This window comes from Pseudomonas sp. BT76 TE3572, assembly GCF_050435365.1.
In the GTDB taxonomy this organism is placed as follows: domain Bacteria; phylum Pseudomonadota; class Gammaproteobacteria; order Pseudomonadales; family Pseudomonadaceae; genus Aquipseudomonas; species Aquipseudomonas fluorescens_W.
In genome coordinates, this window is the sequence record NZ_JBNDKE010000001.1 from 4331259 (window position 1) to 4388929 (window position 57671).

46 protein-coding genes, 2 tRNA genes and 4 rRNA genes (2 of these 52 cut by a window edge) are annotated in these 57671 nt (G+C 58.0%); 30 read left to right on the forward strand and 22 right to left on the reverse strand.

The annotated features are described in order from the left end of the window. Together ABH912_RS19595 and ABH912_RS19600 are read left to right on the forward strand one after the other, a co-directional pair. A protein-coding gene (locus ABH912_RS19595) for a retention module-containing protein (protein WP_429511430.1) crosses the window boundary here: on the forward strand, positions 1-6800 show its final stretch. The gene continues 7048 nt to the left of window position 1, outside the view; only the last 6800 of its 13848 coding nucleotides appear in the window; its start codon lies beyond the left edge, outside the window; it ends in the stop codon at positions 6798-6800. A 148-nt stretch (positions 6801-6948) separates the two neighbouring features. Further along, positions 6949-7287, forward strand: a complete 339-nt coding sequence (locus ABH912_RS19600) for a hypothetical protein (protein WP_033056176.1) — start codon at positions 6949-6951, stop codon at positions 7285-7287. A gap of 129 nt (positions 7288-7416) precedes the next feature. Here the strand turns inward: ABH912_RS19600 and lapD are convergent, their stop codons facing one another. Both lapD and lapG read right to left on the reverse strand, forming a co-directional pair. Next, complete coding sequence (gene lapD, locus ABH912_RS19605; RefSeq protein WP_033056175.1) at positions 7417-9363, reverse strand: cyclic di-GMP receptor LapD; 1947 nt, start codon at positions 9361-9363, stop codon at positions 7417-7419. A gap of 14 nt (positions 9364-9377) precedes the next feature. Beyond that, positions 9378-10070, reverse strand: a complete 693-nt coding sequence (lapG, locus tag ABH912_RS19610) for a cysteine protease LapG (RefSeq protein WP_429511431.1) — start codon at positions 10068-10070, stop codon at positions 9378-9380. Positions 10071-10303: 233 nt separating this feature from the next. Between lapG and ABH912_RS19615 the strand changes: the two genes are divergently transcribed. From ABH912_RS19615 to ABH912_RS19635, 5 genes are all read left to right on the forward strand, one after another. After that, entirely contained in the window at positions 10304-11014 is a 711-nt protein-coding gene (locus tag ABH912_RS19615; protein WP_033056173.1) for a GntR family transcriptional regulator, read from the forward strand. 681 nt (positions 11015-11695) lie between these two features. After that, positions 11696-12472, forward strand: coding sequence for a DUF3050 domain-containing protein (locus tag ABH912_RS19620; RefSeq protein WP_429511432.1), 777 nt, complete (start codon positions 11696-11698; stop codon positions 12470-12472). After that, positions 12469-13398, forward strand: a complete 930-nt coding sequence (locus ABH912_RS19625) for a diiron oxygenase (protein ID WP_033056171.1) — start codon at positions 12469-12471, stop codon at positions 13396-13398. Before ABH912_RS19620 ends, ABH912_RS19625 begins: the two co-directional genes overlap by 4 nt. A gap of 13 nt (positions 13399-13411) precedes the next feature. Further along, positions 13412-16828, forward strand: a complete 3417-nt coding sequence (locus ABH912_RS19630; protein WP_429511433.1) for an amino acid adenylation domain-containing protein — start codon at positions 13412-13414, stop codon at positions 16826-16828. A 22-nt stretch (positions 16829-16850) separates the two neighbouring features. Then, complete coding sequence (locus ABH912_RS19635; RefSeq protein WP_429511434.1) at positions 16851-17318, forward strand: SRPBCC family protein; 468 nt, start codon at positions 16851-16853, stop codon at positions 17316-17318. Between the two features lie 57 nt (positions 17319-17375). Here ABH912_RS19635 and ABH912_RS19640 read toward each other — a convergent pair whose 3' ends face one another. From ABH912_RS19640 to ABH912_RS19680, 9 genes are all read right to left on the reverse strand, one after another. Beyond that, complete coding sequence (locus tag ABH912_RS19640) at positions 17376-19256, reverse strand: methyl-accepting chemotaxis protein (RefSeq protein ID WP_033056167.1); 1881 nt, start codon at positions 19254-19256, stop codon at positions 17376-17378. Between the two features lie 423 nt (positions 19257-19679). Then, positions 19680-19795: ribosomal RNA gene (gene rrf, locus ABH912_RS19645) — 5S ribosomal RNA — on the reverse strand. Between the two features lie 106 nt (positions 19796-19901). Next, positions 19902-20017 (reverse strand): 5S ribosomal RNA (gene rrf, locus ABH912_RS19650). A gap of 159 nt (positions 20018-20176) precedes the next feature. Then, positions 20177-23068: ribosomal RNA gene (locus tag ABH912_RS19655) — 23S ribosomal RNA — on the reverse strand. A 248-nt stretch (positions 23069-23316) separates the two neighbouring features. Beyond that, positions 23317-23392, reverse strand: a tRNA-Ala gene (locus ABH912_RS19660). A 27-nt stretch (positions 23393-23419) separates the two neighbouring features. Continuing rightward, positions 23420-23496 (reverse strand) — tRNA-Ile (locus tag ABH912_RS19665). 83 nt (positions 23497-23579) lie between these two features. Further along, positions 23580-25118, reverse strand: a 16S ribosomal RNA gene (locus ABH912_RS19670). The 16S, 23S and 5S rRNA genes sit together here with 2 tRNA genes alongside, the layout of an rRNA operon. Positions 25119-25760: 642 nt before the next feature. Next, positions 25761-26981 (reverse strand): CaiB/BaiF CoA transferase family protein, encoded by a 1221-nt coding sequence (locus tag ABH912_RS19675; RefSeq protein WP_033059889.1) that lies wholly within the window; start codon positions 26979-26981, stop codon positions 25761-25763. Positions 26982-26993: 12 nt separating this feature from the next. Beyond that, positions 26994-28175, reverse strand: coding sequence for an acyl-CoA dehydrogenase (locus tag ABH912_RS19680; protein ID WP_033059888.1), 1182 nt, complete (start codon positions 28173-28175; stop codon positions 26994-26996). A 157-nt stretch (positions 28176-28332) separates the two neighbouring features. Here ABH912_RS19680 and ABH912_RS19685 point away from each other — a divergent pair, with 157 nt between their 5' ends. From ABH912_RS19685 to ABH912_RS19735, 11 genes are all read left to right on the forward strand, one after another. Further along, positions 28333-29232 (forward strand): LysR family transcriptional regulator, encoded by a 900-nt coding sequence (locus ABH912_RS19685; protein ID WP_033059886.1) that lies wholly within the window; start codon positions 28333-28335, stop codon positions 29230-29232. Positions 29233-29668: 436 nt separating this feature from the next. Then, positions 29669-30790, forward strand: a complete 1122-nt coding sequence (locus tag ABH912_RS19690; RefSeq protein WP_033059884.1) for a Re/Si-specific NAD(P)(+) transhydrogenase subunit alpha — start codon at positions 29669-29671, stop codon at positions 30788-30790. A 15-nt stretch (positions 30791-30805) separates the two neighbouring features. Continuing rightward, positions 30806-31129 carry an NAD(P) transhydrogenase subunit alpha gene (locus ABH912_RS19695; RefSeq protein WP_003187010.1) on the forward strand — a complete coding sequence of 108 codons (324 nt, stop codon included), beginning with the start codon at positions 30806-30808 and terminating at the stop codon, positions 31127-31129. Next, a complete protein-coding gene (locus ABH912_RS19700) occupies positions 31129-32565 on the forward strand; it encodes an NAD(P)(+) transhydrogenase (Re/Si-specific) subunit beta (RefSeq protein WP_074872384.1) in 1437 nt (478 codons plus the stop codon). Before ABH912_RS19695 ends, ABH912_RS19700 begins: the two co-directional genes overlap by 1 nt. A 180-nt stretch (positions 32566-32745) precedes the next feature. Beyond that, the gene (locus ABH912_RS19705; protein ID WP_033059880.1) at positions 32746-34239 is read left to right on the forward strand and encodes an acetyl-CoA hydrolase/transferase family protein; all 1494 of its coding nucleotides are present in this window, start codon (positions 32746-32748) and stop codon (positions 34237-34239) included. 319 nt (positions 34240-34558) lie between these two features. Next, complete coding sequence (locus ABH912_RS19710; protein ID WP_008154465.1) at positions 34559-34774, forward strand: DUF1127 domain-containing protein; 216 nt, start codon at positions 34559-34561, stop codon at positions 34772-34774. A 258-nt stretch (positions 34775-35032) separates the two neighbouring features. Next, a complete protein-coding gene (locus ABH912_RS19715) occupies positions 35033-35242 on the forward strand; it encodes a DUF1127 domain-containing protein (protein WP_082459185.1) in 210 nt (69 codons plus the stop codon). Positions 35243-35387: 145 nt separating this feature from the next. Beyond that, entirely contained in the window at positions 35388-35705 is a 318-nt protein-coding gene (locus tag ABH912_RS19720; RefSeq protein ID WP_008044656.1) for a DUF2388 domain-containing protein, read from the forward strand. A gap of 107 nt (positions 35706-35812) precedes the next feature. After that, complete coding sequence (locus ABH912_RS19725) at positions 35813-36130, forward strand: DUF2388 domain-containing protein (RefSeq protein WP_033059877.1); 318 nt, start codon at positions 35813-35815, stop codon at positions 36128-36130. Positions 36131-36157: 27 nt separating this feature from the next. Next, complete coding sequence (locus ABH912_RS19730) at positions 36158-36478, forward strand: DUF2388 domain-containing protein (protein WP_033059875.1); 321 nt, start codon at positions 36158-36160, stop codon at positions 36476-36478. Then, positions 36475-38436: a DUF4105 domain-containing protein gene (locus ABH912_RS19735; RefSeq protein ID WP_429511435.1), complete on the forward strand. Its 1962-nt coding sequence runs from the start codon at positions 36475-36477 to the stop codon at positions 38434-38436. Before ABH912_RS19730 ends, ABH912_RS19735 begins: the two co-directional genes overlap by 4 nt. Positions 38437-38486: 50 nt before the next feature. Here ABH912_RS19735 and ABH912_RS19740 read toward each other — a convergent pair whose 3' ends face one another. The 3 genes from ABH912_RS19740 to trpB form a co-directional block, all read right to left on the reverse strand. Then, positions 38487-38942 (reverse strand): anti-virulence regulator CigR family protein, encoded by a 456-nt coding sequence (locus tag ABH912_RS19740; protein ID WP_033059871.1) that lies wholly within the window; start codon positions 38940-38942, stop codon positions 38487-38489. A 121-nt stretch (positions 38943-39063) separates the two neighbouring features. Beyond that, a complete protein-coding gene (gene trpA, locus ABH912_RS19745) occupies positions 39064-39876 on the reverse strand; it encodes a tryptophan synthase subunit alpha (RefSeq protein WP_033059869.1) in 813 nt (270 codons plus the stop codon). Next, on the reverse strand, positions 39876-41096 hold the full coding sequence (trpB, locus tag ABH912_RS19750) for a tryptophan synthase subunit beta (RefSeq protein WP_033059867.1): 1221 nt from the start codon (positions 41094-41096) through the stop codon (positions 39876-39878). The genes trpA and trpB overlap by 1 nt, the downstream gene beginning before the upstream one ends. 112 nt (positions 41097-41208) lie before the next feature. On the opposite strand from trpB, the gene ABH912_RS19755 reads away from it, so the two are divergent. Continuing rightward, positions 41209-42126 (forward strand): LysR family transcriptional regulator, encoded by a 918-nt coding sequence (locus ABH912_RS19755; protein ID WP_033059865.1) that lies wholly within the window; start codon positions 41209-41211, stop codon positions 42124-42126. Here ABH912_RS19755 and ABH912_RS19760 read toward each other — a convergent pair. After that, a complete protein-coding gene (locus tag ABH912_RS19760; protein WP_033059863.1) occupies positions 42099-42425 on the reverse strand; it encodes a DUF883 family protein in 327 nt (108 codons plus the stop codon). The genes ABH912_RS19755 and ABH912_RS19760 overlap by 28 nt on opposite strands. A gap of 155 nt (positions 42426-42580) precedes the next feature. On the opposite strand from ABH912_RS19760, the gene ABH912_RS19765 reads away from it, so the two are divergent. Next, positions 42581-42796: a dodecin gene (locus ABH912_RS19765; protein ID WP_008027736.1), complete on the forward strand. Its 216-nt coding sequence runs from the start codon at positions 42581-42583 to the stop codon at positions 42794-42796. Positions 42797-42916: 120 nt separating this feature from the next. After that, a complete protein-coding gene (locus tag ABH912_RS19770; protein WP_033059862.1) occupies positions 42917-43141 on the forward strand; it encodes a DUF1161 domain-containing protein in 225 nt (74 codons plus the stop codon). Between the two features lie 64 nt (positions 43142-43205). On the opposite strand, the gene ABH912_RS19775 is transcribed toward ABH912_RS19770, so the two are convergent. Continuing rightward, positions 43206-44207 carry an LLM class flavin-dependent oxidoreductase gene (locus ABH912_RS19775; protein WP_429511436.1) on the reverse strand — a complete coding sequence of 334 codons (1002 nt, stop codon included), beginning with the start codon at positions 44205-44207 and terminating at the stop codon, positions 43206-43208. Between the two features lie 241 nt (positions 44208-44448). On the opposite strand from ABH912_RS19775, the gene ABH912_RS19780 reads away from it, so the two are divergent. Continuing rightward, complete coding sequence (locus ABH912_RS19780) at positions 44449-44880, forward strand: OsmC family protein (RefSeq protein WP_027926114.1); 432 nt, start codon at positions 44449-44451, stop codon at positions 44878-44880. Between the two features lie 157 nt (positions 44881-45037). Continuing rightward, positions 45038-45271, forward strand: coding sequence for a DUF1161 domain-containing protein (locus ABH912_RS19785; protein ID WP_033059856.1), 234 nt, complete (start codon positions 45038-45040; stop codon positions 45269-45271). 6 nt (positions 45272-45277) lie between these two features. Here the strand turns inward: ABH912_RS19785 and ABH912_RS19790 are convergent, their stop codons facing one another. Both ABH912_RS19790 and ABH912_RS19795 read right to left on the reverse strand, forming a co-directional pair. Then, positions 45278-45697: a hypothetical protein gene (locus ABH912_RS19790; protein ID WP_033059854.1), complete on the reverse strand. Its 420-nt coding sequence runs from the start codon at positions 45695-45697 to the stop codon at positions 45278-45280. Between the two features lie 40 nt (positions 45698-45737). After that, the gene (locus ABH912_RS19795) at positions 45738-46160 is read right to left on the reverse strand and encodes a hypothetical protein (RefSeq protein WP_033059852.1); all 423 of its coding nucleotides are present in this window, start codon (positions 46158-46160) and stop codon (positions 45738-45740) included. Between the two features lie 59 nt (positions 46161-46219). Between ABH912_RS19795 and ABH912_RS19800 the strand changes: the two genes are divergently transcribed. Then, positions 46220-47311, forward strand: a complete 1092-nt coding sequence (locus ABH912_RS19800) for an aminopeptidase (protein WP_429511437.1) — start codon at positions 46220-46222, stop codon at positions 47309-47311. Between the two features lie 91 nt (positions 47312-47402). Here the strand turns inward: ABH912_RS19800 and ABH912_RS19805 are convergent, their stop codons facing one another. The 3 genes from ABH912_RS19805 to ABH912_RS19815 form a co-directional block, all read right to left on the reverse strand. Further along, positions 47403-47861 (reverse strand): REP-associated tyrosine transposase, encoded by a 459-nt coding sequence (locus ABH912_RS19805; protein ID WP_429511438.1) that lies wholly within the window; start codon positions 47859-47861, stop codon positions 47403-47405. 174 nt (positions 47862-48035) lie between these two features. Continuing rightward, positions 48036-48686, reverse strand: coding sequence for an HAD family hydrolase (locus ABH912_RS19810; RefSeq protein WP_033059849.1), 651 nt, complete (start codon positions 48684-48686; stop codon positions 48036-48038). Between the two features lie 26 nt (positions 48687-48712). Next, on the reverse strand, positions 48713-49258 hold the full coding sequence (locus tag ABH912_RS19815) for a gamma carbonic anhydrase family protein (protein ID WP_033059847.1): 546 nt from the start codon (positions 49256-49258) through the stop codon (positions 48713-48715). A 62-nt stretch (positions 49259-49320) separates the two neighbouring features. Between ABH912_RS19815 and prlC the strand changes: the two genes are divergently transcribed. The 3 genes from prlC (at position 49321) to ABH912_RS19830 (ending at position 53840) form a co-directional block, all read left to right on the forward strand. Then, the gene (prlC, locus tag ABH912_RS19820) at positions 49321-51399 is read left to right on the forward strand and encodes an oligopeptidase A (RefSeq protein WP_429511439.1); all 2079 of its coding nucleotides are present in this window, start codon (positions 49321-49323) and stop codon (positions 51397-51399) included. Continuing rightward, positions 51396-51683, forward strand: coding sequence for a YheV family putative zinc ribbon protein (locus tag ABH912_RS19825; RefSeq protein ID WP_033059844.1), 288 nt, complete (start codon positions 51396-51398; stop codon positions 51681-51683). Before prlC ends, ABH912_RS19825 begins: the two co-directional genes overlap by 4 nt. A gap of 114 nt (positions 51684-51797) precedes the next feature. Then, the gene (locus tag ABH912_RS19830; RefSeq protein ID WP_429511440.1) at positions 51798-53840 is read left to right on the forward strand and encodes a M3 family metallopeptidase; all 2043 of its coding nucleotides are present in this window, start codon (positions 51798-51800) and stop codon (positions 53838-53840) included. Between the two features lie 9 nt (positions 53841-53849). Here the strand turns inward: ABH912_RS19830 and ABH912_RS19835 are convergent, their stop codons facing one another. Beyond that, the gene (locus ABH912_RS19835; protein ID WP_429511441.1) at positions 53850-54494 is read right to left on the reverse strand and encodes a tyrosine-protein phosphatase; all 645 of its coding nucleotides are present in this window, start codon (positions 54492-54494) and stop codon (positions 53850-53852) included. A 298-nt stretch (positions 54495-54792) separates the two neighbouring features. Between ABH912_RS19835 and ABH912_RS19840 the strand changes: the two genes are divergently transcribed. The 3 genes in view from ABH912_RS19840 to ABH912_RS19850 are tightly spaced (at most 12 nt apart) and all read left to right on the forward strand, a layout consistent with a single transcriptional unit that may run on beyond the window. Further along, entirely contained in the window at positions 54793-55533 is a 741-nt protein-coding gene (locus tag ABH912_RS19840; protein ID WP_033059839.1) for a gluconate 2-dehydrogenase subunit 3 family protein, read from the forward strand. 2 nt (positions 55534-55535) lie between these two features. Then, positions 55536-57320: a GMC family oxidoreductase gene (locus tag ABH912_RS19845; protein WP_429511442.1), complete on the forward strand. Its 1785-nt coding sequence runs from the start codon at positions 55536-55538 to the stop codon at positions 57318-57320. Positions 57321-57332: 12 nt separating this feature from the next. Continuing rightward, a protein-coding gene (locus tag ABH912_RS19850) for a c-type cytochrome (RefSeq protein ID WP_429511443.1) crosses the window boundary here: on the forward strand, positions 57333-57671 show its start. The gene runs 966 nt beyond the window's last position; 339 of the gene's 1305 nt are visible here — the first part of the coding sequence; the start codon lies at positions 57333-57335; its stop codon lies off the right edge, out of view.

The window sequence follows — 57671 nt, forward strand, 5'->3', positions numbered from 1 at the left end:
GCGGCGGCAACTTTGAAAACCTGGTGACCAGCCCGGCGGCGGCAGTGACCGAGGTGACTGACACCATCAACACCTCGACAGTCAGCCTGACCGCCAACGGCACTGTCGCCGAAGGCGGCACCGTGGTTTACACCGCGTCTGTCACCGCGCCAGTGACTGATTCGCCGGTGGTTGTGACCCTCTCGAACGGCCAGACCATCACCATTCCAGTCGGCTCGAGCAGCGGTAGCGTGAACTTTGTTACGCCGAACGATGCCCTGGCCGGCGGCGGTTCGCTGAGCGTCAAGATCGACGACGCCAAGGGTGGTAATTACGAGAAGCTGGAAGTTAGCGGCAAGCCTGCGGATACCTCGATTACCGATACGACTGACACCACCACCGTTAGCCTGACCGCTACAGATTCGGTGGCGGAAGGCGGCTCCATCGTTTACACCGCAAACCTGACCCATGCGGCCGGCACACCGGTCACTGTCACCCTGAGCAACGGCGCGGTGATCACCATCGCGGCCAACGCCACCAGCGGTTCCGTCACTGTCGATGCGCCGAAAGATGACGTCTACAAAGATGCCGGCAAAGTCGAAGCGACCATCAAGGATGCCAGCGGTGGCAACTTCGAAAGCCTGGTCCCGAGCACTGTCCCGGCAGTGACCGAGGTGACTGACACAATCAACACCTCGACAGTCAGCCTGACCGCCAACGGCACTGTCGCCGAAGGCGGCACCGTGGTTTACACCGCGTCTGTCACCGCGCCAGTGACCGAGTCGCCAGTCGTTGTGACCTTGTCCAACGGCCAGACCATCACCATTCCAGTCGGTTCGAGCAGCGCCAGCGTGAACTTCATCGCGCCGAACGACGCCTTGGCGGGCGGCGGTTCCTTGAGCGTCAAGATTGATGATGCGAAGGGCGGTAACTTCGAAAAACTGAGCATCGACAGCAAACCGGCGGACACCGCTGTCAGCGATACCGTGGACACCACCAAAGTGACCATGACCGCCAGCGACTACGTGGTCGAGGGCGGCACGATCACTTACACCGTCAACCTCAGCAACGCCGCCGGTACTGATATGACGGTCAAGCTGAGCAATGGCGAGGTCGTGGTGGTCAAGGCCGGCGACAAGTCGGGCTCCATTACCGTTCCCGCACCAGCCGATGACGTCTACAAGGACGGCAGCAAGATCACCGTTGGCATCGCCAGCACCGACGGCGGCAACTTCGAGAAGCTCGACGTCAGCAAGACCACCCACACCACCACCGTCAATGACACCACCGACACCACGACACTGAAGCTCAGTGCCGATGTGAGCACCGTCGGCGAAGGTGGTCAGATCGTCTACACCGCCACGCTTAGCCACCCGGCCGACACGGCGATGACCGTGACCCTGAACAACGGTCTGGTGATCAACATCAAGGCTGGCGAGTCCAGCGGTTCGGTGCCGTATACCGTGCCGAATGACATCTACACCGGCGCCTCGCCCGTCAGGGCAGCGATTGCGGACAGTGCTGGTGGCAACTTTGAAAAACTGGACACCGATCGCTCAGCCGTCGTGACCAAAGTGACGGACACCGCTGACACCACTAGCTTGGCCTTGAGCGCTAGCGGCTCGGTCCAGGAAGGTGGCCAGATCGTCTACACGGCGACCTTATCCCATGCCGCTGGTAGCGACATGACGGTAAAACTGAGCAACGGCGCGACCATCACCATCCTCAAGGATGCGGTGTCCGGCCAGGTCAGCTTTGACGCACCGAAAGACGATGCCTATATCGACGCTGGCAAAGTCAGCGCCACGATCACCACCGCCACCGGCGGCAACTTCGAAAACCTGGTCCCGAGCACTGTTCCGGCAGTGACCGAGGTGACTGACACCCTCGATACTTCGACGGTCAGCTTAACGGCCAACGGCACTGTAGCCGAAGGCGGCACCGTGGTTTACACCGCGTCAGTGTCTGCTGAAGTCACCGGTTCGCCGGTCGTCGTGACCTTGTCCAACGGCCAGACCATCACCATTCCGGTCGGTTCGAGCAGTGCCAGCGTGAACTTTGTTGCGCCGAACGATGCCCTCGCGGGTGGCGGTTCGCTGAGCGTCAAAATCGACGACGCCAAGGGCGGCAATTACGAAAAGCTGGAAGTCGACGGCAAGCCGGCGGAGACCTCGATTACCGATACGGCTGACACCACAACGGTCAGCCTCAGCGCGACTGGGGCGGTGGCTGAAGGTGGTTCGATCGTTTACACCGCCACCCTGACCAACGCTGCCGGCACGCCAGTGACCGTCACCCTGAGCAACGGCGCGGTGATCACCATCGACGCTGGCAAAACCACCGGCACCGTGACAGTTGATGCGCCGAAAGACGACGCCTACATCGACGCCGGCAAAGTCAGCGCCACGATCAGCACCGCGACCGGCGGCAACTTCGAGAACCTGGTACCGAGCGCTGCTGCGGCAGTGACCAAGGTCACTGACACGATCGACACTTCGACCGTGACCCTGAAAGCCACTGAGTCGGCAGCCGAAGGCGGTACCGTCACTTACACCGCCACTGTCGGCGCGCCGGTCACCGGTTCGCCAGTGACGGTGTCTTTGGCCAACGGCCAGACCATCACCATCGAAGTCGGTAAAACCACCGGCACCGTAACCACCCTCGCACCCAACGATGCGCTGAACGGCCACACGCCGCTGACCAACGCCATCACCAACGTCAGCGGCGGTAACTACGAAAACCTGGTCGCCGACAAAACCCCGGTTTCGACTTCTGTCACTGACACCGTCGACACGACCAACCTGTCGCTCAGCGCCAGTAACTCCGTGGCCGAAGGCGGCTCGATCGTCTACACCGCCACCCTGACCAACGCTGCCGGCACGCCAGTGACCGTCACGTTGAGCAACGGCGCGGTGATCACCATCGACGCCGGCAAAACCACGGGCACCGTGACGGTTGATGCGCCGAAAGACGACGCCTACATCGACGCCGGCAAAGTCAGCGCCACGATCAGCACCGCCACCGGCGGCAACTTCGAGAACCTGGTTCCGAACAAAACAGCAGTCGTGACCAACGTCACCGACACCCTCGACAAGACCGAAGTCAGCATCAGCGGCAGCACCTCGGTAACCGAAGGCCAGGTCGCCAGCTACACCGTCAGCCTGACTAACCCGGCGCAGACCGACGTCATCCTGAAAATCACCTACAGCGGCACCGCTGCGGACGGTTCGGACTTCACCGGCGTGTACACCGTGAAGATCCCGGCGGGCGGCAGCAGCGCGAGCTTCAACATTGCGACCCAGGACGACAGGATCACCGAAGGCACTGAAAACTTCGTGGTCAAGATCGACTCGGCCACCGGCGGCAACTTCGAGAACCTGGTGATCAGCGCGTCCAACGGCAGCGTCAGCACCTCGATCGTCGACAACGATGCGCCACCGGTCCTCGACCTCGACGCCAACAACTCCAGCGGCGCCACGGGTGCCAACTACAACGTGACCTTCACCGAAGGCACGACTGGCCAGGGTGTATCGATCGGCGACACCGATCTGAAAATCACCGACCCGGACAGCACCCTGCTGACCGGCGCAACCATCGTGCTGACCAACCGTCAGCCGGGTGATGCGCTGAACCTGGGTAACAGCGTCAACGGCATCACCATCAATGCCAACAGCAAGGATGGCTCGGTCACGCTGACGCTGTCCGGCAACGCGACGCTGGCCGACTACATGCAACAGATCAAGAACATCAGCTTCACCAACAGCAGTGAGGACCCGAGCAGCGTTCCGCGGATCATCACCGTGACGGTGACCGATGGCAGCAACTACTCCAACACCGCGACCACCACCGTCAACGTGGTTGGCGTGAACGATGCACCGACCGCCGCACCGGTTAACGTCACCGGCACCGAAGACACGCCGCTGATCCTCGGCTGGTCGACCTTCGGCGTCAGTGATGTCGACAGCGCCGCCGCTAACCTGGGCGTGAAAATCACCCAGCTGCCGGGCGAAGGCAAATTGCAGTTCCTGGCCACTGACGGCAAGACCTGGACCGATGTAGCGAGCAACCAGACGTTCACCAAGGCTGATATCGACGCTGGCAAGTTGCGCTTCCTGCCGGATGCCAACGAGTCCGGCAGCAACGGCTACAACACCGGCATGGGTAATAATCTGGCGGACTACGCACAGATCAAATTCCAGCCAACCGACGGCTCGCTGCTGGGCAACACCGGCACGATCAAAATCGACATCACGCCAGTGGCCGACGCCCCGTCCCTGAGCGTTGCCGACAACAGCGTCAAATCAACCGGGCTGATCAAAGAAGTCTGGACCGGCCTGCCGCTTGGCACCGATGGCAGCGGCGCAGCCACCGGCACCCTGAAAAGTGTCATCGACGGCGCGGGCAAACCGAACTCCAGCGGCACGGTGACCAACGTGCAGTCCGACGGCGGCGTCGCGGCTGGCACGGCGTCGAAAACCTCCGGCCTGATCTACCTCGAAGCCGGCAAGACTTACACCTTCAGCGGCACCGGCGATGACAGCCTGTTGGTGACCATCGGCGGTAAAAACGTGGCGGCCACGACGTGGGGCGCGGGCGGCAGCCTGAACGGTTCGTTCACTCCGACCACCAGCGGCTACTACACCCTGGACATCTACCACCACAACCAGAGCGGCCCGGGTAGCTATGACGTCAACCTGTCGGTCAACGGCAGTGCCGCGATCGACCTGAGCAGCGCCGGCGTGCCGCTGTACACCGGCGTGGCGGACCTTGCCGCTTCCGGCGTGACAGTGTCCGATTTGCACGGCACCAGCGGCGAAGGCTACTACGAAGGCTACAAACTCAATGAAGCCGCGGAAGGGACCAGCGTTCATCTGTCTGCGATCAAGACGGCCCTGACTGACATCGACGGCTCCGAAAGCCTGAGCTTGAAAATCAGCGGGATTCCGGCAGGCTCGGTACTGACCGATGGCGCCGGCCATACCTTCACCGCCAGCGCGACGTCCGGCGAAGCCAACGTCACCGGCTGGAGCCTCGGCACCCTGACCGTCACTCCGCCGCCATACTACAACGGCCAGTTCAACCTGACCGTGACCTCGACCTCCACCGAATCACTCGGTGGTTCGGCGCAAAGCACCGCGACAATCCCGGTCACGGTTTACCCGGCGGTCTACAACGCCGCCACCGCCACGGCGGCGGACGACACCATCACCGGCACTGACGGCAACGACATCATGGTCGCCGACATCGGCGGGCTGACCGTGGTGCCGGGCACCAACTACAACATTGCGTTCATGGTCGACAGCTCGGGCAGCATGAGCGCGTCGTCGGTCAGCTCAGCCAAGGATTCGCTGACGTCGGTGTTCAACACCCTCAAGCAGAGCATGGGCGGCAACTCGGGGACGGTGAATATCTTCCTGGTGGACTTCGACACCCAGATCAACAGGTCGGTGTCGGTCAACCTGAAGGATCCGAACGCACTGACCTTGCTCAAATCTGTTCTGGATTCCATGTCGTCCGGCGGCGGTACCAACTACGAGGACGTGTTCAAAACCACGGCCAACTGGTTCCAGAGCGCCGAAGCCGTTGCCAACAAGGGCGCGACGAACCTCACGTACTTCATCACCGACGGCCAGCCGACGTACTACCAGAGCGGCGAACAGACCAACCCGACGCTGTACGGCGATGTGAAGCTTGATGATGTAGTGAAAGCCAGCAACTACAAGCCGGGCGACCAGTTCAGTGTGAACATCGACAGCACACACATTCTGAATATCAACAGTTCGGGAACCGTGACGCTGAAAACCTACGGTGAAACGTGGTGGGGCGGCAGCGGCTGGAGCTCCAGCACCCTGGGCACCGTTCATGCTCAAGGCGATGGCACGTACGAGTTGTCCAGCCTGGCGGGCAGCGGTAACAGCACCAACTGGACCACCACCGACAACTCCACCGACAGCTTCGCGCTGCTGGGTAAGGTGTCGACGGTAGAAGCCATCGGTCTAAACAAGGACGTCACCCTTGCCGATCTGAAGCCGTACGACTCGGATAAAACGCCGCAAACCAACATCGATCCGAAAGACCTGGCCAACTCGATCATCGGTCACACCGAAGCGACGATGCCAGGCGCGGACACGGTCAGTGGCGGTGACGGCAACGACATCCTGTTCGGCGATCTGGTGAGCTTCAACGGCGTTGCCGGCGAGGGTTATCAGGCGATGCAGGCGTTCGTCGCAAAAGAGACCGGCGTGGACGTCAGCAAAGTCACCACCAGCAACGTGCACCAGTTCATCACCGAGCACTACACCGCGTTCGATGTGTCCGGGGCGCATGACGGCAATGACTCGCTGCTGGGCGGTGCCGGCAACGACATTCTCTTCGGCCAGGGTGGCAACGACCTCCTCGACGGCGGCAAGGGCAATGACATCCTGCTCGGTGGCAGCGGTAACGACTCGCTGATGGGCGGTCAGGGCAACGATATTCTGATCGGTGGCTCAGGTGCCGATACCTTCGTCTGGAAGGCCGGCGACACTGGCAGCGATGTGATCAAGGACTTCAAGGCCAGCGAGGGTGATCGGATCGACTTGCGCGATCTGCTGCAGGGCGAAACCGGCAGCACCATCGACAACTTCCTGAAGATCACCACCGTGGATGGCGTTTCGTCCCTGCAAGTCAGCTCCGCCGGCAAGTTCAACGGCGCCGACGCCGCAGCGGCAGCACCGGATGTGACGATCAAACTGGAAGGCAACAACTGGTCCAGCGCCAACATTCACTCGTTGATTGCCGGCAGTGACCCGACCATCAAAATCGATCACAACAACAGCTGATCCAACGAAAAGCGGCCGCCCTTATGGGGCGGCCGTCACGTTTGCGCCCAACACCCCGGTGACGATTTCGTCGCCGCACCGCATACTCGCGTCCAGTTGGCCTATGCTGCTGACAGCATGACGCTGGTCCATTTCCGAGGGATGTTCAATGTTCTACGTGCAACGCGATGCGCAAGGTCAGTTAGTGCGCGTGGAAGCCGCGGCCTACGCCGAGGCCACGGAAACACTGCCGGCCGACCACCATGAAATCCAGGCCTGGTATGCCAATGAAGTAGTGGAAACCAGCCTCAAACAGCTAAAGCAGAGCGACCTGGAAATGATCCGGGTACTCGACGACTTGATCCAGGTGCTGACCAGCAAAGGCGTGATCCGCGTCACCGACCTGCCGCCGGCCGCACAAGCCAAGCTGATGGACCGGACCCAGGCCCGTGAGGCGTTGGGCGGGTTGAGTCAATTGATCGATGATGATGAGCCGGGGTTGATCTAAAGTCCAAAGTTCATTGGTGTCTGCACTGACGCCATCGCGGGCAAGCCCGCTCCCACAAGGGCAATGCAAAACCCTGTGGGAGCGGGCTTGCCCGCGATGAGGGCATCACTGACGACTCAGCTCAAAAGCCTAATGCCAAGGCTTCGGCTCACCAAACAACTGCCCCTGAACCCCATACAATCCCATCTCACGAATCACCATCAACTCCCCTTCCGTCTCGACCCGCTCGGCAATCAACGGCAAATCGATGCTGTGCGCCGCCCGCTGAATCGCCTCGATGAACAGGCGCTTGTCACTCTCCTGATCAATCGCCCGGATGTAACTGCCGTCGATCTTCAGATACGCCAACCCAAGTCGCGCCAAGTTGCCGATCATGCTGAAGCGCCCGCCAAAGCGTTGCAGGCTCAGGGAGAACCCGAGCTCGTGCAGACGTCGCGTCAGCTCTTCCAGCATGGCTTGTTCCGGCAGCTGCTCCTCACCTATTTCCAGGGTCAATCGCTCCCCGAGATCCGAATGCTGACGCAGGATTTCAAAGACTTTATTCAACGCCTGCGGATCGGCCAGCGTGGCTGAAGACAGGTTCAGCGCCAGCGACTCTTCATGGTCGGCCATCTGCTCGAGCACCAACTCCAACATCAGCCGATCAAGCCGCGCGGTCCAGCCAAAGCGCTCGAGCCACGGCAGGAAGCGTCCGGCGGGAATGGTCTGGCCCTCGTCGTCGATCAAACGCGACAGCACCTTGTAGTGCAGCACCAACTGCGTGTCCTGGGCGGCCACCACCGGTTGGAAATACAGCTCGAAACGCTGCTGATTCAACGCCTGTTCCAGTAAGTTGTTCCAGGCATGATGGTCGTCGCCGACGCTGGCCGACGCGCTGTGATCCAGGCAAACCCAGCTCGAATCGCCCTGGCCTTCCGCCTGAGCCAACGCCTGATCACCCAACCCGAGTACCGCTTGCGGGGAATCGCCATAAACAAACGGCGCCAGCCCGATCGAGGCCACCGAGGCCACGTCGGTGGCGCCCGTCGCGTGAAGGCTGCCCAAGGCACTGTCGAGGTTCTGCGCCAGTTGCAGCGCTTCTTCGCGTACCAGCCCCGGCGCCAGCACGGCGAACTCACCGCCGCGAATCCGCGTGACGAGGTTCAGGGTTTCCGGGTATTTGGCGCACTCTCGGGACAACTGCTCGCCCACCGCTTTCAACAACTGGTCAGTGCGTTGACCGCCCAATCGCTGGTTCAACCCGGCCAGGTCGCTGACCCGCAATAGCAGCAAATAACCGGAACTCGCCTGCTCCGGATTGCTCACTCGGGCGTTCAATTGCATTTCGAAATAACGACGGTTGGCCAGCCCCGTCAGGTTGTCCTGATAGGACTCGGCCCGCAGCTTTTCACTGCGCTCGGCCTGTTCCTGGAACAGCGCTTTAAGCTTCTCGACCATCTGGTTCATGGCCTGCACAACACGCCGCAGCTCCGGCGTGCGCGGCAGTTGCGGCAGGCTGAGGAATTCGCGGCGAGCGATGGCGTGGGATTGCTTGACCATGTAATCCAGCGGCTTCAGTTGCCGGCGCAACAACAGTGCGCCCAGCACCGCGCTCACCGCACCGCAGATCAACAACCAGCCAAGACTGCCGAGTGCGCTCTGCCAGAGTTTGGCCAACGCGAACATCGGATGGCTGACCACCTCGACCCGCGCCGCCTGCTCCCAGCCACGGCTGACGAGGGCATCACCACCGGCCGCTTCCAGCCCGATCATTTTGACGAACCAGTCCGGCACGTTGTTCACCGCTGGAATGCCGCTGCGCTCGACGATGGTCTGATCGGTCTTGAGGTCGACCACGCGGATGCTCGCGTAATAACCGCTGTCGAAAATCGAGCTGACCAGCAACTCGACCATCGCCGGGTCGTCGATACTCGGCGTCAGGGACAGTGCCAATGCGGTCGCGGCGTCCTGGGCGTGGGAGCGCAACTGGTTGACGTATTGGGTGCGCGAGCTTTCCAGGCTGACCACGAAGCTTCCGGTGAAAGCGATCACCAGGAACAGACAGATAGCGATCAACAGCTGTTTGAACAAGGACATCTGAGCGCGTGCTCCTAGTTAGTCGTCTCGACCGGGAAACCTTCGGCCTGCATTTTCTTCAACACATCCTGCCAACGAGACAGGCGTTTGGTGTCACCGACTTTCTTGTTGCCCTTGGCGCCCGGCAGCCACAACCCTTCGGCATTAAAAGAGTACACCGGCAGCAAATCGGTTCGTTGGCTGGCCGGCTTGATCGCATCGATCAGGCTGTCGAGTACCAGCGGCATAGCCTCGGGGCTTGAGTAGTAGGTCAACACCATGTGCGCCCGATTCAGGCGCAAGGCCTTGACGTAAGTGATGCGCAGCTTGTCACTGGCCACGCCGAGATGACGCAGGCTGAAATACTTGGCGATCGCGTAATCTTCGCAATCGCCGGCGCCCTTCCAAAGGGCCTCGATGGGTGTTTCCCAATAATCGACCTCGTGCCACAGGTCGATGTCTTCCTCGTAACGCATCTGCTTGTTGAAGAACTGGTTGACCACTTTAAGCTGTTCGAGCTCGCCCACTTGTTTTTGCGTGACCAATAAGTACTGCCAGGCATCAATGCGTGGCTGTCCTTCGCCCAATGGCCCGTACAATGCCTGCGCGCGACGGCTGATCAGCGAAAAATCCCAATCGGCATGCAGCCCGCCCAGCATAACGCCGGCCAGCAGCAACGCGCAGCACAGCCAGCGCAAAGTCCGAGGGATCGCGAAACGTACCGCCAATGCGAGGCATCCAGGTCAGGCAAGTGGAAATCGGTCGATGGTGCAGGTTAGCCAAGTAAAAGACAATGGCACGGTGAGATCACGGCTGGCGCGCTAAACTTTGTATGGCAGGTGTCATTAAAAACATTGGGGCCACGTCAGGCTGCGCGCTTGTGTCCGTTTGACAACCTGTCAGGCAGTCACTAGTGTCCCCTTGGATCCAAATTCATTTCAGTCAAACAGGGTGCGTAGTTGTGACACAGAAGCCCAATCCTCTGAACAGCATCAAGGTCAACGGGCCGATTCCCGCTCACCTGGCACGCTCGGTGATCGAAGAAACCCTTCGCTCGGCCATTCTCGACGGTCGCATTCCCTGCGGCACCGCCCTGCGTCAGCAAGATTTGGCCGATCTTTTCGGTGTCAGCCGCATGCCGGTGCGCGAAGCTTTGCGCCAACTCGAAGCCCAGGCGTTGCTCAACGTCATCGCCCATAAAGGTGCAGTGGTCGCACCGCTGGTTCAGGGCGATGCCGTGGAAACCTACGCGCTGCGGATCCTGCTGGAATCCGAAGCCCTGCGCCTGTCGATCCCGTTGCTCGATAAGGAGGATTTCGAACAGGCCGCCCGCTACATCGACGAACTGGAAACGCAAAACAACTACACCGAAATCGGCCGGCTCAATCGGCTCTTCCACATGGCGCTGTACTGCAAGGCGCCGAACCAACGGCTGTTGAGGCTGGTGGAAGACGGATTGAACGAAGAGGAGCGTTTCCTGCGCTTCAACCTTGAAGCCATGGGCCTGGGCAAACTGTCCCAGGAAGATCACCGGGCGCTTTTACTGGCCGTCGAAGACCGGGACGTCGAGCGCGCAGTGAAGTTGCTCGAACAACACCTCAACCGGGGCGTCGAGGTCATCACACGCTACCTCAACAGCCCCGAAGCGCTGAACAAGAAAACCTCCAAGTAAACCGCGTCGGCAAGCCTGAGCGAGCAGATCGAACTGCTCATTCTCGCTTGCCGCGCTGCGCTACGCCCCTCTCTAAAGCCCTGCCCTCGATTTACCCCTCTCAAGACCCACAATGACTCCGAGTCGATGACGCGGCGGTGATAGCGGCTGTCGTGATTTACGCTCACTCTTGGGCTGCAAACAAACAATGAACGGGCGACGCACCGCACGAGCGGAGCAGTCCCCGCACCAAGAACCTACGGAAGGAGTCTTGCTACGGGAAAGGAAGAACCGGCGTTGATCCCAGTCAACTTCCGCCCCCTCAATTCACCTCAACGACTCAGTTAGAAAGTTGCTTCGAGTGAGGCATTCACTCTTTATATAAATTCTGACGCTTATCAGTCGGAAGGAGCAACTACGCCAAAATAAAACTTAAACCAAAAGTCTTATTGGAACTTCTCGCGCCGAATAAATATGAACTATTAATTAATTAAAAAATAACTTGCCCGACACTTTATTCGTGTATTAGTTTTTCTCCGCCGCCCTGAACACAGGCGGCAAGCCATTACCCGGCAACTTAATTTTAATGCACACACATCAATTAGTTTGAGGCGTTCACTCGCCAACAGAAAACTTAAACCGACAGTCACTTATTGATCACAGCACCCATAACGGCATTCCAGATCACTTATAGGCCCACTCATGAAAACGAATAAAGACCGCCTCAACCAGAAGAAAGCAGAACTTAGTGCGCATCCGATCTTCTCTGAAATTCATTCGCTGTCGGTACTTCAACGTTTCATGGAAACCCATGTCTTTGCGGTGTGGGATTTCATGTCGCTGACCAAACGTCTGCAACAGGAGCTCACCTGCGTGCAACTGCCCTGGTTGCCGCCAAGAGACCCGCAAGCGGCTCGGCTGATCAATGAAATTGTGCTGGGCGAGGAGTCCGATGACCGCCCAGCCCAAGGTCACTACAGCCATTTCGAGTTGTACCTGGATGCCATGCGCGAAGTCGGCGCCAGCACGGCGGTGGTCGAACGCTTCGTCGCGCTGCAAAAAGAAGGCGTGAGTTACGACGTGGCACTGCAAAGCGTGGACGTCGATCCGGCGGCAGCACAGTTCGTGCGCAACACGTTGCACACCGCGTTGCATGCGCCGGGGCACAGCGTTGCGGCGGCATTTCTGCATGGTCGCGAGAGCGTCATCCCGCAGATGTTCCAGCGCATTCTCGATGATTGGGGCATCGGTATCGAACAAGCACCGACCTTCCGTTACTACCTCGAACGGCACATCGAAGTCGATTCCGAAGACCACGGCCCCGCCGCTGAAAAACTCCTCGCCCGGCTGGTCAATGGCGATCCGCAACGCGAGGAAGACGTCTACGCCAGCGCCATCGCTGCCGTGGAAAGCCGCATCGCCCTGTGGGATGGCCTGCGCCTGAGCATGACCGAACCGGTCGCAGAGGTGAACGCATGAACGCCGCCGACTACCAATCCTTCGCCGATGCCTGGGAAAGCCGCGCGACCATCCGTACCCGCCCCCGGCGGGTGCTGGAGAACGACGACAAGCTGATCTATCCGTTGAGCCGCCAACCGTTGGTGCTGAGCGAAACCTTCCTGCGCGAATGCCCGGAGCAGCGCGACTTTGCGCTGGTGCAGACGCTCTACAAATTCATCAACGACGTGGTGATTTTCGAAACCGAAATCGTCGACAAGACCGCCCGCAGCATCGCCAAGAATCGCTTCGCCGTGGCCTTCCCGTTCGCCTGCCGCTACGACGCCATGACCGTGGTGGTGGACGAGGATTACCACGCACTCGTGGCGATGGATTTCATGCAACAGACCGTCGCCATGACCGGCATCACGCCCATCGAACTGCCGGATGAAATCGAACTCAGCCGAGCCATTCCAGCGGCCGTGGCGCTTGCGCCGGAACACTTGCGCAGCGCCGTGGAATTGATCTGCGTGGCCATCGCCGAGAACACAGTGACCGGCGATGTCGCCGCGTTCGCCAAGGACGACACGGTCAAGCAGTCGATCAAGGGCCTGATGGCCGACCACTTGCTCGACGAAGGTCGCCACTCCGGGTTCTGGGCGCGGCTGGTGCGCATCTACTGGCACACCGCGAGCGAAGACGACCGCCGCTGCATCGCGCACATCCTGCCGGTGTTCATCGGCCATTACCTGACCAACGACATCCAGAAGTCGTTCGACTTCCGGCTGATCGAATCCTTGCAGATCAGCGATGGCGCACGCCGCGCACTGAAGAGCGAAGTGTCGGGGCTGGCCTTCCCGATCAATCGCCATCACCCGCTGGTCGCCAACATCGTGCGGTTCTTCCGCAGCAGTTCGCTGCTCGATTCGCCGTGCGTGCAAGACGCCCTCAGCGATTACCTGGTTTAACGAGGAGCCCATCATGAGACGTCTCGACATTCTGCTCATTGGACACAGCCAGGCCTTGACTGACCTGGCGCTAGAACTTGAACAACACGGTCATTCTCTGGTGCGCCTGACAGCCGTCGACGAGCAGCCGTTGGGTAACGCTGATTTGCTGATCGACGACGCCAGCCTGCCGGTTCAAGACATCGGCGATGCGCCGCGACTGACGCTGCAACTGGGTATCGGCGTGCCTGGGATTTCTGGCCTGCCGCCGCTGGACGTACTGTGCACCTACGGTTCGACACTGTTCACTCGAGTGCCGATCACCGACGAACCTTCGGGCAACGGCCAGGCATTGCGTCTGCGGGCAGTGGCGGAACTGGTCGACCACGTGGCGCTGCTAGTCAGCCGTTTCTCTCGCGATGCCGACTATTTTCTGCTGGCCGACCCTGCTGTTCCCGCTCGTGTCGAGCACGTGGAAAGCCTGCTCTATTTGGAGAACCTGGCGTTTTTCCATCGACTCAATCTCACGGCGGCACCCGCACTGCTGGCGCTCAGTCAAATCCCGATGATCGAGCGGCTTGAGCAGCGCTTCATTCAGTGTGCCGAACGACCCGCGCTGAGCATTGCCGGCACGTCCCTGAGCTATCGGCATTTGCACGCCCACAGCCGCGCCATCCAGCAGCGTTTGCAGCCGTTGCTCGCGCAGCATCATGGGCCGTTGGTGATCGGGATCTGCCTGCCGAAATGCAGCGCGTTGTATGCGGGGATTCTCGCGATTCTTGGCAGTGGCGCCGTGTACCTGCCGCTGGAGCCGAGCCATCCTCTGCAACGTCAGCAGTACATTCTGGAAAACGCCGGGGCAGTGTTGTTGCTGCATGACGGTGAACATCCGCTCGCGGCGCAAATGCCGGGACTCGACATCAGCCGCATCGACATCGGCGACGTGGATCTCGATCAACCCTTGATGCGCCAACGACCCGATCCAGGCGCGCCGTGCATGGCGCTCTACACCTCGGGCACCACCGGCCATCCCAAAGGCGTGTTGCTCAGCCAGGCCAACCTCGCGCACTTCTCTGCGTGGTACGCCGACTATGTGCAACTGAGCGAGCACAGTCGGGTGCTGCAGTTTTCGTCGTTGAGCTTCGACTCGTCGCTGATCGATATCTTCCCGACCCTGCTCCAGGGCGCCGAGCTGATCGTGCCCGGCGACGATCAGCGCCGCGATCCGTTGCAACTGGTCGAGCTGATCCGCCATCAACAACTGAGTCACGCCTTTTTGCCGCCAGCGTTGTTGAGCATCCTGCCGCTGGATCAATTGCAATGCCTCGATCATGTGATGACCGGCGGCGATGTCTGCGAACCCTACGTCATCGAGCAGCTCACCCGTCAGGGCAACCTCTATAACCTCTATGGCCCGACCGAAGCGACGGTGCTGATCACCGCGCGGCAACTGCGCACCGGCGACAGCAACCGCACCCTCGGCGCACCAATCGCTAACAGTCAGGTGCTGATTCTCGATGAGGATTTTCAACCGGTGGCCGAGCAGACCGTTGGTGAGTTGTACATCGTCGGGCCGGGCGTGTGCCTGGGGTATCTGAATAACCCGCAGCAGACCGCCGAACGTTATCTGAACCTGAGCCTACCGAATGGCCAGGGCCTGCGCGCCTACCGCACCGGCGACATGGCGAAGTGGACTCGCGACGGCATCGAGCTGTGCGGGCGACGAGACAATCAGGTGAAGATTCGCGGCTTTCGGGTCGAGCCAGAAGAGATCGAGCGCTGCCTGCGCGACAGTCAGTTGTACCGCCAAGTGGCAGTGGTTATCGACAGCCATCGACGGATTCTGGCGTTCCTCGCGCAGCCTCAGGAGGATCAACCCGGCACCGCTCGCGAAGCCCTGAAGGCTCACTCAATGCAGTTTCTGCCAGATTACATGCAGCCCATCGCCTGGACCGAACTGCCGAGCATGCCGTTCGCCAGCAACGGCAAGGTCGACCGCAAGGCGCTGCTGGCGATGCCCGTGAATGTCTCCGAAAACACGCTGCGGCGCTTGCCCGTCAGTGCCGATGAGGCGCTGTTGTTGGAGATCTGGGCTGAGCTGCTGGAGCTGCCGGCCAGCGATATTTCCACCGACGAAAGTTTCTTCAACCTGGGCGGCCACTCGATCCTGCTGTCGCGCATGCTCTTGCGGTTGCGGGAAGAGTTCGGTCGCAGCATCTCGATCAACCGCTTCATCGAATTGCCGACCATCGCCAAGTTGGCGACCTTGGTGCGCGGCTCCGGCACCGAAGAGGTATTGAGCGAAAAGGCCTTGGCCGATGCCTTCCGCGAACTGGATATCCAGCCGTTGCCAGTCAACCGTATGGGCGATGTGCACAAGGTGATCGTGACCGGCGCCAACAGCTTTGTCGGCGTGCACATCGTCGAAGCGTTGCTCGCCTGGGGCGCCAGCGAAGTCGCCTGCCTGGTGCGCGACGGCGGTGGGCAATCGGCGGCCGAGCGTTTTGCCCATGCGTTGCGAGAAAACCGCCTGGAGCACCTGGACCTGAGTCGAGTGCGGGTTTATGCGACGGACATTACGCGTCCGTCATTGGGGCTCGAAGCGGATGTTTACGAGCGACTGGATCGGCAGTTCGGCGCGTTGGTGCACAACGCCGCCAACGTCAATCACGTACTCGATTACGAGTCGTTGGCGCGGGACAACGTCGAGCCGATCTTCGAGTGCCTTAGGTTGTGCGAAGGACGCAGCAAAAAGATCTTCAATTTCGTCTCGACGCTCTCGGCCTCCAGCACGATTGCCGCCGATGGCCGAGTGCTGGAATTGCCCGCCGCGCAAACCCCGCCGATCTACATCAAGAACGGCTACAACCTGTCCAAATGGGTTGGTGAGCGGATCCTCGAACGCGCTCGCGAACGCGGCGTACGGGTCAATCTTTATCGTCCCGGCAACATCAGTTTCAACAGCCTCACCGGTGTCTGCCAGCCTCACAAGAATCGCTTGATGCTGATGCTCAAAGGCTCGATCCAGCTCGGCCAAGTGCCGGAGTTCGCGCTGAATTTCGACCTGATGCCGGTGGACTTTCTCGCCCGGTTCATCGCCTTCCATGCCAGCCGTTATTCACCCGAAAAAGCGGTGTTCAACCTGCACAACCCCGAGCCTCTGAGCTGGGATGCCTACGTCGCCTCATTTCGTGAGGCAGGTCGGGAGTTTTCCATGGTCAGCGTCGCCGACTGGCAGCAGCAATTGGGCCGGGTCGACAGCGAAAACGCGTTGTTCGGCGTGCTCGGTTTCTACCTCAACGGCTTTGAGGAAGACATCGGCGACATCTCAATGATCGGCCACGCCAACGCCCAGGCGGGCGTTCGGCAGATGGGTGCGCATTACCCGGAAAAATCCCCGGCGCTGCTGCGGCGCGGCTGCGACTACCTGAAAGAAATCAACTTCATCTGACTCACTCAACCGGAGCAAAACCATGAAAACCCTACAACCCGATACCCTGATCAAAAATCCTCAAGGCTGCCATGTCGTGTCTTCAGTGGAAGTGCCGGCGAATGCCGCGCAGGTCTGGGCGGTGGTCGGCAACTTTGCCGGCTTCGATCAATTCATTCCGGCGCTGTCGCACATTGAAATGACCGGAGAAGGCGTGTCGTCCCTGCGCAAAAAATTCTTCAGGGACGGCAACCTGGTGGTCGAGCAACTCAACTCCCGGGATGACCAGGCACTGAACATGACCTGGACCACGATTTACAACACCTTGGGCGTGGCCAATTTATGGGCCGCGATGAGTGTTGAACCGCTGGGCGCGGGCAAATCCCGAGCGACCTGGACCATCATCGCCGAACCCGTACAAAACGACGCCGAGGCATTGCCGGGGTTCAAGGATTTCGTTCAGGGCTTTGCCGATGATTCGATGAACAATGTGCTGAAGCTGTTTGCGTAAGGCATGAAAAAGCCCGCTGTTGATAACTCCACAGCGGGCTTCTTTTACATCGTTTGATCAGATTTTGAAGCTGTCGACCAACTGCTTCAACCGGTTCGCCTGCAGGGACAACGCATCGCAATCCTTCAACGTTTCATTGAGGTTGGCCACGCTCTGCTGGTTCAGCAGGTTGATCTGGTTAACGTCGACGTTGAGGGTTTCCACGACTGCCGTTTGCTCTTCGGTCGCCGCAGCCACCGACTGGTTCATGCCGTCGATTTCGCCGATGCGCTGGGTCACGCTGACCAGTCGCAGACCGGCCTGGTTCGCCACTTCGACGCTCTGTTCGCTGGAGACCTGACTGGCGTTCATCGTGGTCACCGCTTCGCGAGAACCGATCTGCAGCGAGGTGATCATCTTGTGGATCTCCTCCGCCGATTCCTGGGTACGGTGAGCAAGGTTACGTACCTCGTCCGCCACCACAGCAAACCCACGACCGGCTTCACCGGCACGGGCCGCTTCAATGGCGGCGTTGAGCGCGAGCAAGTTGGTCTGCTGGGAGATGCCTTTGATCACATCCAGAATGTGCCCGATGTTGTCGGTGCTGGCATTCAGGGTTTCGATCTGCGTGCAGGACAGGCTGATTTTCTGCGACAACTCCGTCATCGCCAGAATGGTTTTCTCCACCACCTGACGACCGTCATCGGCCTGCTCGCTCGCGCCGCTGGCGTGCTGGGAAGCATCGGCGGCGTTGCGGGCGATTTCCTGGGTGGCGGCGCCCAACTGGTTGATCGCCGCGGCCACACTGTTGGTGCGGGCGCTTTGCTCGTCGGAGCCGACGATCGAGGCGTTGGACGAAGCCATCACCCGTTGCGACAGGTCGTGAACCTGGCGGGTTGCCGACGACACTTCGGAAATCGACGCGTGAATTCGCTCCACGAACTGGTTGAACGAACCGCCCAGCTCACCGAACTCGTCTTTGCTTTCCACGGCCAGACGTCGGGTCAGGTCGCCCTCGCCTTGAGCGATGTCTTGCATCGCACGGCTCATGGTGGTCAGCGGACGCATCAGCACGTTGATCAGCAGGCTCAGCAGCACGGCAATGGCCGTCACGGCGATGAACATCGCGATCAGCGCAGAAGTACGGAACTGGCTGAGTGGGGCGTAGGCCTTTTCCTTGTCGATCGACAGACCGATGTACCACTCGGCATTCGGCAGACCACTGACCGGCGTGAACGAAAGGATACGGTCCTGCTTGTTCAGGGTGACTTCCTGATTGCCCTTCTCGATGCGCACACCGGCGTTCGGGTAGATGTCCTTCAGGTTTTTCATCACCTGGTCTTTGTCCGGGCTGACGATCACCTGACCGTCGGCGCTGACCAGAAATGCGTGACCGATGCCACCGAAGTCCACCGAGTTAATGATCTTCACCAGGGTTTCCAGGCTCAGGTCACCACCGACCACGCCGAGCAACTCGCCGTTCTTTTTCACCGGCAGGGCGATAGTCACCACCAGGCCACCGACTGCGGCCATGTAAGGCGGGGTCAGCATGGTCTTGTCGGCAGCCACGGCCTGTTTGTACCAGGGACGCTGACGCGGATCGTAACCGTCAGGCATCTTCGCGTCCGGGCGCTGAGTAAACACGCCGTTGGCCTGACCCACGTAGGTGAACTGGAAGTTCGAGGTCAGGGCCGGTTGATTGACCAGCCCCGGAAGGTCGGCATTGGCGCCTTGATGGGCAACGTTTTGCGCGAGGTTTTCCAGCACCAGCACACGGCCGCTCATCCAGTTCTGCACGCTGCTGGCGGTCAGATCGCCGGCCTGCTGGACGCTCGACTCAAGGTTTTGGCGGATGGTGTTTCGCTGCAGATAGTCGTTGTACAAAGTGAACAACGCAAAAGCCAGCACCACGACGCCGGAAGCGGCCAGAAGGATTTTATGGCTGAATTTGAGATTCATTTGATGGGACTTCTTATGCAAAAAAGTGGGGATGCGTTCCGAGTTGCAACATTCCATGTAACAGCGCAGGCAGGGTTCTGTAGCCGCTCTACTTTGGTGCACGCATGTCTCATCAGGCTGTCGGCCCAAACCGGAGAAAACTTAGGGGTTTGTACGAAATGATCGGCATTCCTGTCAGATACCCGCCGAACGGTGTGTCAGCGCGCCTGATCAGTCTATTTTGTGATGACGGTTATTCGTGCGGCAGTTGCAAATTTCCCCGCGCCTACGTCAGCAATGCGACGTCTGGCGGGCGAACACCATGAAGACGAACCGGCCCTGGAAGTGGAAGCGCATTTGCAGCTGATGACCCATTGAGCCTTTAGCGAGCCCATAACGACAAAACCCCTGTCTGCGTTAGCAGACAGGGGTTTCGGAATTCAATCTTGACGATGACCTACTCTCACATGGGGAAACCCCACACTACCATCGGCGATGCATCGTTTCACTGCTGAGTTCGGGATGGGATCAGGTGGTTCCAATGCTCTATGGTCGTCAAGAAATTCTGTGACTAGCCCGTTACGGTGTAACGTGCCAGCAAAACTGGTGACTTCTACTAAAACAAAACCCCTACCTGCATACGCAGATAGGGGTTTCGGAATTTAATCTTGACGATGACCTACTCTCACATGGGGAAACCCCACACTACCATCGGCGATGCATCGTTTCACTGCTGAGTTCGGGATGGGATCAGGTGGTTCCAATGCTCTATGGTCGTCAAGAAATTCGGTAGCCAGGTCGTTTGCCTTAACGGCTCACGCTCCAGCGAATGGGTATGCGATAGTTTGGTGTTTTGTGAGTATCTCGAACTTTCGGTTCGTTTCGTCTTCACACACCGCAATCTGGTGCCTTTTCAGGTCAGCAAATTGCTTGGGTGTTATATGGTCAAGCCTCACGGGCAATTAGTATTGGTTAGCTCAACGCCTCACAGCGCTTACACACCCAACCTATCAACGTCGTAGTCTTCGACGGCCCTTCAGGGGACTCAAGGTCCCAGTGAGATCTCATCTTGAGGCTAGTTTCCCGCTTAGATGCTTTCAGCGGTTATCTATTCCGAACATAGCTACCCGGCAATGCCACTGGCGTGACAACCGGAACACCAGAGGTTCGTCCACTCCGGTCCTCTCGTACTAGGAGCAGCCCCTCTCAAATCTCAAACGTCCACGGCAGATAGGGACCGAACTGTCTCACGACGTTCTAAACCCAGCTCGCGTACCACTTTAAATGGCGAACAGCCATACCCTTGGGACCGGCTTCAGCCCCAGGATGTGATGAGCCGACATCGAGGTGCCAAACACCGCCGTCGATATGAACTCTTGGGCGGTATCAGCCTGTTATCCCCGGAGTACCTTTTATCCGTTGAGCGATGGCCCTTCCATACAGAACCACCGGATCACTAAGACCTACTTTCGTACCTGCTCGACGTGTCTGTCTCGCAGTCAAGCGCGCTTTTGCCTTTATACTCTACGACCGATTTCCGACCGGTCTGAGCGCACCTTCGTACTCCTCCGTTACTCTTTAGGAGGAGACCGCCCCAGTCAAACTACCCACCATACACTGTCCTCGATCCGGATAACGGACCTGAGTTAGAACCTCAAAGTTGCCAGGGTGGTATTTCAAGGTTGGCTCCACGCGAACTGGCGTCCACGCTTCAAAGCCTCCCACCTATCCTACACAAGCAAATTCAAAGTCCAGTGCAAAGCTATAGTAAAGGTTCACGGGGTCTTTCCGTCTAGCCGCGGATACACTGCATCTTCACAGCGATTTCAATTTCACTGAGTCTCGGGTGGAGACAGCGCCGCCATCGTTACGCCATTCGTGCAGGTCGGAACTTACCCGACAAGGAATTTCGCTACCTTAGGACCGTTATAGTTACGGCCGCCGTTTACCGGGGCTTCGATCAAGAGCTTCGCGTTAGCTAACCCCATCAATTAACCTTCCGGCACCGGGCAGGCGTCACACCCTATACGTCCACTTTCGTGTTTGCAGAGTGCTGTGTTTTTAATAAACAGTCGCAGCGGCCTGGTATCTTCGACCGGCATGGGCTTACGCAGTAAATGCTTCACCCTCACCGGCGCACCTTCTCCCGAAGTTACGGTGCCATTTTGCCTAGTTCCTTCACCCGAGTTCTCTCAAGCGCCTTGGTATTCTCTACCCAACCACCTGTGTCGGTTTGGGGTACGGTTCCTGGTTACCTGAAGCTTAGAAGCTTTTCTTGGAAGCATGGCATCAACCACTTCGTCACCCAGAGGGTAACTCGTCATCAGCTCTCGGCCTTGGAATCCCGGATTTACCTAAGATTCCAGCCTACCACCTTAAACTTGGACAACCAACGCCAAGCTGGCCTAGCCTTCTCCGTCCCTCCATCGCAATAACCAGAAGTACAGGAATATTAACCTGTTTTCCATCGACTACGCTTTTCAGCCTCGCCTTAGGGACCGACTAACCCTGCGTCGATTAACGTTGCGCAGGAAACCTTGGTCTTTCGGCGTGGGTGTTTTTCACACCCATTGTCGTTACTCATGTCAGCATTCGCACTTCTGATACCTCCAGCAAGCTTCTCAACTCACCTTCACAGGCTTACAGAACGCTCCTCTACCGCATCACCTAAGTGATACCCGTAGCTTCGGTGTATGGTTTGAGCCCCGTTACATCTTCCGCGCAGGCCGACTCGACTAGTGAGCTATTACGCTTTCTTTAAAGGGTGGCTGCTTCTAAGCCAACCTCCTAGCTGTCTAAGCCTTCCCACATCGTTTCCCACTTAACCATAACTTTGGGACCTTAGCTGACGGTCTGGGTTGTTTCCCTTTTCACGACGGACGTTAGCACCCGCCGTGTGTCTCCCATGCTCGGCACTTGTAGGTATTCGGAGTTTGCATCGGTTTGGTAAGTCGGGATGACCCCCTAGCCGAAACAGTGCTCTACCCCCTACAGTGATACATGAGGCGCTACCTAAATAGCTTTCGAGGAGAACCAGCTATCTCCGAGCTTGATTAGCCTTTCACTCCGATCCACAGGTCATCCGCTAACTTTTCAACGGTAGTCGGTTCGGTCCTCCAGTTAGTGTTACCCAACCTTCAACCTGCCCATGGATAGATCGCCCGGTTTCGGGTCTATTCCCAGCGACTAGACGCCCTATTAAGACTCGCTTTCGCTACGCCTCCCCTATTCGGTTAAGCTCGCCACTGAAAATAAGTCGCTGACCCATTATACAAAAGGTACGCAGTCACCCAACAAAGTGGGCTCCCACTGCTTGTACGCATACGGTTTCAGGATCTATTTCACTCCCCTCTCCGGGGTTCTTTTCGCCTTTCCCTCACGGTACTAGTTCACTATCGGTCAGTCAGTAGTATTTAGCCTTGGAGGATGGTCCCCCCATATTCAGACAAAGTTTCTCGTGCTCCGTCCTACTCGATTTCATGACTAAGAGATTTTCGCGTACAGGGCTATCACCCACTATGGCCGTACTTTCCAGAACGTTCCGCTAATCTCAAAGCCACTTAAGGGCTAGTCCCCGTTCGCTCGCCACTACTAAGGGAATCTCGGTTGATTTCTTTTCCTCAGGGTACTTAGATGTTTCAGTTCCCCTGGTTCGCCTCTTAAGCCTATGTATTCAGCTTAAGATAACCATCTTATGATGGCTGGGTTCCCCCATTCAGACATCTCCGGATCAAAGTCTGTTTGCCGACTCCCCGAAGCTTTTCGCAGGCTACCACGTCTTTCATCGCCTCTGACTGCCAAGGCATCCACCGTATGCGCTTCTTCACTTGACCATATAACCCCAAGCAATCTGGTTATACTGTGAAGACGACATTCGCCGAAAATTCGATAATACTCAATTAAGAGCAACTCACAAATTTTACCTTAGCCTGAGCCGTTACCAGTGAAAGTAACGTTCAGTCTATCTTTCTATCACATACCCAAATTTTTAAAGAACGATCTAGCCAAAGACTAGAAATCAACATTCACCATCATCACGATGGAATGCTCATTTCTAAGCTTTCAACAACAGAAGCAGTAGTGGTGGAGCCAAACGGGATCGAACCGTTGACCTCCTGCGTGCAAGGCAGGCGCTCTCCCAGCTGAGCTATGGCCCCGTATTTCTACAGGTTCCCACACAAAATTGGTGGGTCTGGGCAGATTCGAACTGCCGACCTCACCCTTATCAGGGGTGCGCTCTAACCAACTGAGCTACAGACCCAATTTCGGGCTGCTTCTTTATCGTCTTCTTCAATGAATCAAGCAATTCGTGTGGGAACTTATGGAGCAGCTGATGTCGTCGATTAAGGAGGTGATCCAGCCGCAGGTTCCCCTACGGCTACCTTGTTACGACTTCACCCCAGTCATGAATCACACCGTGGTAACCGTCCTCCCGAAGGTTAGACTAGCTACTTCTGGTGCAACCCACTCCCATGGTGTGACGGGCGGTGTGTACAAGGCCCGGGAACGTATTCACCGCGACATTCTGATTCGCGATTACTAGCGATTCCGACTTCACGCAGTCGAGTTGCAGACTGCGATCCGGACTACGATCGGTTTTCTGGGATTAGCTCCACCTCGCGGCTTGGCAACCCTCTGTACCGACCATTGTAGCACGTGTGTAGCCCAGGCCGTAAGGGCCATGATGACTTGACGTCATCCCCACCTTCCTCCGGTTTGTCACCGGCAGTCTCCTTAGAGTGCCCACCATTACGTGCTGGTAACTAAGGACAAGGGTTGCGCTCGTTACGGGACTTAACCCAACATCTCACGACACGAGCTGACGACAGCCATGCAGCACCTGTCTCAATGTTCCCGAAGGCACCAATCCATCTCTGGAAAGTTCATTGGATGTCAAGGCCTGGTAAGGTTCTTCGCGTTGCTTCGAATTAAACCACATGCTCCACCGCTTGTGCGGGCCCCCGTCAATTCATTTGAGTTTTAACCTTGCGGCCGTACTCCCCAGGCGGTCAACTTAATGCGTTAGCTGCGCCACTAAGAGCTCAAGGCTCCCAACGGCTAGTTGACATCGTTTACGGCGTGGACTACCAGGGTATCTAATCCTGTTTGCTCCCCACGCTTTCGCACCTCAGTGTCAGTATCAGTCCAGGTGGTCGCCTTCGCCACTGGTGTTCCTTCCTATATCTACGCATTTCACCGCTACACAGGAAATTCCACCACCCTCTACCATACTCTAGCTTGTCAGTTTTGAATGCAGTTCCCAGGTTGAGCCCGGGGATTTCACATCCAACTTAACAAACCACCTACGCGCGCTTTACGCCCAGTAATTCCGATTAACGCTTGCACCCTCTGTATTACCGCGGCTGCTGGCACAGAGTTAGCCGGTGCTTATTCTGTCGGTAACGTCAAAACACTAACGTATTAGGTTAATGCCCTTCCTCCCAACTTAAAGTGCTTTACAATCCGAAGACCTTCTTCACACACGCGGCATGGCTGGATCAGGCTTTCGCCCATTGTCCAATATTCCCCACTGCTGCCTCCCGTAGGAGTCTGGACCGTGTCTCAGTTCCAGTGTGACTGATCATCCTCTCAGACCAGTTACGGATCGTCGCCTTGGTGAGCCATTACCTCACCAACTAGCTAATCCGACCTAGGCTCATCTGATAGCGCAAGGCCCGAAGGTCCCCTGCTTTCTCCCGTAGGACGTATGCGGTATTAGCGTCCGTTTCCGAGCGTTATCCCCCACTACCAGGCAGATTCCTAGGCATTACTCACCCGTCCGCCGCTCGCCACCAGGTACAAGTACCCGTGCTGCCGCTCGACTTGCATGTGTTAGGCCTGCCGCCAGCGTTCAATCTGAGCCATGATCAAACTCTTCAGTTCAAACATCTTTGGGTTTTTAAGAAACCCTAAACTTGGCTCAGCAATCGTTGGTTACATCTTTGATTTCTCGCGGAGTAACTTGTGATGCTGATAATCTTGTTGACTATCAGTCTGACTCCACAAGCACCCACACGAATTGCTTGATTCAGTTGTTAAAGAGCGGTTGGTTAAGATCTTTCGTCTCAACCGAGGCGCGCATTCTACAGCAGCCTCTGTTGCTGTCAAGCGGTTATTTTTCGAAGTTTTCAAAGTTTCCTTTGCAACTTCAACCACTTGCGCTTTCGATCTCTCGTTAGCGGGAGGCGAATTCTACAGCGTTACTCGCTGCTGTCAACACCTCTTTTGTTCCGCTTTCGACCGAGAAGATCGAATCGTCAAAAGAGCCAAACCACCTTGCTCTTTCAACTCCTTCTGGGCTTCGATGAGCTGAAGCCACTCGCTGTCGAAAACTGCGTAACTCGTTGTTTGCCAAGGAGTTTTCCGTTTCGACTGCGCCGGAAGTGGGGCGAATTATAGACTTCCAGAATCTGCCGTCAACCCTTAATTGCGCTTTTCTATCAAACACTTGCAGAACGCCGAAAAGCAGCCCGTTACCTCTCTATATAGGAGAGTAAAACCACTCCCTCTATATAGAAGAAATCCTCAGAGCACCCCGGCCTCTTTGAACGCAGCCACAACGCTGGCATCCAGACCCAACACCCGCTGCAGAACCTCCAACGTATGCTCCCCTAATAGAGGAGGCGCATTGCGATACTCCACAGGCGTTTCGGACAGTCGAATCGGACTCGCCACCTGCGGCACCATCCCGGCCAGCACATGGGGCAGCTCGATCGCCAACCCGCGCGCCTTAACCTGAGGGTCCTCAAACATCTGAGCCAGGTCATTGATCGGACCGCACGGCACACCTGCTTGCTCCAGCTGCAGCACCCACTCAGCAGTCGTCTTGAACACAGTCGCCTGGCGAATAAGCGGAATCAACACCGCACGATTCGCCACCCGCAACTTGTTGGTCGCAAAGCGTGGATCATCTGCCCACTGCGGCTGACCAGCCACTTCAGCAAACTTGCGAAACTGTCCGTCATTACCCACGGTGAGGATGAAGTCTCCATCCGCCGTAGGAAAGTCCTGATAGGGCACGATATTCGGATGAGCATTACCCAGGCGCTTCGGAGCATTGCCCGTGGTCAGGTAATTCATTGCCTGGTTAGCCAGACAAGCCACCTGAACATCCAGCAGCGCCATATCAATATGCTGACCGCCACCGTCATGATCCCGATGCGCAAGCGCCGCTAGGATCGCCACGGTCGAATAGAGACCGGTCAAAATGTCTGTCAGCGCCACGCCGACTTTCACCGGCCCGGCACCTTCATCGCCTTCAGGTCGCCCCGTCAGACTCATCAGACCGCCCAGCCCCTGGATCATGAAGTCATAACCCGCGCGCTTGGCGTAAGGGCCTGTCTGACCAAACCCGGTAATCGAGCAATAGATCAGATTCGGATTGATCGCCTTTAGAGACTCATAGTCCAAACCATATGCCGCCAGCCCACCGACCTTGAAGTTCTCGATCAGGATGTCCGACTTCGCCGCCAGATCACGCACCAGCTTCTGCCCTTCAGGCCGAGTGAAGTCGATGGTCACCGATTGCTTGTTGCGATTGGCCGACAAGTAATAGGCGGCCTCGCTAGTGTTCTCGCCGTAAGCGTCTTTAAGGAAGGGAGGCCCCCAGGCGCGCGTGTCATCGCCATTGCCCGGGCGCTCGACCTTGATCACCTCGGCGCCAAGGTCCGCCAGTATTTGCCCGGACCAAGGCCCGGCCAGCACCCGCGATAAATCCAGTACCCGTAGATGCGAAAGCGCGCCCATGGCGTTCTCCTATTAATAGAACGCTTGAAGGCCGGTTTGCGCACGACCAAGGATCAGAGCGTGGACGTCATGCGTACCTTCGTAGGTATTCACCACTTCCAGGTTGACCAAGTGGCGAGCAACACCAAACTCATCGGAAATACCGTTACCGCCCAACATGTCGCGCGCCATCCGGGCAATGTCCAGGGACTTGCCGCAGGAGTTGCGCTTCATCATCGAAGTGATCTCCACTGCCGCCGTGCCTTCATCTTTCATGCGACCCAGACGCAGGCAACCTTGCAGCGCCATAGTGATCTCGGTCTGCATGTCGGCCAGCTTCTTCTGGATCAGCTGAGTAGCAGCCAACGGGCGCCCAAACTGCTGACGATCCAGGGTGTATTGGCGAGCGGTGTGCCAGCAGAACTCGGCAGCGCCCAGTGCGCCCCAGGAAATGCCGTAACGCGCCGAGTTGAGGCAGGTAAAAGGGCCTTTCAGACCGCGGACGTCAGGGAAGATGTTCTCTTCAGGAACAAACACGTTGTCCATGACGATCTCACCGGTGATGGACGCACGCAGGCCGACCTTGCCGTGAATCGCCGGAGCACTCAGGCCTTTCCAGCCTTTCTCCAGAACGAAGCCACGGATATCGCCGGCATCGTCCTTGCCCCAGACCACGAACACGTCGGCGATCGGGCTGTTGGTAATCCACATCTTGCTGCCGGTCAGGCTGTAGCCGCCTTCCACTTTGCGTGCACGAGTAATCATCGAACCCGGGTCAGAACCGTGGTCAGGCTCGGTCAGACCGAAGCAACCAATCCATTCGCCCGTTGCAAGTTTTGGCAGGTACTTCTGCTTTTGGGCTTCGGTACCAAATTCATTGATCGGCACCATGACCAGCGAGGACTGCACGCTCATCATCGAGCGGTAGCCGGAGTCGACGCGCTCGACTTCACGGGCGATCAGGCCGTAGCTGACGTAGTTCAGGCCGCTGCCACCATACTGCTCAGGGATAGTTGCGCCCAACAGGCCTATTTCGCCCATCTCGCGGAAGATTGCCGGGTCGGTCTTTTCATGGCGGAAAGCTTCGAGAACACGCGGCGCGAGCTTCTGCTGAGCGAATTGCTCAGCGGTGTCACGGATCATGCGTTCTTCTTCGGTGAGCTGTTGATCCAGCAGCAGGGGATCGATCCAGTTGAAGCTAGCTTTACCGCCCATGAGTGTGTCCTCTCGAATCGGGTCAAATAACGTGGGCTGATCCTAGGCCGGGTTCGGCGTTACGGCAAACGAGGATTTTGCATACTGTTGTGCTAATTTCTCACTCCGAAACATCGCAAAATAGCTTTTATGCGATGTATTAGTGAGGTTGACGTACATGCGCAGGAAAATCCCCAGCACAACGGCCCTGATCAGCTTTGAAGCGGCGGCTCGCCACGAAAGTTTTACCAAGGCAGCCCAGGAGCTTTCGCTCACTCAAGGCGCCATTTGCCGACAGATCGCCAGCCTTGAGGAGTTCCTCGGCGTAGAACTGTTCCGACGCTCGCGACGTGGAGTCAAGCTGACGGAGGCGGGCCTTTCCTACAGCCGCCGGGTAGCCACCCAACTCGATGCGGTAGAGCGCGACACCTTGTCAGTGATGGGTCAGCAAGGTGCCAACGTGATCGAGCTGGCCGTGGTTCCAACCTTCGGCACTCAATGGCTGCTGCCACGACTCAAGGATTTCCAGCAAAAACACCCGGAAGTGACGGTCAACCTCACCAACCGAACGCGCCCCTTCCTGTTTGCCGACACCGACTTCGATGCCGCGATCTATTTTGGTGACGCGGACTGGTCGGGTACTGAATCCCACAGGCTGATGGGCGAAAATCCGATGCCGGTGTGCAGCCCTAATCTCATGGGGAAAAAGACAACCCTGTCTCCCGGCGATATCGCCGAATTGCCCCTATTGCAGCAGACCACTCGCCCTTATGCCTGGCGTCAGTGGTTCAACTCCCAAAACCTAAATGTCCCACGAGACATGACAGGACCGCGCTACGAGCTATTCTCCATGCTTGCTCAAGCGGCCATGCACGATATGGGAATAGCGCTGATTCCGCCGTTCCTGATTCAACGCGAACTGGCCGAGAAGCGCCTGGTGATTGCCAACCCCCAGGCACTCTCCAGCATCAAGGCGTATTACCTGATGATTCCTGAGCGAAAGGTCGAATCGGCCTCTTTAAGGGCATTTCGCGATTGGCTGGTCAATCAGGCACAGAGCTACAGCCTAGAAGGATAAAGGCTTTTCACTATTAGCTGACTGCGTAGTCAGCAAAATCAAAGCACTACAGATATAAGTATTTGTCGCATATTCGAAGACTGTACCGACAAGCAGTACAAACGTCCCACAAGAGCCTGAAAACGTGGCCTTGAGCCTCTATTGCGGAGCAATAACGACTCATTCACCTGACCGATGCGTAAATTCTTCAATTTTTACAAGAATCCTTACAAGGCACGGCCTGCAAGGGATTGAACCGGTTAGTTGCGACATTCGGTCACGGGGTGACTTGTAGTTAATTTTCCGTCACCCGTCATAAACCCTTGAAGGGTACTAAGTTCGCCTGCAAAATGCCGCGCCCCGCCCTGATTTGGCGGGATCGTGCTGATCGGCCGCCCCCAGCCGCACCATCCGAAGTGCCTGGGTTTACTCAATAAGATCACGCAGGAGATTTGACGTGCACATTGGTGTTCCTCTCGAAACCCAGACCGGTGAAACACGGGTTGCTGCAACCCCGGAAACCATCAAGAAGCTGATCGGCCAGGGTCATAAGGTCACTGTGCAACGCGGCGCCGGCATTAACGCCAGCGTTGTCGACAGTGCCTATGAAGCGGCAGGCGCAATTATTGGCAGCGCCAACGATGCGTTTGGTGCCGAGCTGATTCTCAAGGTGGTCGCCCCCAGCGACAGCGAGCTGACGCTGATTAAAAGCGGCACCGTTGTGGTGGGCATGCTCAACCCGTTCAGCAATGAAACCATTGCCAAGCTGGCTGAGTGCGGCATTACCGCTTTCGCACTGGAAGCCGCGCCGCGTACCTCCCGCGCTCAGAGCCTGGATGTGCTGTCCTCCCAAGCCAACATCGCCGGCTATAAAGCCGTGTTGCTGGCCGCTCACCACTATCCACGCTTCATGCCGATGCTGATGACTGCTGCGGGTACCGTGAAAGCGGCGCGCGTGCTGATTCTCGGCGCAGGTGTAGCCGGTTTGCAGGCGATCGCTACGGCGAAACGTCTGGGTGCAGTGATCGAAGCGTCTGACGTGCGTCCTGCAGTAAAAGAGCAGATCGAATCCCTCGGCGCCAAGTTCGTCGACGTGCCTTATGAGACCGATGAAGAACGCGAATGCGCCGTCGGTGTCGGCGGTTACGCACGACCAATGCCCGCCAGCTGGATGCAACGTCAGGCCCTGGCCGTGCACGAACGCGCCAAACAGGCTGACATTGTCATCACCACGGCACTGATCCCGGGCCGCAAGGCACCGACCTTGTTGAGCGCGGAAACCGTGGCGCAGATGAAGCCGGGCTCGGTGGTCATCGACCTCGCGGCAGCCCAGGGCGGCAACTGCCCGCTGACCGTGGCTGACCAAGTCGTCGTCGAAAATGGCGTGATCATTTGCGGCCCGACCAATCTGGCCGGCGCAGTCGCGGCAGACGCTTCGGCACTGTACGCGCGCAACCTGCTGGACTTCCTGAAGCTGGTCTTCAACAAAGAAGGCCAGTTCGAGATCAACCTCGAAGACGACATCGTCGCCGCGTGCCTGATGTGCCGCGACGGCCAAGTCATCCGCAAAAACGCCTAAGCAGGGATTCAGACGATGGAAGAGCTTATCTCCCCCGGTATCTACAACCTGATCATCTTCGTGCTGGCGATTTATGTCGGTTATCACGTGGTCTGGAACGTTACACCTGCACTGCACACGCCTTTGATGGCGGTGACTAACGCCATTTCGGCGATTGTGATCGTCGGCGCCATGCTGGCAGCGGCATTGACCGTCACACCGCTGGGCAAAACCATGGGCACCCTGGCGGTAGCTCTGGCAGCGGTGAACGTATTTGGTGGCTTCCTGGTTACCCGCAGGATGCTTGAGATGTTCAAGAAAAAAGCCCCAAAAGCAGTAAAAGAAGAGGCGCCTAAGTAATGAGCATGAATCTTGTAACGACGCTCTACTTGATCGCGTCGATCTGCTTCATCCAGGCTCTTAAGGGCCTCTCGCACCCGACCACGTCGCGGCGCGGCAATGTGTACGGCATGCTCGGCATGGCATTGGCGATCCTCACCACCGTGGGCCTCGTCTATAAGCTGGGCGCCGAGCTGGCCACCGCCGGTATCGGTTACGTCATCGTCGGTCTGTTGGTCGGCGGTACCGCCGGGTCGATCATGGCCAAGCGCGTTGAAATGACCAAAATGCCGGAACTGGTCGCCTTCATGCACAGCATGATCGGTATGGCCGCGGTGTTCATTGCGATCGCTGCTGTCGTAGAGCCGCAATCGCTGGGTATCGTCAAGCAACTGGGCGATGCGATTCCTGCCGGTAACCGCCTGGAGCTGTTCCTCGGTGCCGCCATCGGTGCAATCACCTTCTCCGGTTCGGTAATCGCGTTCGGCAAGCTGTCGGGCAAATACAAGTTCCGCCTGTTCCAGGGCGCACCCGTACAGTTCGGCGGCCAGCACAAGCTGAACCTGCTGCTGGGCCTGGCGACACTGGGCCTCGGCGTGACCTTCATGCTGACCGGTAACCTGAACGCCTTCGCGCTGATGCTGGCCCTGGCCTTTGTGCTGGGCGTGCTGATCATCATCCCGATCGGCGGCGCGGACATGCCGGTGGTGGTGTCGATGCTCAACAGCTACTCCGGCTGGGCAGCGGCGGGCATCGGCTTCTCGCTGAACAACTCGATGCTGATCATCGCCGGTTCGCTGGTGGGTTCGTCCGGTGCGATCCTCTCGTACATCATGTGCAAAGCGATGAACCGTTCGTTCTTCAACGTACTGCTCGGTGGTTTCGGCAACACCGCAGATGCGGCAGGTCCTGCTGGCTCGAAAGAAGCCCGCCCGGTGAAATCCGGTTCGGCTGACGACGCGACCTTCCTGCTGACCAATGCCGACACCGTGATCATCGTTCCAGGCTACGGCCTGGCAGTGGCACGGGCGCAGCACGCGCTGAAAGAGCTGACCGAGAAGCTGACTCACCGTGGCGTGACCGTGAAGTACGCGATCCACCCGGTCGCCGGTCGTATGCCTGGCCACATGAACGTATTGCTGGCCGAGGCCGAAGTGCCTTACGACCAGGTGTTCGAGATGGAAGACATCAACTCCGAGTTTGGCCAAGCCGACGTGGTGCTGGTGTTGGGCGCCAACGACGTGGTCAACCCGGCCGCCAAGAACGATCCGAAATCGCCAATTGCCGGCATGCCGATTCTCGAAGCGTTCAAGGCCAAGACCATCATCGTCAACAAGCGCTCGATGGCCAGCGGCTATGCCGGTCTGGACAACGAACTGTTCTACCTCGACAAAACCATGATGGTCTTCGGCGACGCCAAGAAAGTCATCGAAGACATGGTCAAAGCCGTCGAGTAAAACCTGCTCCAGCGCAATACCCAAAACCTCAGCCTTTAGTAGGCTGGGGTTTTTTATTGCCCGCCAAAAACCGACCAAAGGCTCTAAATCAGGGCTCTGCATTCGACCATGGTAGCGGGAGGATTTTTTTTGAAATCACTAAACTGCATACCTTGCTTTCGTTGCCCGAGATAACAATCCATGTACCGTGATCGTATTCGCTTGCCTTCGTTGTTGGATAAGGTGATGAGCGCCGCTGACGCTGCCGCTCTGATTGAGGACGGCATGACCGTCGGCATGAGTGGTTTCACTCGCGCCGGCGAAGCCAAAGCCGTGCCCCACGCATTGGCCGAGCGCGCCAAAATCACCCCGCTGAAAATCACCCTGATGACCGGCGCCAGCTTGGGCAATGACCTCGATAAGCAGCTCACCGAAGCCGGCGTATTGTCACGACGCATGCCCTTCCAGGTCGACAGCACCCTGCGCAAGGCCATTAATGCCGGCGAAGTGATGTTCATTGACCAGCATCTTTCGGAAACTGTTGAGCAATTGCGCAACCAGCAGCTCAAACTGCCGGACATCGCGGTGATTGAGGCCGTGGCGATCACAGAGCAGGGCCATATCGTACCGACCACTTCGGTGGGCAACTCGGCCAGCTTCGCGATTTTCGCCAAACAAGTGATCGTCGAGATTAACCTGGCGCACAACCCGAATCTCGAAGGTCTGCACGACATCTATATCCCGACCTATCGGCCGACCCGCACGCCGATCCCGCTGGTAAAGGTCGACGATCGCATTGGCAGCACTGCCATCCCGATTCCGCCGGAAAAGATCGTCGCTATCGTGATCACCAATCAGTCTGACTCGCCGTCCACTGTGCTGCCGCCGGACGTTGATACCCAGGCCATTGCCGACCACCTGATCGACTTCTTCAAGCAGGAAGTGGCTGCCGGGCGCATGACCAACAAGCTCGGCCCGCTGCAAGCCGGGATTGGCAACATCGCCAACTCAGTGATGTGCGGGCTGATCGACTCGCCGTTCGAAGACCTGACGATGTACTCCGAAGTGCTTCAGGACTCGACCTTCGACCTGATCGACGCCGGCAAGCTGAGCTTTGCTTCGGGCAGCTCAATCACCTTGTCGAGCCGTCGCAATACCGATGTTTTCGGCAACCTCGAGCGCTACAAGGACAAACTGGTCCTGCGTCCACAAGAAATTTCCAACCACCCGGAAGTGGTGCGCCGACTCGGCATCATCGGCATCAACACGGCGCTTGAATTCGACTTGTACGGCAACGTCAACTCCACCCACATCTGCGGCACGCGGATGATGAACGGCATCGGCGGCTCGGGCGACTTTGCGCGCAACGCGCATTTGGCGATCTTCGTGACCAAGTCGATCGCCAAGAGCGGCGCGATCTCCAGCGTGGTGCCGATGGTCAGTCACGTTGATCACACTGAGCATGACGTCGACATCCTTGTCACCGAAATCGGTCTGGCGGACTTGCGTGGCCTGGCACCGCGAGAACGCGCTCGAGTCATCATCGACAACTGCGTGCACCCGGACTATCGCCAAGCCCTGGATGACTACTTCACAGCCGCGTGTGCACTCGGCGGACATACGCCGCATATCCTGCGTGATGCCCTGAGCTGGCACATAAACCTGGAAGAAACCGGGCGGATGCTCGCGGTGTAATTGATACAGATAGCAGCTGACGCAAACACAGTTTCGTCAGCTTGCTGTTGCCAAATCAAATCCTGAATAAAACTGTACTGCTGTACCGGTCATTTCCTACCGTAATTGCCTACCTTTTCGAGTCAACCGAGCAAAAACGCACAATATTAGTGCAGACAAGTACAGTTGCCTCAATTTCGACCAGTACACCGCCCTTTAACAGTTAACTGGTCCCTCACAATACAGGTGAACTGTATCTAGAGAGACTGGCCAAACGAGAGGATCATTGGCATCAGTTAAACCACTACCTAATCCCGCCATAAGCGGAAGGATGTCAATCATGGAACGTACACTCAGTTCCGAGCTGTTTTTCGAAGACAACGCTGTAAAAACCCAGGCTTCCACGCCTCTTCGCGTTCTCGCCAACCTGATGCTGTGGCAGCGCCGCATCTCCAGCCGCCATCAACTGGCTCGTCTGGATTCGCGTCTGCTGGCTGACGCAGGGATTAGCGAAGCACAACGCTACGAAGAGCTGAGCAAGCCGTTCTGGCGCTAAGTTAGCGTCGCTGGCTCTGACCCACCGGGTCCACCGCCAGCACTCCAAATTGAAAAAACAAAGCCCGTCGTGGGAAACCACGACGGGCTTTGTCGTTTTGGACCCTCAACATGGGTCATACAGTAGAGACTCAGCCTGACAGGTACAGTTTTACTATTTAAACAACTGAACCAGTACAATTTAAGCGCAGTGTGTCTGTTGCGGAAGAAAGGACGGGATCACCATGAAATCCCGAACTGCCCGCAAAAGGACCGCGCCATGAATCACTTACTGGATGTTTCCGTTTCCACGTCTCAATCAACGCCTCGTTTCCTCTGGTTTCGTCGATTACTGAGGGGCGTTGCCAATAACCTGGAAAGGGCTCGAACCCGGCGTTTGCTGGGCCAACTTGATGATCGGCAACTCTCAGACCTGAACATCAGCCACTCGGATCGTCTCAACGAATTGGATAAACCGTTCTGGCGCTAGCTTCCTGCTTGAACAGACGGGACTGTTCGAACCGACACCCATAGGCCTAATATCCAGATGAAACGTGGCGAACGCTACATGATTGGCGTCTGATTCAACAGACACTGCGCCACCTCTCAATCAGATTTCCCAAAGGAGTTTCACCATGTCCCGTCTTCGTCTGCTCAGCGCTGCAGCCCTGCTTGCCGTGGCCGCCAATTCCCACGCCACCAGCTTTATCGTGACCACCGACGCCGTCGTCGGCGCGCTCAAGGCCACGTCCGATGCGACCTCCGATGTCACTTCTTCCTTTCGCGATGACAAAATCGTACGCGCCGCCCGTGACGACGCCGCCAGCTTCGTGGCCAGCGAAGGCGCCATTCGTGGCGTGAAACTGGAAAGCGCACTCGACCATATTCGCCACCAAGCACCTCAGCTGAACGCGACTGATGCACAACTGGCGCAAGCCATACTGACTATCTAAGCGTCACCGCTGACGTGGGACACGCCAGCCGTGTCCCAATGTTTCGGCGCTGGCTCTAGATCGGACGTTGCGCTAGCCTTGCGACTCGCCTTCAGCTATCGAGTCTCATGCGTTTTCTTTCAAACCTGTTGATCTCTCCGCTTTTCATGGCGGCCTGCTGGGCGGGTTCGGCCCATGCCTATGACGCCTTCAATCTGTCTACACAAGGCATCGTGGCTACCGGCTACGCCACAAGCATGGTGACCTCTGCCCCCTTCGACCGTAAGCTGCTACTTGCAGCACACGATGACGCTGCGGCGTTCATTGCCAGTGACGGCCAACTGCGAGGAGCACAGCTGGAGTCCGCCCTTATTTATCTGCGCCGGACCCAGCCAAAACTTCATGCCAGCGACCTTGAACTGGCGCAGGCAATTCTCGTCCAATAGTTATCCTTGTCCTTGCGGAGTCGTTCCATGCGTAGCCCCCTGATTGTTGTCGCCCTTGGCCTGCTGTTATTGGCCGATGTGACTCAGGCGCAAACCCTGGTTGCCACCAGTAACATCCTCATCAATGCCACCCGGCGCACACTTGATTTCACTTCCGATACCACGACGTCCATCCGTGACTCGAAGATCGTTCGTGAAGCCCACGACGATGCGGCCAGTTTCGTCGCCAGCGATGGCGAGATTCGTGGCGCGCACCTGGAAGCGGCTTTCAACACGTTGCGTACCCGCGTACCGGAAGCCCGCGACGCCAGTGATCAGGTTCTCGCCGAAGCCATCCTCGCACTGTGAGGTCACCAGGCGCCTGGCTGTTGGCCGGGGTCATGTTGCTGCTCGGCAACACGGCCCAGGCTGACTTGCAATTAAGGCTTAAAACCGAAGGACTCAGCCCCGCTCAACAGCAGGCCAGTCAGGCGCTGCTCGATGAAGCCATGCAGGCGCTGCCGCCGCGGTTCATCGAACAGCTTGACCGACGCATTGACGTCGGCTGGACCGATGACATGCCTAGCAACGCTTACGGCCAGGCGTCGCTGGTGTCTGAGCTCGATCTCAACCGCAACCTGCTTGCCAGCCTCACTGACGGCAGCGCCGCGACCAAAAAGACTTACCGTCCCCATGTCACCGTGCGCCGCGAAATGCTTGCCACGGTGTTGCACGAACTCACCCACATCTATGACCGCTCGCGACTTTGGCCAGACGCAGAGCGCACGCTGATTCAGCGCTGCACCCGGCGCAACAGCAGCTCAGGGCTAATTGGCATTCCCGATCAATGTCGCGGCCAGTCCGACCGACGCTTTACGCTCAGCGACGATCCGCACCTGCTCGACCTCGCCGGCTGGCCACAGTATGTCGGCCGTCGTGGCGAGCGCGAACAGCACAACCGGCAAATTGCCCGCAGCCCCGACATTTACGAGACGAGCAGCCCCAAGGAGTTCGTCGCGGTCAACATGGAATATTTCCTTCTCGACCCGGCCTACGCCTGTCGCCGTCCTGCGTTGTACCGCTACTACAAAGAACATTTCGGCTGGGCGCCCGCGGTTAAAGACACTTGCGGCAAAACCTTCTCCTTCCTCAATGCCGGCAACGATTTCGCCAAAACACCACTAGGCCAGGTCGATCCGGAACGGGTCTACGCCGTCGACTATCTGCTGGCTGAAGCCAACCAGAACTGGGTCAGCCGCTGGGGTCACAGCATGTTGCGATTGGTGATCTGCGCCCCCGGCCGCCCCCGTGGGCCGGATTGTCGCCTGGATCTGGATCAGCATCTGGTGTTGTCCTACCGCGCCTTCGTCGGTGACGTGCAGCTGTCGAGTTGGGACGGACTAGTGGGCAAATACCCGTCGCGTCTATTTATCCTGCCGCTAGCCCAAGTGATCGACGAATACACCAAAACCGAACTGCGCAGCCTGGCCTCGGTGCCGTTGACCCTGTCGCGCAGCGAGATCGAGGACGTGGTGGAACACGCCGCGGAAATGCACTGGAGTTACGACGGCAACTACTTCTTCCTGTCCAACAACTGCGCTGTAGAAGGCCTGAAGTTGCTGCGCAGCAGCACCAACAATACAAAATTGGTCGGGTTGGACAGCATCATGCCCAACGGTTTGCTGGAAGTGCTCAAGGGCCGTGGACTAGCGGACACCAGCGTACTGGACGATCCCCGCGAAGCACTGCGTCTGGGCTATCGATTCGACTCCTTCCGCGATCGTTATCAAGCGATGTTCGAAGTGCTGAAGAAGCACTTGCCGATCAAGCAGGACAAGGTCGAAGACTGGCTCGCATTGAAAGCTGAAGAGCGCAGGCAATGGATCGACCAAGCCGATTTGCGCACCAGCGCAGCCTTGCTGTTACTGGAGCAGGCAGCCTTCCGCCAACAATTGGTGCTGGCCCAGGACGAAGTAAAGCAGCGCTATCTGGGCGCTCGGGAATTGAAGAACGGCGGCATGGACAAGGCCAATGCGACCTTGCAGCAAATTCTTGCAAACAGCGGCTTCCTCAGCCGTCCGGCGGAGCTGCTCGGCACCGGTGGTTATGGATTGCCGCAGCCAAGTGAGTGGCAGCGTCTGGAATCGGAAAGCAGCCTGCGGCAGAAGCAGCTTCAGGCCCTGACAGGCGATCTGGACAAAGAGGTGAGAGCGCTGCTCGACCCGAGCCGTGCAGCCGAAATGGCCGCCAATGAAGCCAACCTGAAGCAGGTTGGCGAGCATCTGAGGAAGTTGCACAAGGCGGCGGGCGGGCTGGAGTTGCCGTAAACAACAGGCTTCGCGGCTAATCCGCGAAGCCTTCTACGCCTACCTGCTATTCAAAGCACCCCTTCGAGAATTTCATAAACGATCCCGGTTCCTACGGCGATCAGCACAATGTCGCCGCCCGCACGGCGCCATTCGTACCCTGGGTAATACGGCAGCCGGCCCAACGCCCGGTTATCGAGGCGTTCGCCGTAATAGCCGTGAGGCAGCGGTCGACCACGTACCAGATGAATACCCGGAGGTGGCGGAGCACCGCGTACGAAATAGCCATGGTTATCGTGGATAGTCTGGCGCACCGGGCCGAAGTCCCGTGGCGGAGGGCCGCCGCGATGATTGTCCTGCGGGCCACGGTGATCGTCGCCATGATTGTCACCGCGGTTATCGTAATGGCCTTGCTGCGGGCCGCCGCGGTCGTGATCGTCGCGCTGATCAGCACTCGCATTCAGCAACGGGGTGGCACTGAGCATCAGCACACCCAGGCTGGCAATCAGACGTTTCGGCATTTTCATCGGGTCTTTCCTCACTGCACATACAGCAAAAAGGGCTTCAGAACGTAGTCCTGAAGCCCTCGGTCTTGCTGTTTAGTCTGTGCCGCGAGGCTCTAATTCCTCTGTATCAGGAACTTTACCTTCAGCTGACGCGGGCTTTACGCACGCCTTCGGCCAGCGCCGAGCAAAGGCTCAACACGCCATCGATAGCCTGATCTGGAGTCGAAGCATTGGCGATGTGATCGATCAACGCCGAACCCACCACCACACCATCAGCCAGACGCGCGATAGACGCCGCTTGCTCCGGTGTACGAATACCGAAACCGATGCTGATCGGCAGATCGGTGTGGCGACGCAGACGTGCAACGGCTTCTTCAACATGCTCCAGCGTCGCCGCACCCGCACCGGTCACACCGGCAACAGACACGTAGTAGACGAAACCTGAGCTGCCGTTCAGAACGGTCGGCAGACGCACATCATCGGTTGTCGGGGTGGTCAGACGGATGAAGTCCAGACCGGCAGCCTGGGCCGGGTCGCACAGCTCGCCGTTATGCTCGGGCGGCAAGTCGACCACGATCAGACCGTCAACACCGGCCTCTTTGGCGTCGGCGATGAAACGCGGTACGCCGTACATGTGGATCGGGTTGAAGTACCCCATCAGCACCAGCGGTGTCTCGGTATTGCCTTCACGGAACTCACGAACCATTTGCAGGGTTTTCGCCAGGTTCTGCTTGGCGCCGAGGGCGCGGATGTTGGCCAACTGGATTGCCGGGCCATCGGCCATTGGATCGGTGAAGGGCATGCCCAACTCGATCACGTCAGCGCCAGCGCCTGGCAAGCCTTTGAGGATCGCCAGCGAAGTGTCATAGCTCGGGTCGCCAGCGGTCACGAAGGTCACCAGGGCGGCACGATTCTGTTCCTTGAGTTCGGCAAAACGCGTTTGCAGGCGGCTCATCAGTGTTTCTCCTGCTGGGATTGTTCCATGTGGTGCATTACGGTCTGCATGTCTTTGTCGCCACGACCGGACAGGTTGACCACCATCAGGTGATCTTTTGGCAGGGTCGGTGCGCGCTTGAACACTTCGGCCAGGGCATGGGCGCTTTCCAGTGCAGGAATAATCCCTTCCAGGCGGCAGCATTTGTGGAACGCGTCGAGGGCTTCGTCGTCGGTTACCGAGGTGTACTGGACGCGGCCGATGTCATGCAACCAGGCGTGTTCCGGGCCGATGCCTGGATAATCGAGGCCGGCAGAGATCGAGTGAGCGTCAATGATCTGGCCATCGTCGTCCTGCAGCAGGAAGGTACGGTTGCCGTGCAGTACACCCGGTACGCCGCCGTTCAGGCTGGCCGCGTGCTTGCCGGTTTCAATACCGTAGCCGGCCGCTTCAACGCCGATGATCTCGACGCTCTTGTCATCAAGGAACGGGTGAAACAGGCCCATGGCGTTGGAACCGCCACCGATGCACGCCACCAGGCTGTCCGGCAGACGACCTTCCTGGTCTTGCAGTTGAGTACGGGTTTCTTTGCCGATAACCGCCTGGAAGTCGCGAACCATCGCCGGATAAGGGTGCGGACCGGCCACAGTGCCGATCAGGTAGAAGGTGCTGTCGACGTTGGTCACCCAGTCACGCAGGGCTTCGTTCATCGCATCTTTCAGGGTGCCGGTACCGGCCACCACCGGGATCACTTCGGCGCCCAGCAGCTTCATGCGAAATACGTTGGCCTGCTGACGTTCGATGTCAGTGGTGCCCATGTAGATCACGCAATCGAGGCCAAAACGCGCAGCCACGGTGGCGGTCGCCACGCCGTGCATGCCAGCGCCGGTCTCGGCGATGATGCGTTTCTTGCCCATGCGCCGCGCCAGCAGGATCTGGCCGATGCAATTGTTGATTTTGTGCGCGCCGGTGTGGTTCAGCTCTTCGCGCTTGAGGTAAATCTTCGCACCGCCGCAGAACTCTGTCAGACGTTCGGCAAAGTACAGTGGGCTTGGACGACCCACGTAGTCGCGTTGGAAGTAGGCCAATTCTTCTTTGAATGCAGGATCATCCTTGGCCAATTCGTATTCACGGGCCAGATCGAGGATCAACGGCATCAGGGTTTCAGCGACGTAACGGCCGCCGAACGCGCCAAACAGGCCGTTGGCGTCGGGGCCGTTGCGCAGATTAGTCTGGGTCATGGGTCGCTCCAGTTGAATGCGTGGGATGACAATGCGCTTAACTCTACCCCTGACGCCTTCAGCTGAAAACCGATAAGATCGCTGCAACCTGTCAGGAAAACTCACATATCTCATGAGCCATGACCTTCCCCCGCTGAACGCCCTTCGGGCCTTCGAAGTGACTGCCCGCCTGAACAGCGTCAGCAAGGCCGCCGAACAGCTGCACGTCACCCATGGTGCGGTCAGCCGGCAACTCAAGGTGCTTGAAGAACACTTGGGCGTGAGCCTGTTCATCAAGGATGGACGCGGCCTTAAACTCACAGATGCAGGCATTCGTTTACGCGATGTCAGCGGCGAGGCGTTCGAGCGTTTACGGACTGTGTGTGCAGAGCTGACCCAAAGCACCGCCGACGCACCGTTTGTGCTGGGTTGCTCGGGCAGCTTGTTGGCACGCTGGTTTATTCCCAGGTTGGGACGGCTGAATACCGACCTGCCGGACCTGCGCCTGCACCTGTCGGCTGGCGAGGGTGATCTCGATCCACGTCGCCCGGGACTGGACGCCTTGCTGGTGTTTGCCGAGCCACCGTGGCCAGCGGACATGCAAGTCTATGAGTTGGCGAGCGAACGGATCGGCCCGGTCATGAGCCCGCGATTCGCGGGCTACGAACGACTGCAAAACGCACCGCCCGCAGCGCTGCTGAGCGAGCCATTGCTGCACACCACCTCACGCCCGCAGGCCTGGCCAAGCTGGGCACAGCAAAGCGGCCTCGACGCCAAGGCGTTGAAGTACGGTCAAGGTTTCGAACATTTGTATTATTTGCTGGAGGCCGCAGTGGCCGGCCTGGGGGTGGCGATTGCGCCCGAGCCGCTGGTGGCCGAGGACTTGAAGGCCGGCCGCCTGGTTGCGCCATGGGGCTTCAGCGAAACTCCGGCGCAACTGGCGTTGTGGCTACCCAAGCGCGCCGCGGACGGGCGTGCTCGGCAATTGGCGCAGTGGCTCAAAAACGAGCTGCGCCAAACGGATCAGTCACCGCGTTTGAACAGCAGATAAGCCGCGAGCAGACCCAATGCACCAACGGCGACACCCGCTGTCGTCCAAGGGTGTTCCTGAGCGTAGTCCCGCGTGGCAATCCCGGTTTCACGGGTTTTGACTTTGACTTCTTCGTACGCATCGCTGAGCAGATGACGTGAATGCTTCAGAGCGTTCTCGGCGTTGCCTTTCAAGGCTTTAAGGGTTTTACGCGACTCGTCCGAGGCGTCGTCCTTCAGGCTTTCCAAAGACTTCAGCAGACTCTCGATCTCGGCTTCCATGCTTTGCAATGAGGCTTTACGTAAAGAGGTGTTGGCCATGGTGGCTCTCCTGCATTGATTGAGTTGCGTGTGTTGGTTGGGACTTCAGGGGTTCGAGAAAGTGCAGTAAATCTGAACTTCCACTTCGGATTAGCCGACAGAAGTAATACGAAAAATCACTGCTAGGCTGTATTTCACACCCTGAGGAGAACGCCATGACTGACCATCACACCTACAAGAAAGTCGAACTCGTCGGTTCGTCCACCAGCAGCATTGAAGACGCCATCAACAACGCACTGGCCGAGGCCAGCAAAAGCCTCAAATATATGGAATGGTTTGAAGTGACCGAAACCCGCGGGCACATCAAGGACGGTAAGGCTGCACATTTCCAGGTGACACTCAAAGTCGGGTTCCGGATTGCCAGTAGCTGAATTTGAGCTAGCATTCGAAACTGCGCGCTGGCCGAGCGCCATAGGGAATGGCAAAGCGCTACATCATTACATCCGGCTGATCGCCGGTGCCCCTATTGATCCGACCAGGGAATGCGACCGATGAGGAATTTTATTTTGGCGGTAGGTTTGTTGAGTCTTGCAGGAACAGCCCTGGCCCAGGGCAAGTCGTGCGAAGAGCTTAAAGCCGAAATCGCCGCGAAACTGGATGCCAAAGGCATTTCTAATTATTCGCTGGAAATCGTCGATAAAGGCACTGCTGCCGGTGGGAAAGTCGTCGGCACCTGTGAAAAAGGCTCCAAGCAAATCGTCTACAAGCAGGGCTGACCTCCCTCGAAAATGAAAAAGCCGACGCAATGACGTCGGCTTTTTTGTGTTCGCTATTTGAGCGTCAGCCTTTCATGACCTGGGCCAGCAGCTCGTAGGAGTGCACGCGATCGGCATGTTCGTACAGGTCGCAGGTAAAAATCAGCTCGTCCGCCTGGGTCTGCTCGATCAGCACGTCCAGTTTGGCGCGGATCTTCTGCGGACTGCCCACCATGGCCAGACCCAGGAAATCACCGACGGCTTCTTTTTCATGAGGCAGCCACAGGCCGTCCATGGTTTTTACCGGAGGACGTTGCACCAGGCTCTGGCCACGCATCAACGCCAGGATGCGCTGATAGACCGAGGTTGCCAGATAATCAGCCTGCTCGTCGGTGTCAGCAGCCACCAAGGGCACACCGAGCATTACGTAAGGTTTATCCAATATTGCTGAAGGCTTGAAGTGGTTGCGATAGACGCGAATGGCCTCATGCATGAAGCGCGGTGCGAAATGTGAGGCGAAGGCGTAGGGCAAACCGCGCTCACCGGCCAGTTGTGCACTGAACAAGCTGGAGCCCAGCAGCCAGACCGGGACATTAGTGCCGGTGCCCGGCATTGCGATGATCCGCTGGTCCGGGGTCCGTGGGCCGAGGTATCGCATCAGTTCGGCAACATCTTCCGGGAAATCGTCGGCGCTGCCGGAGCGTTCACGACGCAAAGCGCGGGCGGTCATCTGGTCGGAACCGGGTGCACGCCCCAGGCCCAGGTCGATCCGGCCCGGGTACAGACTTTCGAGCGTGCCGAACTGCTCGGCGATCACCAGCGGCGCGTGGTTGGGCAGCATCACACCGCCCGAGCCGACACGAATGGTCGAGGTGCCGCCAGCCAGGTAGCCAAGCAGAACCGAAGTCGCCGAACTGGCAATGCCATCCATGTTGTGGTGTTCGGCAACCCAGAAACGGTTGTAGCCGAATTTTTCGACGTGCTGCGCCAGGTCCAGGGAATTGCGCAGCGACTGGGCCGCGCTGCCGTTCTCCCGCACGGGCACCAGATCGAGGGTCGAGAACTTGATATCGGACAGTCGTTTCATAAGCCTGCTTCTCCAATTGAGGGCGCAGGTTTTTTCTTACAAACGAAAACCTGCCGAATCTATAAGCGTGATTCATGCAATGAGGGCATATACCCGAGTTTCAATGGCAGAGCCAAAATTCCTACGAAATAAGAGGACCGATCAGATCAGGTGAACTTTGCACCACGGTCTATCCTCAGAACCCTAGCAACCGAAAACCACTAAGGCGCGACGCTTCGCGCCGGATCTTGAGGAGGCATTCATGGCTATTACAAAGAAAGCATCGGCTCATTGGGAAGGTGATCTGAAAACCGGCATCGGCTCGATTTCCACGGAAACCGGTGTCCTCAGAGAAGCCCCCTACGGCTTCAAGGCACGTTTCGAAGGCGGCAAGGGCACCAATCCGGAAGAGCTGATCGGCGCAGCGCACGCGGGCTGCTTCTCCATGGCGTTTTCGATGATTCTCGGCGATGCCGGTCTCAAGGCTGACAGCATCGATACCAATGCCGAAGTCACCCTGGACCAGGTGGACGGCGGATTTGCGATCACGGCGGTGAAATTGATCCTCAAAGCGAAGATTCCTGGGGCGACTCAGGCTCAATTTGAGGAATTGAGCAATAAAGCCAAAGAAGGCTGCCCTGTTTCCAAAGTGCTGAATGCGAAAATCAGTCTGGATGCAACATTGCTCAGCTGATTGGGGGTTGTCGCGCTCCCCGATAAAAGATCGCAGCCTCGGCGGGCTGCGTTCTTTTTTTGTCCTGAAACAAAACCTGGCTGGCGAGATTGTGGTCGAATAAATGACAGCAGCTAAAACGCATCTTCGTGCGCGCTGCCTCAAAGGAGCTTCAACCATGAAACGTTTTGCCTTGGCGATTATCTGTTGCGCGATGGCCACATCGGCCCTGGCGGCAGCGAAATCCTGTGAAGAACTCAAGGCCGAGATTGAAGCCAAGATCCAGGCCAATAACGTCTCGTCCTATACGCTGGAAATCGTCACCAACGACGAAGTACACGATCAGAACATGGTCGTTGGCTCGTGCGACGGCGGCACGAAAAAAATCATCTACCAGAAGAACGACCGCTGATTCGCCTCACATGAGGCAATAGGACTCTCGATCTTCAGCGACGATTTCACGCTTGGCGTTGTACAGCCGGGCGCCGGGAGTAAACGCTATCGACTGGCCTACCAGCACATAACGCTGGCCGGCTTCGAAATGATCGTAGTTGATGGTCAGGTAGCACAAGCGTTCCGTGGGGCCGTTCATGATGCCCAGGCCGCCACCGGGCACTTCAAAGTCGAATCGAACAATCAGCTCATGGCTACCCGGGGTGACCTGGAAAAAACGCCCGTCGCGCAACCGCTGGTTGTCCAGGCGTTCGGCCATCAGCAATTTATCGTTGGGGAATGGCGTAGAAAAATCGACCCAGGCCATCTGCGGATTAACCGCTGGCAACGGGCTCTGACATCCCGCAACGATGCTTGCAGCAAGTAACAGCGTTAACCTGCGCATGACGATGTTCTCAAGGACTGGTCCTTTAGAATAACGCCGATCAGGTGCGTTGGCAGCCTGCCGGTACACCCTGGCCAATCACTTTTCGCTGCTGATCATAGAGCTTTGCCCACGGCCGAAAACCGATGTTTCCTGCTTTGAGCTGATACCGCTCGCCAGCGTTGAAGTCGTTGAATTTCACGTTTAGCTGGCAGTCACGCCATAGTGGCTCGGCGTCGGGTCCGATGTTGGTTGGCGCAACCGGGAATTGGTAACGAACGGTGAGCTCATGGCTACCCGGCTGAACCTCGAAATAGCGCTTGTCGGTGGCGGCCTTGTCATCGACTTCCAGCGCTTGCAGCGCGGTGTCTTCCTGCTTCGATTCCAGGTCGATCCACGCTTGAGCCGGATCATGGGGGGGTAATCCGAATCCAGCACAACCTGCCAGCATCAACAGGCTTCCTGTCAGCATCAACGTGCGCATAGCGGAGCTCCAGTCAGGCGGGATAGTCTTGCGGGCAGACTCTCCATGGATGATTCATTTTGATCAGGCCGCTTCCAAGCCTTGGGTTACTTGATCGCGTTTTACGCATTTTGTTTCCGGGTGTGATGTTTTTGTTTCTCAACGGTTGCGCCGGCGTCAGCTATTACGGCCAATTGGCCAGTGGTCAGCTGCAATTGCTGCGGGCACGCGAGCCGGTTTCCAGAGTGATTGCCGATCCCGCTCGCGATCAGCAATTGCGTGCGCATCTGACTCAATCGCAAAAAGCCCGCACGTTCGCCAGCCAACAGCTGCAGCTGCCGGACAACCAAAGTTACCGTTTGTACGCCGACATTGGCCGGCCGTTCGTAGTCTGGAACGTGTTTGCCACGCCGGAATTTTCCCTGACACCACAGAACCATTGCTTCCCGATCGCCGGCTGCGTCGCCTACCGCGGTTATTACAGCCAGAGCGCGGCCCGCGGTGAAGCTGCGTTGCAACGTTTGCAAGGTATGGACGTGTCGATCGGTGGCGTCGAGGCTTATTCGACGCTCGGCTGGTTCAACGATCCGATTATCAGTTCGATGATGGCGTGGGGTGACGAACGATTGGCCACGCTGATTTTCCATGAGCTGGCACATCAACGTTTTTATGTGAAGGACGACACCGAGTTCAATGAGTCTTTCGCCACCTTCGTCGAACAGGAAGGCACCCGCCAATGGCGTGCGTTCCGCGGCTTGCCACCGGACAGCGGCGCGCAGGTGCAGCAACGGGACCAGTTCATTCAATTGGTTCTGGAGACCCGCACGCGACTCGAACGGCTGTACACCCTGCCCCTGTCCGCCGACCGGATGCGCCAGCGCAAAGCCGACGAGTTCGAACGATTGCGGGGTGAATACCGGCAGCTGCGCGACAGCCAATGGGCTGGGGACAAACGCTATGACGCGTGGATCAATGCGCCGATGAACAATGCCCGGCTGTTGCCATTTGGGCTGTACGACCAATGGGTGCCGGCGTTTGCGGCGTTGTTCAGACGGATGGGTGGGGATTGGGTGAAGTTTTATGCGGCAGTCGAGAAGCTCGGCGCGTTGCCGGTTGGGGAGCGCAAGGCGGCACTGAATGCTTTGGCTCAATTGAAAAGTCGCGGTGGCTGATCGGGCCTCTTCGCGGGCAAGCCTCGCTCCTACTGGAAATACGCGGTTCCTGTAGGAGCGAGGCTTGCCCGCGAAGGCGTTCTTGAACTGCTCACAACCAAATTGCATCCCACAACGGATAATCGCCTACGTTCTGCACCAACCCCGCGCGTAATGGATTGGCGACGATGTATCGCGCAACCGCCTGTAGATCTTCTTCCTTGCGAATGGCGCGATCGTGATAGCCATGTTGCCAAACCGAACCTTGGCGTCCTACGGAGCGATTTAGCGTCACTGCGATGCGTGATTTGGTTCGCGCCATCAACTTTGGTAACTGAGTATTCTGCAACTCGATCAGCCAATGGAAATGATCGGGCATGACAACCCAGGCTAGAGACGTCGCAAACCCTTCTCGCTCAGCAGCTCTAAGGGCGTCAACTACCAATCGTCCACTCTTGAAGTCGCGGAATAACGGTTCCCGATTCAAAACTACGGCAGTCAGTAGATAGATCTGTCCGGACTCCGAATATCGTCCAGTGCGCAATCGATGAGCATGTTTTAACTTCGGCAAAGATGATCCTCCTTGATCGTGGCCTTATTCTTCAGGCTAGGACGATAAGAAGGGACTGGAGTGAGAACAATTGCTCAGGATGTGTCTGAGGGGACGCCTTCGCGGGCAAGCCTCGCTCTTACAGGAGCGGCGTATTTCCTGTAGGAGCGAGGCTTGCCCGCGAAGACGTATTGATTAACGCTGTAAAAACGCCTGATGCATCTCTTCCAGCGTTTCGAAGTGCCAGGTCGGGGCTTCAGCGCTCAACTCTTCCCGGCTGCCAAAGCCATAACCAACAGCCGCCGAATCCAGCCCGTTACTGCGCGCACCGATCAGGTCGTGTTTACGGTCGCCGATCATCAGGGTGTTGGCCGGGTCCAGGCCTTCTTCGGCCATCAAGTGGGCGATCAGCTCGACTTTGTTGGTCCGGGTTCCATCCAGTTCGCTGCCGTAGATCACTTTGAAGTGTTTGGCGAAGTCGAAGTGCCGGGCAATTTCCCGGGCAAAAATCCACGGTTTGGACGTCGCGATGTACAGCTGTCGCCCTTGCCCGCCGAGGGTTTCCAACAATGGGGTGACGCCGTCGAATACGCGGTTCTCGTACAGACCGGTGACCTTGAAGCGTTCGCGATAGAAGTTCACCGCTTCCCACGCCTTGGGCTCGTCGAAGTCGTAGAACTGCATGAACGCCTGCAACAACGGCGGGCCGATGAAGTGTTCAAGCTTGGTCAGGTCGGGCTCATCGATGCCCAGTTTGCTCAGGGCGAACTGGATCGAACGGGTGATGCCCTCGCGAGGATCGGTCAGGGTGCCATCGAGGTCAAACAATACGGTTTGGTAATGCATGTTGAATCCTGAATAAGGGCGCAGGGTCAGAGCTGGTCGTAGCCTTCGGCCAGATGCAAATTCTTGAGCTTCACGTAGTTCGCCGCGCTGTAGGTGAAAAAGGCTTTTTCCTTGTCAGTCAGTGGCCGGACCTGTTTCACCGGGCTGCCCACATAAAGGAAGCCGCTTTCCAGGCGTTTGCCCGGGGGCACCAGGCTGCCAGCACCAATGATCACATCATCCTCGACCACCGCACCGTCCATGACGATGCTGCCCATGCCGATCAAAACCCGGCTGCCCACGCTACAACCGTGGAGCATGACTTTATGCGCGATGGTCACATCGTCGCCAATCAGCAGCGGAAAGCCATCGGGATTGAACGGCCCGGCGTGGGTGATGTGCAGCACACAGCCGTCCTGCACGCTGGTACGCGCACCGATACGGATGCGGTGCATGTCGCCACGAATCACCGTCAGCGGCCAGACCGAGCTGTCTTCGCCGATTTCGACGTCGCCGATCACCACCGCCGAACCGTCGACAAAGGCGCCTTTGCCCAGCAGCGGCGTGTGGTTCTGATACTTGCGAAGGGTCACGATAGGGTTTCTCTCTGTTGCTGATAGCTGCGGTGAGCGTCGATTGTAATTAAGATGGCGCAATGTTTCTTCCAGCCAAGGTGCCAACCGTGAGCGTGAACAACCCTCTTTTGCAGTCCTACGACCTGCCGCCGTTCTCGGCGATCCGTGCCGAACACGTGCAACCGGCTATTGAACAAATCCTGGCTGACAACCGCGCCGCCATTATCGAGATCCTCAAAACCCAGGGCAAACAACCGACCTGGGCCGGCCTGGTACTGGCGATGGACGAGCTGAACGATCGTCTGGGCGCCGCCTGGAGCCCGGTCAGCCACCTGAATGCCGTGTGCAACAGCGCCGAATTGCGCGAAGCCTACGAGTCCTGCCTGCCGGCCTTGAGCGCCTACTCCACCGAATTGGGCCAGAACCGCGAGTTGTTCGAGGCGTTCGAAGCGCTGGCTAACAGCCCCGAAGCTGCCGGTTTCGAGGTGGCGCAGAAAACTATCCTGGAACACTCCCTGCGTGACTTCCGTCTGTCGGGTATCGACCTGCCGGAAGCCGAACAAAAACGTTACGCCGAAGTGCAGAGCAAATTGTCGGAGCTGGGCAGCCGCTTCTCCAACCAGTTGCTCGACGCCACTCAGGCCTGGACCAAACACGTCACTGATGAAGCTACCCTCGCCGGCCTGACCGAGTCGGCCAAGGCGCAAATGGCTGCGGCTGCCCAGGCCAAAGGCCTGGAAGGCTTCCTGATCACCCTGGAATTCCCGAGCTACTACGCGGTGATGACCTACGCCCAGGACCGCGCCCTGCGCGAAGAAGTCTACGCCGCCTACTGCACCCGTGCGTCGGACCAAGGCCCGAATGCCGGTCAGAACGATAACGGCCCGGTCATGGAAGAAATCCTCGACCTGCGTCAGGAACTGGCCAAGCTGCTCGGTTTCGCCAGCTTCTCGGAGCTGAGCCTGGCCACCAAAATGGCCGAATCCAGCGATCAGGTGCTGAGTTTCCTGCGCGATCTGGCCAAACGCAGCAAACCGTTCGCCGCCCAGGACCTGGAACAGCTCAAGGCTTATGCCGCCGAACAAGGCTGCCCGGACCTGCAAAGCTGGGACAGCGGTTTCTACGGTGAAAAGCTTCGCGAGCAGCGCTACAGCGTCGCCCAGGAAGCCCTTCGCGCTTACTTCCCGATCGACAAAGTGCTGGGCGGTCTGTTCGCTATCGTTCAGCGTCTGTACGGCATCGAGATCGCCGAGCAGAAAGGCTTCGACACCTGGCACCCGGATGTTCGCCTGTTCGAAATCAAGGAAAACGGCCAGCACGTCGGCCGCTTCTTCTTCGACCTCTACGCTCGCGCCAACAAGCGTGGCGGTGCCTGGATGGACGGCGCCCGCGACCGTCGCCGCACGATCAGCGGCGTATTGCAAAGCCCGGTGGCCAACCTGGTGTGCAACTTCACCCCGGCCGACAGCGGCAAGCCAGCCCTGCTGACCCACGATGAAGTGACCACCTTGTTCCACGAATTCGGTCACGGCCTGCATCACCTGTTGACCCGCGTTGAACACGCCGGCGTATCCGGCATCAACGGTGTGGCCTGGGATGCGGTCGAGCTGCCAAGCCAGTTCATGGAGAACTGGTGCTGGGAGCCGGAAGGTCTGGCGCTGATCTCCGGTCACTACGAAACCGGCGAACCGTTGCCTCAGGACCTGCTGGAGAAAATGCTCGCGGCGAAGAACTTCCAGTCCGGCCTGATGATGGTCCGTCAGCTGGAGTTCTCGCTGTTCGACTTCGACCTGCACGCCACCCACGGTGACGGCCGCAGCGTGGCGCAGGTACTTGAAGGTGTGCGCGACGAGGTGTCGGTTATGCGTCCACCTGCCTACAACCGTTTCCCGAACAGCTTTGCGCACATCTTCGCCGGCGGTTATGCGGCGGGCTACTACAGCTACAAATGGGCTGAAGTGCTGTCGGCGGATGCCTTCTCGAAATTCGAAGAAGAAGGCGTACTCAACGCCGAGACCGGCCGCGCCTTCCGCGAAGCGATCCTGGCGCGTGGTGGTTCCCAGGAACCGATGGTGCTGTTCGTCGACTTCCGCGGACGCCCGCCGTCGATTGACGCACTCTTGCGCCACAGCGGCCTGAGTGAGGTCGCGGCAGCATGAGCGAGGGTCCTGTGATCACCAAAAAGCGCTTTATCGCCGGGGCAGTCTGCCCGGCCTGCAGCGAGCCGGACAAATTGATGATGTGGAACGAAGACGACGTCCCGCACCGTGAGTGCGTGGCCTGCGGATATTCCGACACGCTGAATGAACAAGGCCTTTCCGTGCCCAAGGAATTGGGTACGCGAGTCAACACCTCGGCGCTGAAAGTGCCGGACGCCAAGGTTCAGGCCGTGCAGTTTTTCCCGAACCCCAAGCTGAAGAAAAAGCCTGACGAGCAGCACTGAGTCACCACCACCTTCCACTCCTGAACGGATTGGAAGGTGGTAACTATCTACCACCTTTCCCCTGCGCTTCCTTTATAGGCTGATCACATTCAGCCTCTGCTCAAGGAAGACGCCATGCCCGACACCAATCCTCTTTTGCAAGCCTGGGACCTGCCGCCCTGGTCGGAGGTCCGCACCGAGCACCTCGTGCCGGCAATCACAGCCATCATTACCGACAACCGGCAGATCATTGTCGAAACCATCATCAGCCAATCCGTATTTCCCAATTGGGATGACCTGGTTCTGGCCATCGATGAAATCGATGCGCGCCTGGGCGAAGCTTTGGGCATCATCCGGATCCTGTCGATGGCGAAACACAACGATACCGCCTGGAGCACGGCAGCTGCTGCGTGCAGCGACGCCGGGGCGCAGTACCTATCCGAAAAAATGAGCAATCGGCTGTTGTTTGATGCATACCAGCGGTTGGCGAACAGTTCGATCGCCCTCAACTTCGATGAACCGCGCAAGGCCGCGCTGGCCAAGATTCTGCGCAAGTTTCAATTGAGCGGGATCGACTTGCCCCTGATGCAACGGGAAAAGCTGGCCCGGTTGAACCTCGACATCGATCGGCTCGAAGAGCAGTTTCTCATCCATCTGAATAGCGCCAACGCTGCATGGACCAAGCACGTCGATGACATTGCGGTACTGGAAGGTTTATACCCCACCGTAAAAGATCGTCTGAGACACCTGGCCAAAGAAGCAGGACATGAAGGCTGGCTGATTCCCCTGGATGAAAACACCTACCAGCAAATCATGAGGTACGCCGAAAATCGGGCATTGCGAGAAGAATATTTCGTGGCGTACTCCACGCGCGCGTCCGATCAAGGCCCAAATGCCGACGAGTTCGATAATGATCCTGTACTGACGTTGCTGCTTTCGCTGCGTCACCAGAAAGCCGAATTGCTAGGGTTCGATAATTTCGCGCAACTGCGTCTGGCCTCCGCAGCGGCGGAGTCCACCGGTCAAGTCCTTAGTTTCCTGCGTCGGCAAGTGACATTGAACACACCGCCCCTTGCAAGGGATTCAAAGGAGGTACAAGCGTTTGCGCTCGTACGGGGTATCTCTGAAGTACACGCTTGGGACCACGAATTTCTCGCTGAACAACTGCACCACCATCGTTTCCCTGAAGCCCTGAAGAATCTGCGCGACTATTTTCCTCTGGACGGCACCTTGCGACGACTCTGCCTGTTCTGTGAACGCCTGTTCGGGATCCGGATCCTCGAGCAGGCTGAATTCAGTCGCTGGCATAACGACGTGCGCCTGTTTGAGATCAGCGAGCATGGTCAGACCATCGGGCATATTTATCTTGACCCGTTCCACCGCAAAGAAGCTCCGGATTACGCCTGGACCGGCACGCTGCGAAACCGACGAATAAACACCGAAGGCCGGGTAGCGCTACCGATTGCCGATCTTCACTGCAACTTCACGCCTGGAGCCGACGGCCATCCGTGCCTGCTTGAGCATGAGGATCTACGGGTGCTTTTTCATGAATTCGGTCATTGTCTGCAACACGTGCTGACGAGTTCGGCGCATCACAACCTTTCCGGCATTTCCCAGCTGGGGCGCGATACTGTGGAGTTCGCAGGGCAGGTATTCGAGCAGTGGTGCCTGTCACGGGAGTTTCTATTATGGCTGGGTGCCCACCACCAAAGCGGTGACCGCTTGACCGAGGCGCGGGTAGACACAGTACTGGCAGCCCTCGAAACCCGGACCAGTCGACAAACCGCATTCTTGCTGATGGGCGCCTTGTTCGACTTCGATCTGCATCGCTGCCAAGGCGATGGCCGTAGCATCCAGCAAGTATTCGAAGACGTTCAGCGGGAGTTTCCCCCTGTGCAACTGCCGTCTTATTGCCGATTCGCAAACAGCTTTGACTACATGGTGACCGGTTACGCAGCGTCCGTTTACGCCTACACGTGGTCAGGCGTACTGGCCATCGAAGCCTTCAAGCGATTCCGTCAGGATTGGGTTTTCAATGCGCAAACAGGGCGAGCCTTTCGCGAGGCGTTTTTTTCTCCGGGCGATTCGCGCTCCTTGCTGACCGCCCTGGAAGCGTTTCTTCAACGGCCAATCGCCGAAGACCTTTTCGCGCTTTCGTCAGAGGCCGTTGCCCGCTGACGCAATGGTTTACTCGACGTGGGCCGATTTGAACCAACTCTTCATCGAACAACTGGCGAACGGACTCGTGCTGCAATCGCCGTTGGCCAACGCGGTGCGGAGCTTGTCGACATCGGCCTGCATCATGTAACGGACGCCGTCCTTGAAATGAGTGCTGTCACCAAATCCGCCCTGGGTCATTTCGTTCAGGGCGTCTTCCTTGCTCCAGCCCTGCACCACGACCCGGTACATGGCCGCCATCAGGCCCGTGCGATCCGAACCATGTTTGCAGTGCATCAGCACCGGTCCCTTGGCTTCGGCAGTCTGGATTGTGCGAAGAGCCTTGAGTACATCCGCATCATCCACATGGTTGGTGCGATAGGGCAGTTGTACCTGTGCGATCCCTGGTGTCGACAACCAGTTGGAGTCCGACTCGGGCAGGAAAGTGATAACGGTCCCGACCTTGAGTTTTTCCAGTAACGGCACGGCGCCTCTGTCAGGCAATGCACTGCGATAGAGCGTCGGGGACATTTTGAAGAGGTTGTACTGCACCTCGACCGATTGAGCCCACTCCGCAGGGCGGGGCAACGCGCTGTCGTCGGCAAGGGCCGGCGTCAGGTTTAACAGTGCGGCCAGCGACAGGCAGATCGCTGGGATACAACGCGATAGAGACATGCTTGGGTGACCGTTCAGGAGAATCGGGAAGATGACGCCCAGCTTCCCCCCCGAGCGGTCAAAGGCCTGTGAGCCGTCTGTCAAAGAATCGTGAATCAGCCGAGCGCTTTCGTCGCAAAACCGAGGTTTTTTAGCTGAATCGGTTCATCTTGATGCTTAGCCTGCTACCATTTGTTACCCCATATTACCGATGCGCCCTATTGCTCCCCGTTTGCTGGCGTTCTGCATCGGTGTCAAAACGAAAAGTCGTCCTGCGAGACGGCTGAAAAACCGCTAATGCCTGATGAGGTGCCCCCCTATGTCCGATCAAGATCGAGACAACCCGCGGCGTGAGTTTTTGCGCAAATCCCTGACCTTGATCCCGGTGGTCACCGTTGCCAGCACCGGTCTGGGCAGCACGGTCCTGATGGCCGCGCCCGAAGCAACCCCGGCCAGTTCCGGCAAAGCGCCGGTCAGCACCAGCACCTATGAACCCAGCTACTTCACCGCAGAAGAATGGACGTTCATCAAGGCGGCTGTCGCGCAGCTGATTCCAAACGATGCCCAAGGGCCAGGTGCCCTGGAAGCCGGTGTGCCCGAATACATCGACCGCCAGATGAACACGCCTTACGCGGCCGGTGCGCTGTGGTTCATGCAGGGACCGTTCAACGCAGACGCTGCTCCGGAAATGGGCTGGCAGAGCAAACTGGTGCCCAAAGAGATTTATCGCCTGGGCATCGCCGCGACGGATGCTTGGTCGAAAACGTTCAACGGTAAAGTATTTGCTGAGCAAGACAGCGCTACCCGAGACGATTTGCTCAAGCAACTCGAGGCCGGAAAACCCCAGTTCGACAGTGTTCCAGCGAAGATTTTCTTCAACCTGCTGCTGCAAAACACCAAAGAAGGGTTCTTCTGCGACCCGATTCACGGTGGCAATAAAGGCATGGTCGGCTGGACCATGATCGGTTTCCCCGGCGCCCGCGCCGATTTCATGGATTGGGTGGAACGCAACGAGCAATACCCCTTCCCGGCAGTTTCGATTCGCGGCGAGAGGGCGTAAGCATGGCAACGGTAATGAAGAAGGTCGACGCAGTGATCGTCGGTTTTGGCTGGACGGGCGCGATCATGGCCAAGGAGCTGACAGAAGCTGGCCTGAATGTGCTGGCGCTGGAGCGCGGGCCGATGCAGGACACTTACCCCGACGGCAACTATCCACAGGTGATTGACGAACTCACCTACAGCGTGCGGAAAAAACTCTTCCAGGACATTTCCAAAGAGACCGTGACCATTCGCCATAGCGTGAATGACATCGCGCTGCCGAATCGCCAACTGGGCGCCTTCCTGCCCGGCAATGGTGTCGGCGGCGCCGGTTTGCACTGGTCCGGCGTGCACTTTCGGGTCGACCCGATCGAGTTGCGCATGCGCAGCCACTACGAAGAACGCTACGGCAAAAGCTTCATCCCCAAGGACATGACCATCCAGGACTTCGGCGTCAGCTATGAAGAGCTGGAACCGTTTTTCGATTACGCCGAGAAGGTCTTCGGCACGTCAGGTCAGGCCTGGACGGTGAAGGGTCAGTTGGTCGGCGAAGGCAAGGGCGGCAACCCTTACGCGCCGGACCGTTCGAATCATTTCCCGCTGGAATCACAGAAGAACACTGTTTCCGCACAGCTGTTTCAGAAAGCGGCCACCGCAGTGGGTTACAAACCCTACAACCTGCCCTCCGCCAATACGTCAGGCCCCTACACCAACCCTTACGGCGCACAGATGGGCCCGTGCAACTTCTGCGGTTTTTGCAGCGGCTATGTCTGCTACATGTATTCCAAGGCATCGCCGAACGTAAACATTTTGCCGGCGCTCAAACCGCTGCCCAATTTCGAGCTGCGGCCCAACTCCCACGTACTGCGGGTCAATCTCGACAGCACCAAGAGCAAGGCGACAGGCGTGACCTACATCGATGGCCAGGGCCGGGAGATCGAGCAGCCCGCAGACCTGGTGATCCTTGGTGCCTTCCAGTTCCACAATGTGCGGCTGATGTTGCTGTCGGGTATCGGCAAGCCGTATGACCCGATCAGCGGCGAAGGCGTGGTCGGCAAGAACTTCGCCTACCAGAACATGGCCACCATCAAGGCCTACTTCGACAAAGACACTCACACCAATAACTTTATTGGTGCCGGCGGTAACGGCGTGGCGGTGGACGACTTCAACGCCGACAACTTCGATCACGGGCCCCATGGTTTCGTCGGCGGCTCGCCGATGTGGGTCAACCAGGCCGGCAGCCGACCGATTGCAGGCACATCCAACCCGCCGGGCACCCCGGCCTGGGGCAGTGCCTGGAAACGTGCCACCGCCGATTACTACACCCATCAAGTGTCGATGGATGCCCACGGCGCGCATCAATCCTACCGCGGCAACTACCTCGATCTGGACCCGGTGTACCGCGATGCCTACGGCTTGCCGCTGCTGCGGATGACCTTCGACTGGCAGGAAAACGACATCAAGATGAACCGGTTCATGGTCGAGAAAATGGGCAAGATCGCCGAAGCGATGAGCCCCAAGGCCATTGCCGTATTGGGCAAGAAGGTTGGCGATCACTTCAACACCGCGTCTTACCAGACCACCCACCTCAACGGTGGCGCGATCATGGGCACCCATCCGAAAACCAGCGCCGTGAACCGTTACTTGCAGAGCTGGGACGTGCACAACGTTTTCGTCCCCGGAGCGTCAGCTTTCCCACAAGGTCTGGGCTACAACCCTACCGGCCTGGTGGCAGCATTGACCTACTGGTCGGCCCGGGCGATCCGCGAGCAGTACCTGAAAAAACCCGGCCCGCTGGTTCAGGCTTAAGGAGCGATGACCATGAAAGCACTTGTTATCGCAACCCTGGCGCTGCTCGGCTGTGGCTCGATCAACGCCGCAGGAATTGATCAAAACCTGATCAAACAAGGCGAGTACCTGGCTCGTGCCGGCGACTGCGTAGCCTGCCACACAGCCAAGGACGGCAAGCCCTTCGCCGGTGGTCTGCCGATGGAAACGCCGATCGGGACGATCTTCTCCACCAATATCACGCCGGATAAAACCGGCTTGGGTGATTACAGCTTTGAGGATTTCGACAAAGCCGTGCGCCATGGCGTCGTCAAAAACGGTAGTACGTTGTACCCGGCGATGCCCTATCCGTCCTACGCCAGCGTCAACGAA

Excerpts from the sequence above, each read along its gene's own strand:
- ABH912_RS19695 (WP_003187010.1), top strand. The coding sequence starts at position 30,806 with ATGGAAGAGCTTATCTCCCCCGGTATCTACAACCTGATCATCTTCGTG.
- trpB (WP_033059867.1), bottom strand. The coding sequence starts at position 41,096 with ATGACCCAGACTAATCTGCGCAACGGCCCCGACGCCAACGGCCTGTTT.
- prlC (WP_429511439.1), top strand. The coding sequence starts at position 49,321 with ATGTTTCTTCCAGCCAAGGTGCCAACCGTGAGCGTGAACAACCCTCTT.
- ABH912_RS19790 (WP_033059854.1), bottom strand. The coding sequence starts at position 45,697 with ATGCGCAGGTTAACGCTGTTACTTGCTGCAAGCATCGTTGCGGGATGT.
- ABH912_RS19765 (WP_008027736.1), top strand. The coding sequence starts at position 42,581 with ATGACTGACCATCACACCTACAAGAAAGTCGAACTCGTCGGTTCGTCC.
- ABH912_RS19630 (WP_429511433.1), top strand. The coding sequence starts at position 13,412 with ATGAGACGTCTCGACATTCTGCTCATTGGACACAGCCAGGCCTTGACT.
- ABH912_RS19830 (WP_429511440.1), top strand. The coding sequence starts at position 51,798 with ATGCCCGACACCAATCCTCTTTTGCAAGCCTGGGACCTGCCGCCCTGG.
- lapD (WP_033056175.1), bottom strand. The coding sequence starts at position 9,363 with ATGTCCTTGTTCAAACAGCTGTTGATCGCTATCTGTCTGTTCCTGGTG.
- ABH912_RS19810 (WP_033059849.1), bottom strand. The coding sequence starts at position 48,686 with ATGCATTACCAAACCGTATTGTTTGACCTCGATGGCACCCTGACCGAT.
- ABH912_RS19625 (WP_033056171.1), top strand. The coding sequence starts at position 12,469 with ATGAACGCCGCCGACTACCAATCCTTCGCCGATGCCTGGGAAAGCCGC.
- ABH912_RS19785 (WP_033059856.1), top strand. The coding sequence starts at position 45,038 with ATGAAACGTTTTGCCTTGGCGATTATCTGTTGCGCGATGGCCACATCG.
- ABH912_RS19635 (WP_429511434.1), top strand. The coding sequence starts at position 16,851 with ATGAAAACCCTACAACCCGATACCCTGATCAAAAATCCTCAAGGCTGC.
- ABH912_RS19705 (WP_033059880.1), top strand. The coding sequence starts at position 32,746 with ATGTACCGTGATCGTATTCGCTTGCCTTCGTTGTTGGATAAGGTGATG.
- ABH912_RS19835 (WP_429511441.1), bottom strand. The coding sequence starts at position 54,494 with ATGTCTCTATCGCGTTGTATCCCAGCGATCTGCCTGTCGCTGGCCGCA.
- ABH912_RS19770 (WP_033059862.1), top strand. The coding sequence starts at position 42,917 with ATGAGGAATTTTATTTTGGCGGTAGGTTTGTTGAGTCTTGCAGGAACA.
- ABH912_RS19775 (WP_429511436.1), bottom strand. The coding sequence starts at position 44,207 with ATGAAACGACTGTCCGATATCAAGTTCTCGACCCTCGATCTGGTGCCC.
- ABH912_RS19620 (WP_429511432.1), top strand. The coding sequence starts at position 11,696 with ATGAAAACGAATAAAGACCGCCTCAACCAGAAGAAAGCAGAACTTAGT.
- ABH912_RS19760 (WP_033059863.1), bottom strand. The coding sequence starts at position 42,425 with ATGGCCAACACCTCTTTACGTAAAGCCTCATTGCAAAGCATGGAAGCC.
- ABH912_RS19825 (WP_033059844.1), top strand. The coding sequence starts at position 51,396 with ATGAGCGAGGGTCCTGTGATCACCAAAAAGCGCTTTATCGCCGGGGCA.
- ABH912_RS19680 (WP_033059888.1), bottom strand. The coding sequence starts at position 28,175 with ATGGGCGGTAAAGCTAGCTTCAACTGGATCGATCCCCTGCTGCTGGAT.
- ABH912_RS19845 (WP_429511442.1), top strand. The coding sequence starts at position 55,536 with ATGGCAACGGTAATGAAGAAGGTCGACGCAGTGATCGTCGGTTTTGGC.
- ABH912_RS19755 (WP_033059865.1), top strand. The coding sequence starts at position 41,209 with ATGAGCCATGACCTTCCCCCGCTGAACGCCCTTCGGGCCTTCGAAGTG.
- trpA (WP_033059869.1), bottom strand. The coding sequence starts at position 39,876 with ATGAGCCGCCTGCAAACGCGTTTTGCCGAACTCAAGGAACAGAATCGT.
- ABH912_RS19710 (WP_008154465.1), top strand. The coding sequence starts at position 34,559 with ATGGAACGTACACTCAGTTCCGAGCTGTTTTTCGAAGACAACGCTGTA.
- ABH912_RS19700 (WP_074872384.1), top strand. The coding sequence starts at position 31,129 with ATGAGCATGAATCTTGTAACGACGCTCTACTTGATCGCGTCGATCTGC.
- ABH912_RS19685 (WP_033059886.1), top strand. The coding sequence starts at position 28,333 with ATGCGCAGGAAAATCCCCAGCACAACGGCCCTGATCAGCTTTGAAGCG.
- ABH912_RS19780 (WP_027926114.1), top strand. The coding sequence starts at position 44,449 with ATGGCTATTACAAAGAAAGCATCGGCTCATTGGGAAGGTGATCTGAAA.
- ABH912_RS19795 (WP_033059852.1), bottom strand. The coding sequence starts at position 46,160 with ATGCGCACGTTGATGCTGACAGGAAGCCTGTTGATGCTGGCAGGTTGT.
- ABH912_RS19740 (WP_033059871.1), bottom strand. The coding sequence starts at position 38,942 with ATGAAAATGCCGAAACGTCTGATTGCCAGCCTGGGTGTGCTGATGCTC.
- ABH912_RS19840 (WP_033059839.1), top strand. The coding sequence starts at position 54,793 with ATGTCCGATCAAGATCGAGACAACCCGCGGCGTGAGTTTTTGCGCAAA.
- ABH912_RS19640 (WP_033056167.1), bottom strand. The coding sequence starts at position 19,256 with ATGAATCTCAAATTCAGCCATAAAATCCTTCTGGCCGCTTCCGGCGTC.
- ABH912_RS19715 (WP_082459185.1), top strand. The coding sequence starts at position 35,033 with ATGAATCACTTACTGGATGTTTCCGTTTCCACGTCTCAATCAACGCCT.
- ABH912_RS19720 (WP_008044656.1), top strand. The coding sequence starts at position 35,388 with ATGTCCCGTCTTCGTCTGCTCAGCGCTGCAGCCCTGCTTGCCGTGGCC.
- ABH912_RS19675 (WP_033059889.1), bottom strand. The coding sequence starts at position 26,981 with ATGGGCGCGCTTTCGCATCTACGGGTACTGGATTTATCGCGGGTGCTG.
- ABH912_RS19725 (WP_033059877.1), top strand. The coding sequence starts at position 35,813 with ATGCGTTTTCTTTCAAACCTGTTGATCTCTCCGCTTTTCATGGCGGCC.
- ABH912_RS19730 (WP_033059875.1), top strand. The coding sequence starts at position 36,158 with ATGCGTAGCCCCCTGATTGTTGTCGCCCTTGGCCTGCTGTTATTGGCC.
- ABH912_RS19600 (WP_033056176.1), top strand. The coding sequence starts at position 6,949 with ATGTTCTACGTGCAACGCGATGCGCAAGGTCAGTTAGTGCGCGTGGAA.